Here is a 46,273-nt window from a genome sequence, read left to right on the forward strand (position 1 = left end):
ACACGAACACCACGCCGGGACTGCCTCGGTGACGTCCGGGCGGACGTCCTGGCGCACGGCGGCGCAGGCCACCCTGCACTGCCTGACCGGCTGCGCCATCGGTGAGGTGCTGGGCATGGTCATCGGCACCGCGCTCGGCTGGTCCGCCTGGCCGACCGTGGTCCTGGCCGTCGTGCTCGCGTTCGTGTTCGGCTACGCCCTCACGATGCGCGGCGTGCTGCGCGCCGGGCTCGACGTCCGTACCGCCCTGAAGGTCGCCCTGGCTGCGGACACCGTGTCCATCGCGGTGATGGAGATCCTGGACAACGCCGTGATGCTGGCGGTGCCCGGCGCCATGGAAGCCGGCCTGGCCAGCTGGGTGTTCTGGGCATCGCTGGCGTTCGCCCTGGCGGTGGCGTTCGTCCTGACCACCCCGGTCAACCGGTGGCTGATCTCGCGCGGCAAGGGCCACGCCGTGGTGCACCAGTACCACCACGCGCACTGACAGCGCCACGGTCCGGCGAAGCGCTACCCATCGTGGCGACCGGCGCTGCTGGCCCCGTACGGGTATCGAAGTGTCGGCCGTGGCGGCCGGCACCCCACCGCCGGCGCCGCTGCCGGCCGACACCCCCGGCCGCGGCCATCCGGATCGGGTACGCCTCCTCGCCCTCGCGCGGGGAGTGCCAGTCTCCAAAATCATCGCCAGCGCCAGCTCCCGTTCCGATGTCTCTCACCGGCCGAGACGCCTCGGAGTGCTGGTCCGTGGTGTTCGACGTCGGCGAGGGGAGGCGTCCGCTGAGGGTTCGGCCAACGACAAGATCATCGCTACCGCTAACCGCTGTACCGATCTTCCTCAGCCCCGGGGTCGTGGGGGTGTGCGAGAGTTCTGGCGTGCCGAAGCGGGTCGACCACGACGAACGACGACGACAGATCGCCGGGGCGGTGTGGCGGATCGCCGCCGGCCGGGGGCTGCCCGCCGCCACGCTGCGCGAGGTGGCGGCCGAGGCTGGCGTGTCGATGCGGCTCGTGCAGTACTACTTCCAGACCAAGGAGCAGCTGCTCATCCACGCGTTCGAACTCGGCGCGCAGGCGGCGGGCGAGCGGATGCGGCTGCGGTTCGCGGCGCTCGGGCATCCGCCCACGCCGGAGGAGGTGGTACGGATCTGCCTTCTCGAACTGCTGCCCACCGACGAGGACAGCCTGCTGCTGGCGCGGGTGCACGCCGCCTACTACGCGGCCGCGCTGACCGATCCGGCGCTGGCCGGCGCGGACGCCCGGAACCCGCAGCACCAACTCGAGTCGGTGATCGTCACGCAGTTGCGGGCGGGCCAGGAAGCGGGGACGGTCCCGGCGGGGATCGACCCGCGGGTGGAGGCGCGCGGGCTGGCCGCGCTGGCCGCCGGGCTGTCGTCGACGATGCTGGTCGGTGTCCGGTCGGCCGGGGACGCGGTGGAGGTGATGGAGTACCACCTGCGCCGCCTGTTCCCCCGGTGACGCGTCGCAGATCGCGTGCGGTGGCCGTCGCGCCGTGGGTACAGCCGCGCCGTGGGTACAGCCGCGCCGTGGGTACAGCCGCGCCGGGCGGGACTGCTTCACGGGTCGGACAGCGGGGGCGGCGATGTCGCGGTGCGTGGGACAGTCGGGTCAGCACGCGGGGGACCGGGTTGCTGGTCAGCGTCGTGATCGTGACCCGGAGTGCCTGGGTCAGGGGTAAAGCTTGCGCTGTGCGGAAAGTCGTGGACGTCCCGTGCCCCACAGAATGACGCAAAGCCGTCGATGCTCCGCCGTTGCGGTGACTCGGCGTGATGACCGAGTGCGCGGGAGGGTTCCAAGCTCGTGGTGGGGCGTTTCGTACGCCGGGCGGGCCGTGAGTCTCCCGCGAAGCCGCTGCCAACGCTCGCTCGTCGAGGACGGTCCGGCCGGGGGCGGCGGGACGGGGCTTTGGCCGTACCCAATGATGGGTTGATGGATCTTGATTTTGTGCTTGCTTTGTTTGATCGTCAGATGCGGCGGGAGGCCCGGCCGGAGACGCCGGCGGCGCGGATCGAGCGGTCCGGGCGGGTGATCAGACACGTCGGCGGGGAGGGTGACTGGAATGCGGTCATCTGGTCCGATCTGGACGAGTCCACGGCCGACGCGGCGATCGCCGGGCAGCTGGCGATGGGCGCGGGCTTCGAATGGAAGCTCTACGGCCATGATCGGCCGGCGGACCTCGCTGATCGGCTTCGGACAGCCGGGTTCGTGGCGGAGGAGCCGGAGACGTTGCTGGTCGCGGCGGTCGGTGAGCTGCGGCTGCAGAGCCGACTGCCCGATGGGGTACGGGTGGAGGAGGTCACCGATCCCGCCGGAGTGGAGCTGATGGTCGGCGTCAGCGAGCGGGCGTTCGGCGGCAGCATCCCGTGGCTGCGGCCGCGACTGCTGGCGCAGGTGGGTTCGCCGACCACGCTGATGCTGGTGGCGATGGCCGGGGACGAGCCGGTGTGTGCGGCGCGGATGGATCTGCATCCGGGCACCGCGTTCGCGAGTCTCTGGGGTGGCGGGACGCTGGCACAGTGGCGCGGGCGCGGGATCTATCGGGCGCTCGTGGCGTACCGGGCCCGGCGGGCGGCCGAGCTGGGCTACGAGTATCTGCAGGTGGACGCCACCGAGCAGAGCCGGCCGATCCTGGAGCGGCTGGGTTTCACGGCGCTGACCACGACGACGCCGTTCGTCCTGCCGGGTTAGCCGCCGCCGCGCCGCAGGTGGCGGTCTTCCGCGTCGAACGCCTCTGACTCCACAACGGTCCCGAGATCAGTCTGCGTCTCGGCATCTGATCGGATTCCGGGGTGACGACACTGCGGCTGCTGACCTTCAACACGCTCTTCCGGGGCGACGCCCGGCATCGTCTGCGGGCGCTCGGCGCACGGCTGGCGGAGGCCGACTACGACGTCGTCTGCCTCCAGGAGGTCATGTACCGGCGCGGCGCCGGCCTGCTGCGCCGGGCCGCGCCGGCCTACCGCCATGGCGTGTACGCCGGGACTGTCGCGCTGCGGGGCGGGCTGGTGCTGCTGTCCCGGTTGCCGATCACCCGCTCGGGGTTCGTCCGGTACCCGATGTCCGGCCCGCTGCGGCCCGAGCTGGTGATGCGCAAGGGCGCCCAGATCGTGTCGGTCGCCACCGGGCGGGGCGAACTGGTGGTGGTGAACACGCACCTGTCGGCGAACCGGGACGACGACTGGTCGCCCGGCAACCGGTACACCCGCGTCGAACGAGCCGAGCTCGACCACCTGGCGAGCCGGCTGGCGGCGCTGGATCCGGCCGTGCCGGTCGTGGTCGCCGGTGACCTGAACGTGCCGCGGGACTCCGCGGTGCTCGCCGATTTCCTCGCCGCGACGGGACTGCGTGACGTGCTGGCCGGTGACACCCGGCCGACCTACCGGCCGACGCCGCAGTGGCCCGCGCCGCCCGCTTTCGATCACGTGCTGATCCGGGGCGCGGCGGGCCGGGCGATGGCCGGGCGGGCGCGCCTGGTGTTCGCCGAACCGGTGCGGCTGGACGACGGCCGGGAGGTCTTCCTCTCCGACCACTACGGCGTGGAGACGACGCTGGAGTTCGAACATCTGTGACGCTACGGCGACGGAGAACGTACTCACATCGGCGGACAACCTAGCCCTGCGGAATCCGATTAGCTGCCGCCGAAGATTCGCCTTCGGCGGCAGCTGTCAGCGCTGAGAGCCCTATCCGCCGTGCCGGGTGGCATGGAGAAGCCGCACCGCGTGAGCGGCCAGGCTCTGCAAGGCCCGCAGATCCTCCTCGTTGAAGGCGCCACGGTGCTGATCCATCACGCACAAGGTGCCGACGGCTCGGTTGGCGAGCGGCAACGGCACGCCGACGTAGGAACGCATCCCGCTGGCCATCACCAGGGGATCGCCGGAATACCGGCGATCGTCATGGGTGTCGGTGATCAGCACCGGTGCGTCGTGGATGACGGCCGTGGTGCAGGGCGCCCCTCCCACGGGCACGCCCGCTCGATCAGTCACCCCGCGCGCGGCGCTCATCAGCACCACGCCGTCGAGCATGGCGGTCAACGCCGCCACGTTCGCCTCGTAGATACGGGCAACGTGCTCGACGAATTCCCGCAGTCCTCCTGCCGCCGCTCCGTCAGCAGGCAGCAATGCTGCCACCGCACTCAGACGATCAACGCGTAGCAACGCGTCCACCGGGTTGTCGTCGTACCGGTATGCAGCATCCAGCGTCATAAAGGCCCTTCCGTTAGGCGAAACACCGACGCTACGGGCCGGCACACCCGAGACCGGGCCCCAGACGGGTGCGACGGGGTTGTTCCGCCAGTGCGCGCCGATGGTGGCAGCGCAAAGACTCTGAACGGCCGACAGGACCCGCCGGCTCACAGCGCGCCCGCATTCGTCAGCCGTCACCGCGGCGGCCCGACCCGCCATCGCCGGCTGCGGCTTGTTCCTCAGCGGCTATCCGCCGAGCCTGCTCGGCGTGCTCGCGCGCCCGGTCAGCCACGTCACGATAGCCGGCATCACCGCGGGTATCCGCCAGCCAGTCGTGGACGTCGGCGACCTGATCCTCTACCTCGGCGACCTGCCGCTCGACCTCGGCGCGCTGCGTGGCCAGCTCCCGGCCTCGCTGGGCGAGCCGCTCGGTGTCGCGGCGCAGTTGGTCGGGATCGAATTGGCGGCCTTGGCCAGGTCTGCTCATAGCCAGTGGTTGCCCATCGCCTCAGCCGATACACCGGCGGCGGTGGCCCGATCAGCCGTGCCGCGTCATGTCACCGCGCCACGCGCCCGTGTCGAGGTCGGGAGCGCCTGTCGTGCCGTGGGCGGCGCTGACGATCACCGGAGTGCCGTCCGGGTCTCCGTACCAGCGGCTGCCAGGATCGCGGGGAGCAGGCCGGGGAACCGGCTCTCCATCTCCTCCAGGCGTAGTGCATTCATCTTCATCGTTCCCACGTAGTACTGGCGGATCACGCCGGCCTCGCGCAGCACGTTGAAGTGGTGTGTCAGCGTCGACACCGACACGGGCGCGTCGAACGTGCCGCAGCTCATCTCCTCGCCGGCCCGCGCGAGCTGGGTCACCACGCCGCGCCGCACGGGGTCGACCAGGGCTTCCAGGACCTGTTGCAGGGAGACCTGCGCGACGTCGGGGTGCTCGATGGTCCGGGTGGTGGCACGGGGGCGGGGCACGGCAACTCCTCGGCGATCGCGGCGCGGACCCCCATAGTACGACGCCGGTCGAATCAGTGACCCTCATCAAGTTTGACGGTGCTGAAGTTTGACCGCTATCGAGATTGAGTCGTACGGTGGCGACGTCGGCACGTGCCGAACGTCAACGCCACACCTCGCGAAACGGGACCGGACCAGCCATGCGCGCTTGGAAACTCGACAACTTCGGCTTCGAGAACCTTCACCTCTACGACGACGTGGCCGTGCCCGTTCCCGGGCCGGGCGAGATCCTGGTCAAGGTGGCGGCCGCCGCGCTGAACTACCGGGACAAGGCGCTGGTCGAGGGCATCTACGCCCCCGAGAAGATGCCCAAGGGGCTCATCCCGGTCGCGGACTTCGCCGGATCCGTGGCCGCTCTGGGCGAGGGCGTCACGACGTTCACCGTCGGGGACCGCGTGACCTCACACTTCTACCTCGACTGGATCGACGGCCCGTGGCGCGAGGCCTACACCGACCGCCAGACCGGTGGACCGCTCAACGGCGGCCTCGCCGAATACGCCGTACTCACCGCGGCCACCGCCATGCCCACGCCCGCGCACCTGACCGACGAGGAGGCCGCCACCCTGCCGATCGCCGCGCTCACCCCGTGGTTCGCCATGCGCGAGTACGGCAACATCGGTGCCGGCGACACCGTCCTCGTGCAGGGCACCGGCGGGGTCTCCGTCTTCGCCACCCAGATCGCCGCCGCGCTCGGCGCCCGGGTCATCGCCACCTCCAGCAGCGACGACAAGCTCGCGCGCATCCGCGAACTCGGCGCCACCGACACGATCAACTACCGCACCACCCCCGACTGGGCCACCACCGCACTCGACCTCACCGGCGGCGAAGGCGTCGACATAGTCATCGACGTCGTCGGCGGCGACGGCCTCGCCGACTCGATCCGGGCCGTCAAAGGCTCCGGCATGGTCGCAGTCGTCGGATTCCTCGACGGTCAGGCCTCCGCGCTTGACCTGATGAGCGTGATCTGGCGCCAGGCCCGCGTGCAAGGCATCGCCGTCGGGCACGTCCGGGCATTCGAGCGCCTGCTCGCCTTCGTCGACGAGCACAAGATCCGGCCGGTCATCGACTCCGTCTTCGACTTCGAAGACGCCCGCGACGCCTACGCGCGCCTCGACAAGGGCCCCTTCGGGAAGATCGTCATCAAGATCGCCTGACCCCGGCCGCGAAGAAGCGCCACGAGGTCCCCGCCTGCCCGGACCCGGCCGGGCGGGGACCTCGTGGCGACGGAGGCTCACCAGCACCGGCAACGGCCTATCCTCCTAGGATGGTCTAGGGGGCGTGTGCCGGGACGCCCGGAACGAGTCTGCTCTCAGCCGTGCCGGTGGTGTTTCTTCACGAAGGTGTAGCCCGGCTCCAGGGGCTCGTCGATCTGCGCGGTCTCCAGGGCCTGCTGGTGCAGCGACAGCTGCCGTTCCGACGCCTGCGCCCCCGGTGGCAGCTTCCGCAGGAAGCCGCTGACCCAGTGCTCCCGGCGCTCTCCGGTGCCGTCCCCGCCGAACGCCTCGGCCAGCGGCGCCGGTTCCACCAGTGGCGCGTAGAAGAGCATCTCGGCGGTCTCCTCGCCGTCCGCCGGGGGATAGGAGGGGAGACCGGAAGCGGACAGGCTGCCGGTCACCCGGGTCACGTAGCCTTCCCGGATCAGCTGGTCGACGGCGTTCTTCAGCAGGAACGCGCCCTTGGCGCCGCGGCCGAGCCCGCTGGCGGCGGCGAGTCCGGCCTCGGCGAACAGGGCGCTGCCGTCCTCGTAGACCCGGCCCTGCCGGCGGACCACGTTCAGCACCCGTCCGCGGTTGGAGCGGCCGGGGTCGAACTCGCGGGTGACGGCCATCGGGTCGTACTCATGGAAGTAATCGACGCCGTCGATGCGCAGCGGCTCGTCGAGCGGCACGGTGCGCAGGTGGATCTCGTCCTTGGCGGGCTGCCAGGAGATCCTGATCAGCGTGCCGGGGTGGATGTCCGGGGGCCAGGGGATGCCACTGAGCTGCGAGACGTCTTGATCGTCCAGCGCGCTGGTGACCGTCTGCCCGGCGGGCGGCGAGCCGTGCGGGCGGTGCTCCAGCACGACCGTGACGGCTTCCGGGTGCGGGATCCGCGGGGCGAGGTCGTCCGGCACCGGGCAGACGCCGTCGGTGAGCTGTGCCCGCGTGAGGGCGAGCCGGCGGTTGACCGTCCGCATGGCGACCTCCTTTTCGCAGATCAAGATACCCGCCCGGCCATTATCCTATCTTCCTAGGATGGCTTACGGGATGTGCGCGGCTGCACCGGGCACGCTTTTACAAGCAAAAAGGAATCAACGACATCCCCTAAAAAAACCAGGATCAGATTTCCGCGTACGCCTCCCGGCCGAGCCGGATCAGGTCGGACAGCTGGGCCGGCGGGTCGTCGCGCCACCACGCGAGCCACACCTCGATCCGGGGGACCGCCCGGAGCATCCGGTACGCGACGCCGGGTCGCGGGTTCTGGTTGGCGGTCGCCTCGGAGGTGATGCCGACGGCCTGACCGGCGGCGATCAGGGTCAGCCATTCGTCGACGCCGTGGGTGGAGCGGATCGCGGCCGGTCCCCGGCCGGGCGGCCAGAGGCCGGGGGTGGTGGTGCCGGTGCGGGCGTCGATCGCGACGGTGTACCGGGTGAGGTCCTCGACGCGCAGGGTGCGGCGCCGGGCGAGCGGGTTGTCGGTGGCGATGGCGGCGCAGCGGTTCTCGTGGCCGATGAGCGCGGTGTCGAAGCGGGGGTCGATCCGCAGATCCGGGTCGGCGGGCAGCCCGCGGCGCAGGACGGCCACGTCGGCGGCGCCTTCGCTGAGCCCGGCGGTGGCCGTGTTGGACTGGACGAAGACGAGCGGCGCCCCGGTCCAGGCGCGTTGCAGCCGGCGGGTGTGTTTGCCGAGGGCGGCCCAGGCGTATCCGACGCGGAGTTCGCTGCGCGACTGTTCGGCGATGCGGTGCAGGTGGGCGGTTTCGGCGAGGATGCGGCGGGCGCCGGCGAGGATCTGCTCGCCGGTCGGGGTGGGGGCGAGGTGCCGGGTGGTGCGGTGCAGGACGCGGACGCCGAGGGCGGTTTCCAGGGCGGCCACGGAGCGGGAGACGGCGGCCTGGGAGGTGCCGAGTTCGGTGGCGGCGTCGGTGAAGGTGCCGGTGTCGACGACGGCGACCAGGGCGCGCAGGTGCCGTAGCTCCACATCCATGCGCTGAGCGTATAAGCCGGGTGCGCCGCGTATTTCCGTGCTCGGGGTGTGGGTGCCCAGACTGGCGGCTGTGAGTGCTGATGTTCGGGAGCGGACGGTGGCCGGGCCGCGGGCGGGCCGGTCGCTGGCGGCGGGTCTGGCGACGATGGTGGGCAGTGCGGCGTCGAATCAGGTGGGTGCGGCGGTGGGCGCGCACGCGTTCGGCGTGATCGGGCCGGCCGGGGTGGTGGCGGTGCGGCAGTTCGTGGCGGCGGCGGTGCTGCTGCCGGTGGCGCGGCCGAATCTGCGGCGGTTCACGTGGGCGCAGTGGTGGCCGACGCTGCTGCTCGGCCTGGTGTTCGCGACGATGAATCTGAGCCTGTACACGGCGGTGGACCGGATCGGGCTGGGTCTGGCGGTGACGCTGGAGTTCCTGGGTCCGCTCGCGGTGGCGCTGGGCGGGTCGCGGACGCGGCGGGATCTGGTGTGTGCGGCGGGCGCGGGCGCCGGGGTGTACCTGCTGGTGCTGCCGGGTGGCAGCAGTGACTGGTTCGGGATCGGGTCGGGTGTGCTGGCGGCGGTGTGCTGGGCGGCCTACATCCTGTTGAACCGGTTGCTGGGGGCGCGGCTGCCGGGTCTGCAGGCGCCGGCGGCGGCGACGACGGTGTCGGCGCTGATGTATGTGCCGGTGGTCGTGGCGCTGGTGGCGCGGGGGTCGTGGTCGTGGCCGGCGGTGGCGTTCGCGGTCGGGGCGGGTGTGCTGAGCTCGGTGGTGCCGTACGCGTGTGATCTGGTGGCGCTGCGGACCGTGCCGCCGCGGTTCTTCGGGGTGGTGATGAGCATTCATCCGGTGTTCGCCGCGCTGGCCGGGCTGGTGTTGCTGGGGGAGGTCCTGGCGGGGCACGAGTGGGCGGGCATCGTGGTGGTGGTGGCGGTGAACCTGGTCGCGGTGCTCGCCCATCGGGCGCGGTCGTTGTAGGGTGTCGCTCGTGACTGCCGGGTCGGCCGTGGGCCATTACCGAGTGGGGCACCCGGCCGGCGTTTGATTCGCCGGCGGGGTCCGCCCGCATTCTCGCTTCTTCGTCGTGACCTTTTCCGGTTCGAGCTGAAAGCTGAGAATGGATTTCAACAGTTCTGTTGTGGAGGAGTTCCGCGCCAACAGCGGGGTGGTCGGTGGCATGTTCGCCGGGGCCCGCCTGTTGTTGCTGACGACGGTGGGCGCCCGGTCGGGGCGGCCGCACACGGTGCCGCTGGGGTATCTGCCGGACGGCGGTGAGCGGGTGCTGGTGATCGGGTCGGCGGGTGGGTCGCCGCGGGATCCGGCGTGGGTGCGCAATCTGGTGGCGCATCCGCGGGTGACCGTGGAGGACGGCGTGTTCACCTATGAGGCGTCGGCGGCGGTGCTGGCCGGCGCGGAGCGGGACGCGGTGTTCGCCCGGGCGGTGGAGCAGGATGCCGGGTGGGCGGAGTACGAGCGGGTGTCGGGCCGGGTGTTGCCGGTGGTGGCGCTGACGGCGATTCCGGGTCCGCCGCGGTTCGCCGCGTCGACGCCGGGTGGCATGTTGCGGTCCGTGCATGACGCGTTCCGCCGGGAGCTGGGGCTGATCCGGGCGGAGGTGGCCGGGTCGGGGCCGGTGCTGGGGGCGCAGTTGCGGGTGAACTGCCTGTCGTTGTGTGCCGGGGTGCACGGGCATCACGTGCGGGAGGACGAGGGCATGTTCCCGGGCGTGGAGGCGTCGCGGCCGGATCTCGCGGCGGCGATGGCGGCGTTGCGGGTGGAGCACGAGCGGATCGCGGCGGTGCTGGAGCGGCTGCAGGCGGTGCTCGGGTCCGGTGAGCGGGCCGGTCTGGCGGCGGAGGTGGACCGGCTGATCGCGGAGCTGGAGTCGCATCTGGAGCATGAGGAGCGGGTGCTGATCCCGGTCCTGGACGGCTGACGCCAAAACCCGGACATATCGGGGCGGGGCGTGCGAGTATGCGCTGGTCTTCTGAGGAGGTCCCGTGCAGAAACCACGCCGCGCCCCGCTGCGTACCCGGCTCGCTGTCGCCGCCGGGAGCCTGCTGTTGTTGCCGGCGCTGGCCGCGGCGCCGGCGGTGGCCGGGCACGCCGAGATCGACGGGCCGCTGAACGTGCTGCTCGCCGGCATCGATCCGCGTGGCTCGCATCAGGCGCCGCTGGCGGACACGATCGTCGTGCTGCACGTGCCGGCGAACCGGCAGGGCGCGTACCTGTTCTCGCTGCCTCGTGATCTGGTGGTGCGGATCCCGGCGTTCCCGGCGTCGGGCAGCACCGCGCAGCGCGGGAAGATCAATGCGGCGATGCGGCTGGGCGCGCAGGCCGGCGCCGGCCGGTACGATCCGGCGCAGGGTCTGCGGTTGCTCGCCACGACGGTCGGCCGGGTCACCGGGATCGCCGCGTTCGACGCGAGCGCGGTGATCGACTTCGGTGGGTTCAAGAACGTGGTGGCGGCGCTCGGCGGGGTCAGCATGGTGATCGACCAGCGGGTGGTGTCGGAGCATCGCAAGCCGGACGGCTCACCGCGCGACCGGTTGCGTCAGTGCCGGGGTCACCAGAATTGCGCCCGGCCGTACACCGGGCCGCAGAAGGTGTATCGCCCGAGCTCGACGCCGGTGCGGCTGCGCCCGTGGGAGGCGCTGGACTACGTGCGGCAGCGGTACGGCCTGCCGCGTTCCGACTACGACCGGCAGCGGCACCAGCGGCAGTTCCTGACGGCGGTCGCCGGGCAGCTGCACGGCGCGGGCGCGGCCCGGATGCGGTCGGTGCTGGGCGCCGCCGGTGGCGCGCTGCGGTTCAACGGTGGCCGGCACAGCCTGGCCGAGTGGGTGGCCGAGCTGCGCGAGATCGAGGTGGCGGCGGTGACGACGGTCGGCCTGCCGGGGCGGCCGGTCTTCGAGCGCGGGAAGTATCTGGGGGAGCGGCTCGACGCCGCCGGGTTCTTCGCCGCGGTGGTGAACGACCGGGTGGCCGCGTTCCTGCTGGACCACCCGGGTGCGGTCACTCTCGACCGGTGACTCAGTGGCAGGGCACGCCGAGCAGGTGGCGGCCGTCGTGCATGAGCTCGTGCAGGTACATCCCGGACTGGGAGAGGGCGCCCTGGTCGAACGCGACCAGGTAGGCGACCAGCAGCATGACACCGGTGACGGTGGCCGCGGCGGCGACCAGGCGCGGGGAGACGGCCGGAATGGCGGTGGTGGCGGTGGGCGCGGATGCCTTGGGCACGGCGAATCAACTCCTACGGGATGACGCGTCCCGATCGATGGGGCCTGCGACGCGTGAGCGTCCTGACTCACGGCACCCTGGACGGATGTCGTTCACAGTGGCGCGACCGCACCGGGTTCTCACCGGTTTCCCTCGCGACGCCGCAGTTTCGGTTCCCTCAACCTAGTGTCCGTGGTGTCCCGCGCACAACCGCCGCGGTGGGCGCGCCAGGCGTTTCCCGCGCGCTTTCCTGGCGGTACGGGTCATCGAGTGCCCAAGATCTCTTTCTGCTCGCCGTGAATCGCCGCGGGTGAAGTGCTGGCCCGTGCCCGGTGCCCTCTCTACGCTGTGCGGATGTCTACTGAGATCAGCGAACTGCTCGAGGCCGCCGCACCCGTCGTGAGCGGGGTGGCCCGCGGCATCCCTGACGATCGGCTCGGCGCGCCCACCCCGTGCGCCGAGTTCCGGGTGCGTGACCTGCTCAACCACCTGCTGCAGGTGACCACGAACTTCCAGGCCCTCGCGCATCGTAAGGACGTCGACTGGTCGGCCGGCCCGGATCGGCTGACCGGGGACTGGCGGGCCGCCCTGGACGACGATCTGGCCCGGCTGGGCGAGAACTGGTCGGATCCGGCCGCGCTGGACGGGGTGTCGCCCGGGATGGGCCTGCCGCAGCGCACGCTCGGTCAGATGCTGCTCGCGGACCTGGTCGTGCACGGCTGGGATCTGGCGGCGGCGACCGGTCAGCCGTACCAGGTGCCGGCGGCGCTGCTCGACGCGACGGCCGAGTTCCTCGACGTGATGGCGGAGACCGGCCGCACGATGGGCGCGTTCGGCCCGGAGGTCGCGGCCCCGGAGGGCGCCGACCGGCTGGAGCAGCTGCTGGCCCGGACCGGACGGGACCCGCGCTGGCGGCCCTGAGACCCGTTCTTCCCTCGCTTCTTCTGATCAACTAGGTTCTCCCCGCGATAGTTGATCTTGAGGGGCGGGGACCGATGACGACCGAGGACGACGGGTGGGTTCCGGCGAGCACGCCGAAGACCTGGGAGTGGGGCACGCGCGCGCTGATGCTGGCGGTCGCCGCGACCGGCGGTCTCACCGTGCTGTTCCTCGTCTGCGACCTGGCGGTCTGGTACCACCTGCGATCCGGTGACGACGACGCCTCGCCGACGCTGATCTGGGTCGTCGAGCACGTCGACCCGCTCAGCCTGCTCGGCACGGCGCTGATCCTCGCGTATCTGATCGGCTTCTTCGTCTGGCGTCACCGCACCAAGGAGGCGCTGCGCGGCTACGTCGCCGAGCCGGACCCGGTGCTCTCGCACTGGTCGGTGCCGGTGTGGAACGTGGCGATCTTCGCGTCCGTCCTGCTCGGGCTGAACGTCGACACGTCCGCCGAGGACATCGACGGCATGGTGCGGACCGTGCAGATCGAAGCCGTGCAGAACGGCATGCGGCTGGCCGGTCTGACGGTCCTGCTGATCGGCATCTGGGAGATCCGGGACCGGGTGCGGGCGGGCATCCGTGACTCCGGGGTGATGCGGCGCTCCCGGCGCACCGAGGGCACGATCCCCTTCCAGAGCTGACGTCTCGGCTCGGTCAGACGACGCGATCGGCGCGCCGCTGACGCGGGCCGGCTTTCGCGTCGGCGAGTTTGTACAATACTTACAACATGTACAGAGCATGGTTCGCGCCCTACGCACCCGTGCTGCGCGACGCCCGGGTCCGGCGCCTCCTGCCCGGCTTCGCCACCTCCTTCGTGGGCGACGGTATGAGCGCCATCGCGGTGGCCTGGCTCGCGATCGAGATCGCCCCGCCTGACCGGCACAGCATGTGGGTGTCGCTCGCCATCGCGGCCTACACCTTCCCCGGGGTGATCGGCACCTTCGCGCTGGCCCGGTTGCTGCGGCGACGCGGGGGCGCCCAGCTGGTCACCTGGGACGCCACCCTGCGCGGGCTCTCGCTCGGCGCCGTCGCGATCGCGGCCGCCTGCGGAGTACTGAACATCTGGCTGCTCGTCACGCTGCTCGCCCTGTCGTCGGTCCTGCACTCATGGGGCTCGGCGGGCGTGTTCACCCTGCTGGCGGAGCTGCTTCCGGAACGCGACCAGCTACCGGCCAACGCCCTGGTGAGCATGTTGATCCAGACCGGCACGTTGATCGGCCCGCTGGTCGCCGGCCTACTCATCGACTGGCAGGGAGCGGGCTGGGTCATCGGCCTCGACGCGGTGACCTTCCTGGTGCTCGCCGTCAGTTGCCGGTTCGGCGTACCCCGGCGCCCACCGGCGGCGGCGGGCCGAGGCCCCTCCCGGGCCACCGGTTTCCGCGTGGTGCTCACCGACCCGCGGCTGCTCTGGCTGCTCCTGCTGACCTTCGGCTTCTACGCCCTGTACGGGCCGATCGAAGTCGGTCTGCCGATCTACGTAGCGGACCACCAGCACGCCCCGGCGTCTCAACTGGCCTGGTACTTCACGGCATTCGGCGCGGGCGCGGTCGCCGGCGGGCTCGCGGCCGGATACCTGCGCGACTGGCCGTTGTGGCCGACGGTCTGCGGCATCGTCATCGGCGTGGGGATGGCCTTCCTGCCACTCGGCCTCGGCGCACCGACGATCGTGGCCGTCGCCGCACTCGCCGTGGCGGGATTCATCTACGCGCCCTACGGCTCGATCACCGTGGCACTGTTCCAACGCTCCACGACGCCCGACTCCCGGGCCCAGGTCCTCGCCGCCCGCAGCACCGTCATGATCATCGCCAGTCAGACCGGGGTCGGCCTCGGCGGCGTTCTGGTGACCACCGCCGGGGTCCTGGACGCCATGCTGGTCACCGCCGTCGGGACCATCGCCCTGGGCGTGCTGGCCGCCGCCGCGGTCAGCGTGACGCGCCAGCGCACCGTGACCGGCGAGGACGAACCCGAGCTGACCCCGAGCGCCCAGCCCTGACCGGGTCCTCGGTCACCGAACGATCCACCCACGACCCGGCGCGGACGACCTGCGCCACGCACGACCCATCCTCAAGCATGTCCACTCGGCGGCTGATGATGCGCGGCGAGACCGAAGCCCTGACCACCGAACGCCGGCGGCGCTCCGGCCTCCCCGACCGGCCCGCCACCGAGCCGGACGACCGGCGTACCCTGACCGGCCTCCTGTTCGCGATCGAGCCGTTCAAGGCGTTCTAGGTCCGCCGCCGAGATCAACGCGCCGATCGGCCGGCCGTGTCGGGTCACCACGATGCGTTCGCCACCATAGGCGGCACGATTCATCAGATCCGCGAACTCGGCGCGCGCCTGCGTCACGGTCACCGTGTCATCCATTTCCCCACCATAGCCATCCTGTACACCCTGTACGGAATACACTTCTCCCGACCCGATCGCAGGAGGCACGGATGGGACTGTCAGGCCGGGACTGCCCTGACTGCGGTCGCCGGGTTCGCGAGCCGTTCGAGAAGACGGTCACCGGACGCGAGGTGTGCCCGGACTGCGCGAACGCCCTCGCCCTGGGCTCCGCCGCCGGGGCGATCACCGGGAATGCCGGGGCCGGGTCCGGGGTGTGGGCGATGCTCATGCGCAGAATCCGACGCTCCGGCTGACCGCACCGCGGAGAACGCGGACGACAGCGCCCCAGGGTCCTAGATCTGATAGCCGGCGCTGTTCCGGCAGGCCCGGCACGCTCCTACCGTGATGGCGTGCACCCGTCGCGGGCCGTGAGCAGAGTCGCCGAGTCCATCGACGAGGTGGACCGCTTCGCCACGGAACTCGACGCGTGGTTCGCCTCCGCGCCGGGGCTCCTCGGCCGCCACGGCACCCAGCTGTCCACCCTGTCCGAGGTGCTGCGCCCGGCGCTGCTGCGCAACCGCGAGCACCTGGCCGGCCTCGACACCGGCCGGGACGCCGGCGAGGTCTACGACGCGTGCCGGCGCGCCGACCGGCGGACCGTGTTCGTGCGCCGGCTGTGGCAGTGGTTCGCCACCCGGTTCGACCAGCGGCGCGACCCGCGGACCCGGGACGTGCTGCAGGCCGCCGACGAGGTGGTGTGGAGCTGCTGGGCGCCGGCCTGGCAGCTCACCGGAGCCGGCCGGCCCGGGCCCGCGCCGCTGCCGTACCTCGACCCGCAGATCTCCGCGTCCACCACGCCGCGCCAGGACGTGCCGCACGACCTGGCGGCGGTGCGCGACAGTGAACTGGCCGCGCAGGTCCGCGCCATGCCGGTCCCGGTCATCGCCCTTCCCGAGCGGGTCGCCTGGCGGCCCTGGTGGCTGGTGCTGCTGGCCCACGAGACCGGCCACCACGTGCAGTTCGAGCTGACCCCGGACGCCGGGGCGGCCGCCGGCGACGTCGTCGCGGACGCCGCGGCCCGTGCCGGCGCGGGCGACGACGAGGTGCTGGGCTGGCAGCGCTGGTCGGCCGAGATGTTCGCCGACGCGTACGCCGCCGTCCTGACCGGACCGGCGATCACCTGGGCGGTCGGCGAGCTGGAGCTGCGCGCCGGCGACGGCGTCCTGCGGTCGCCGGCCCCGGGATACCCGCCGCCGCTGGTGCGCCTCGCCCTGCTCGCCGCGATCACCGGAGAGCCGGCCGTCGTCGGTGACCCGGCCAGTACCGGTGACCCGGGCGGCGCGGGTCGCGGCCCGGCCGGGTCCGGACCGCTGGCGGCCCGGGTCACCGGCCTGCTCGAGCGGGTCCCGGCGGTGGCGGCCGCGCTGCTGACCGTGCCGGTGGGCAGCGCGACCCTGGCCGTGGCCGCCCCGCAGGCCGTCGCCTGGCGGCAGGCCGCCGCGGTGTGGCGCCGGCAGCTGACCGCCACGGCCGAGCCCCGCCCGTCGGCCACCGTGGACGCCGCCCGGCTCTGCGTCGCCGGCGCCGTGGCCGCCTGGCGCGACACCAGCGCCGGGATCGCCGCGGACCGGCACGGCAGCGGCGCGACGGCCGGGACACGGGGGACTGGCGCCCGGACCAGCACCCGGACCGCGGCCGGCACCGGCGCGGGCGGCGCATCGGACGGCGACCGGCTGAGCCGCCGGCTGCTGACGGTCCTGCCCGCCTGCGGGCCGAGCGGGCTGCGCTCGACCACCGCCGCGCCGGCCGCGGCGGTGCGGCGGGCCGCCCGGTCGGTGAGCGACGCGCTGTTCAGCGCCGCGGTCGAGGAGGAGCCGTGAAAGTCGCGATCACCGTCGCCCGGACCGGCACGGACACCGCCCCGCGGTGGGAGGTGACCGTGCGGATGGCCGGCGGCGCGCAGGCCCGGCGGACCCTCGACGCCCACGTCGACGAGGAGGGCCGCTGGTGGCCCACCGATCCGGCCACCGGCGACGGCACGGCACTGGCCGCGCTCGCCGCCCTGATCACCGATCGCAGCGCGACCGCCGCGGACGTCCACGCGTACGGGCGGATCCTGTTCCGGTTCTTGATCGGCGACACCCTGTGGACGGCCGTGCGGGAGCACGCCGACCCGGCCGACGTGCTGGAGTTCCGGCTGTCCTGGCCGGCCGGGGACGGCGCGCTGCACCGGATGATCTGGGAGTTGATCCACGACGGCGAGGAGTACCTGGCGCTGCGCGATCAGCTGCCGGTGGTCCTGCTGCGCGAGGTGCCGGGCTCGCGGGCGTCGCTGCCCGGCGACGCCCCGATCAGCACGGTCCCGCAGGTGCTGTTCGCCGTCGGCAGCTACCTGTCGGACCCGCGGGTGCGCGCCGGCACGGAGTTCCTCGGCGTGCTGCGCGCCATGCAGCGCGGCGGCGGGATCCGGCAGCGGGTCCTCGCCCCGGCCGGTCTGGCCGGCATCAGCGCCGCCTGCGCGCGGTTCGCCCCGCAGATCGTGCATCTGATCGGCCACGGCCGGTGGGACGAGCAGACCGGGCAGGCCCTGCTGGAGATGCGCGCCGACGACGACCCCGCGGCGACGGTCGAGGTCACCGGCCCGCAGTTGCTGCAGGCGCTGGAGAGCAAGGCGCCGCTGCCGGTCGCGGCGGTGGTCAGCGCGTGCGCGAGCGGGGTGGCGTTCAGCGAGGGCGGCGCGCCGCTGGCCGCGACCCTGGTGGCCGGCGGGGTGCCGGTCGTGGTCGCGATGGCCGGGGACATCGCGGACACCGCCTGCCGGGTCTTCACCCGGGCGGTGGCGGCGGCGGTCTCCGACGGGCTGCCGCTGACCCGCGCGGTGCGGGAGGGCCGGCGGGCCGCGCACCGGCAGGGCCGCACCGACCTGAACTGCCTGGACTGGGCGCTGCCCGCGCTGTTCGTGCTGCCGGATTTCCCGGAACGGTTCCGGCTGGTCGACACCACCCGCACCCGGGCCGTCCAGGAGCGGGTCCGCCGGCTCAATCTGGACTGGCCGCCGGTGTTCGTCGGCCGTGACGAGTTCTTCGCCGACCTCGACCGGCTGCTCGACCCGCAGGACGGGCTCGCGGTCCTCGCCGCGCGCACCACCGGCGCCGCCATGTACGGCGGCACCCGGCTGCTGCGCGAGCTGGCCGCCGCGGCGCTGCGGGCCGGTCACGTGCCCTGCATGATCGGCCCGTTCAGCAGCGCCGGCCGGCAGCGTTCCCAGCCCCCGGCCGGCGCCCGTGACCTCGCCCTCACAATCACCAACCAGATCCTGTACGTCCGGGAGGTGCTCGGCATCGACCAGGGCTGGACCGGCGAGACCCTGCCGCTGCTGGCCGGCTACGCGCAGCTGCCCGCGGCCGGGCCGGCGGCCGCGCTGATCGACCGGATCAGCCGCGCCGCCACCGGCGCCGACGTGTCGCTGCCGGTGCTGGCCGGCCCGCTGCGCCGCGACCTGTTCGCGCTGGCCGCCGGCGCCGCCACCACCGGCGACCCGTTCACCGCCCGGTGCCGCCCGCTGCTGCTCCTGGACGACCTGCACCTGTACGACGCCGCCCTCGACGGCCTGCTGGACCAGGGGGTGCTGGGACCGACCGGGTTCGGCAACGGCGTCGACATCCTGCCCACCGTCGTGTTCGGCAAGACCGCCGTCGCCGACGGGGCGCGCCTCGACGACCTCGGTCTCCCCGGCGCCGGCCCGGCCTGGTGCGAGGTCCGCGACGTGCGGCACTTCCGCGACCTGGTCGACGAGCACGAGACCGACGTGGACCTGCTCGCCTACCAGTGCTGGCTGCTCAACCCGCCGCGGGTGGCCGGGCGGCCGGTCCGGGTCCTCGCCCCGCGCCAGCTCACCCGCACGTCGTGGGCGCGCATCGCCCGGTTCGGGATGAAGGACAGCACGGTGGTCTACGACCGGGAGCAGCTCGACGACATCATCGCGTTCGCCACCGGCGAGAACTGGCTCAGCGACAGCGACGACGACGAGATCCTGCGCGCCTACGGCCTGCTGCCATGACCGCCGACGAGAACATCACCGCCGACGACCTGACCGACGAGCAGTTCGCGGAACTGTCGGCGCGGTTCGCCCGCCGTACCCCGGGCTCGTCGGTCCTGCGGGAGCTCGGCGAGGAGCGGGCGCTGTGGCTGGCGCTGCCGCCGTCCTGGACCACCGAGACCGCCGAGCTGGCCCGGTTCCCGGCCCCGGTCCCGGCGTTCGTGCGCGACGCCGCGCAGGCCTCGCTCGTCGAGATCAACGAGGCCGGGGCCGGGGACGTCACGTTCTGGCTGCGCGACCGGGACACCCTGCTGACCCGCTGCCTCGAACATTTCGGCCCGGCCCACGTCCAGCAGGTGGCGGCGACCATCGCCGGCCGGGTCCTGGACGCCGAGCACGACGGCCACGACATCGGCGCCGCCGTCCACGACTGGGCCGCGCTGGTGCTCGCCGGGGACGGCCACATCCCCGGCGAGGCGCTGCTCACCCGGGTCCGGGACGCGGTCGCCGCCGACGACCTGGCCCGGGCGATGGCGGCCCTGGCCACCGCCGAAGCTCTCGGCCCGCTCGCCCCGCACCTGGCGTCCGCCGTGATCCGGGCCCGCCGGCTGGTCCACCTCGGATACCGGCGCCGGCACGACGTCCGGGCCCTGGACGCCTTCGTGACCCGCGACGAGCAGATCACCGCGATCCGGGACCTGATCCGCGGCGACCCGGCGACCTGGGCGCTGCACCTGATCGGGATGGGCGGCGTCGGCAAGACCATGCTGATCCGCTACCTGTCCTGCGGGCTGTTCGCCCGCGACCAGGAGATGGCCGCGTTCCCGGTGGCCCGGGTCGACTTCGACCACCTCAGCCCGGCGTACCCGATGCGCCGGCCGGTCCAGCTGCTGGTCGAGCTCGCCGACGAGCTCGCGCCATTCGCCGACGACCCGCGACGCGGGCGGCTGCTGGAGGCGTTCCTGGAGATGGCGGCGAGCGTGCACGCCGCCTCGTCGTCGCCCGACGCCGACACCGGACCCCTCGTGCAGCTGGCGATCACCCAGTTCGGGCAGTTCCTGTCCGCGCTGCCGCAACCGGTCCTGCTGATCCTCGACACCTGCGAGGAACTGGCCAAACTGCATCCCGGTGACGCCGAGGCGCCGGCCCTGGCCCGCACGTTCGACCTGCTGGAACGGGTGCACGCGGCGGCGCCCGGCGTGCGGGTGCTGTTCGCCGGGCGCCGCCACCTGGCCTCCCGCGGCGCCGGCTGGAGCCTGCCCGCGCCCGGCCCGCTGCCGCCCCGCGCCTACCTGAGCCGGCTCGAGCTGCGCGGCTTCACCCGCACCGAGGCCGTCGCCTACCTGAGCGCCGAGCGGATGCCGGCCGAGCTGGTGGGGGAGATCCTGGCCCGGTCCCCGGAGGCCGGCCGCACCGCCGGGCTGGTCACCGCCGGGGAGCACGGCGCGGCGGGCGGCGACCGGTACAACCCCTTCGACCTGGCGCTCTACCGGTCGTGGTGGCAGTCCGAACCGGAGCTCACCGGGCAGCGGCTGCGCACGGCGGGCGAGGACGCGTACGTCGAGGCCCGCATCGTCGCCCGGCTGCAGGACCCCGCCCTGGAACGCCTGCTGCCCGCCGTCGCGCTGCTCGGCACCGTCGACGAGACCCTGCTCGCCCCGGTCGTCGCCGGCGCCGGCATCAGCGGGCCCGCCGCCGTGGCCCGGCTCGCCGACCAGGAATGGATCGAGACCGCCACCGACCCGGACACCGCCGCGCCCCTCCTGCGGGTCGCCGAACTGCTGCGCCCGCGCCTGCTGCGCTGGGCCGCCCGCCCGCACCGCCGGGCCCGCTTCGGCGCCACCCGCGAGCTGCTCGCCGAGCACCTGTCCCGGCACGTCACCGAGCAGCCCCTGGACCGGGTCGGCGCGGACCACGTGATCACCGCGCTGCGGCTGCGGGAGCCGGACCGGGCCGCCCCGCTCTGGGCCGGGATCGAGGAGCGTGTCGCTGTCGAACGGCGCTGGGACTGGGCCGCCGCCGTGCTGCCCCGGGTGCTCGGCGACCTCACCGACGACACCGGCCGTCCGCTGCTGAACGCCGCCCTCACCGCGACCGCGATCGGCCTGCAGCGGCGGCAGCAGCCGTTCGCCGACCTGGAACCGCTCTGGGCGGCGGTCGCCGAGCAGGTGGCGGGCGCTCACCGGCCCGACGATCCGGCCGCCTCCGACTGGGACATCTGGACCGCCGCCTGGCTGCTGCGCCGGGCCCTGCTCGGCGCGGCAGCCACCCGCCGCCGGCCGTCCACCCGGGCCGAACGCGACCAGATCGTCACCCTGGTCCGGCAGGCCACCACCGTGCTCGACATGGACGCGGCGATCGCCGCGGCGCTGGAGACCCTGGCCGAACAGAACAGCCCCGCCGACCTGGCCGATCTGCGGGAGGCCGCCATCGGCTGGTTCAGCGGCCGGGACCTCGCCCCGGACGCCGCCGCGGCCGCCGGGGTGGCCCTCGCGGCGATGACCGCGCCGCACGCCCGCGAGGCGGACTCCTACCTGATCTCCGCCGAGGAGACGGCGCGGCACGGCGGCGGCACGGCCGCGGTGGACCTGCCCGGACGGCCGGACCCGCTCACCTGGATCCGGCTGCACCGGGCCCGGCTCGGCCTGCGCGACACCACGCTCGCCGCCGGCCGGCAGCGCTGGCTCCGCGACGGGTTGCGGCGGATCGGCACCGTCGACGGGGAACGGCTGGTCTCCCAATGCCTGCAGGCCGACCTGGCGTCCGGCGTCGTTCCCGCCGCGGCGCTGGACGCGATCGCCGCCGCCGACGAGTACGCCGCGCAGCGCCGCCCGGATCGGCTGATCCACGACGCGGTGCCGCCGCTGTTCGTCACCGTCGCCCGCGGCTACTTCGCCGCCGGCCGCCCCGACCGGGCCCGCGAGGTCCTGGAGAGGCATCGCCGTGCCGCCCGGGCCGGCCGCGCCGAGGACGCCACCGAACGGCACGCCAACCTGGCCCTGGCCTGGCTCAGCCGCCGGATGCGCAGCCCGCTGCCGCCGGGGCTGCTCGGCACCGGGATCGACGCCCGGCTCTGGGCCGCCCGGCTGCTGACCGAGGGGGTCGCGGCGCCCCACACGCCGGACGTGGCGGACGACCCGGAACACTGGCTGGCCTGGTGGTCCACCCAGCCGCGCGACCCGGTGACCGGCCGGATCCCGCTACCGGAGATCACCTGGACGCGGTCCGGCGCCACGGTTCCCGGCCTGCGGCCCGCCGCCGCGCAGGCGATCCGGATCGGGGACGGCCCGGGGCAGCGCCAGCTGCGCGCATGGCTGTCCGGGCACCCCGGGGAGATCGAGTTCCGGCTCGTCGATGCCGACCCCTTTGCCTGGGTACGGTCCGAGCCGCCCCGCTCCGACACGTTCCGCGCCGCCCGGCTGTCCGCCCCGCCGGTCGCCGTGGCCGAAGCCGCCCTGGAAACCGGGGAACTGCTCGCGCTGCGCGAACCGGACGCGGCCGTGGAACTGCTGGACGTCGCCCTGCAGGCCGCGCGGGGCCGCAGCCCGGTGATCGCCCTGCAGGCCGCGGTCTGCGCGACTCTCGCCGCGCCCGGAACCGACCACCACCTGCCGGACCGGTACGCGGAGTTCCGCGAGCACACCGGCGACCCGGACCTGCCGGCCTGGCCGGACCTGCCGGCGGCAACCGGATACCGGGGCCCGTGGCGGGCGTGGCTGGACCAGTGCCGGACCGCGGCAGCCGCCACAGCACGGTCCACGGCGGCGCCGATGCACCGGGCGCCGACGCGTCCGGCACCGGTGCAACCGGCTCAGATGCAACCGGCACCGAGCCGCCCGGCCCCCGCCGCGCCGCCGGCCCCGGCCGCGCCGTCGACGCCACGACATGGGCGGCTCCGGCGTGTCCTGACCTCGGTCGTGGCGATCCTGCTGCTGCTGGTCCTGCTCACGGTGCTGCTGGCGCAATGCTCACCGCCGGCTGACGTCGGCGACCCGGCACCCCAGCCGAGTCTGCCGACCTGGCTGCCCGCCCCTCTCCCCGAGGCGGCTCCCGGTCGATCAGTGGCCCAGCTCGTCAGGGTCTTGCTGGCCATTACCCTCACCACAATCCTGCTCCTGGCGCTCGCCGCCATCGGCGCTGTCCGCGTGATACCGGCGGCGCGCCGCCGGATCGTCTGGGCCCTCGGCGTCGGCAACGCCCGCGCGCACGTCACCGGCGACCAGGCCGGCGTCGAGATCCGGGCCCGCCGGGGACCGTCACCGTCGGCCGAGAAGGCCCGCCGCCTGCTGCTGCGCCGCCGGGACCGCTGGGACACCCTGATGGGCGGCTACGTCCGCGACGGCGTGCCGCAGCTGCGGATCGACCTCGGTCCGGGATTCACCACCGGCCCCCGCTACGGCCGGCTGCACGTCGACGCCGACCACGCCGCCCTCGACTGGGAGGCCGCCATCGCCGCGGCCACGGGTTCCGCCGACGCCTGGCAGCTGACCTGGGCCCGGAACACCGCCGGCAGCTCCATCGGCAACCACGTGCCGGCGATGTGGGCCGCCGGCGGCCTGGACATCATCGCCCCGCCCGGCTGCGCGGCTGCGGTCCGCGACGGCTACCGCCCGTACCTGGTCACCCCGGAGGTCGCCGAGCACGGCAGCGTCGAGACCGTCTCCACCGGGCCGTCCCCCCGGATCCGGCACCGGGTCGGCGCGCCGCTGCTCACCGCCAACGGTGTGCTGCTGCGCCTCGACGCCCGCAACCGTCAGGACAAGCGCGCCGACGAGGTGGTGATCGCGCCCGACGACCTCGATCCGGGAACGTGCCCGCTGATCGTGCTGCAGGACGTCCCCTACGACGGCCCGCTGTACTACAACGACATCGACACCGGTCTGCTCCGGCAGTTCGCCGTCCGCGCCGCCACCGGCGCGCACGCCCTCATCGTCCTCCCGGCACTGCCGTTCGACCTGGTCAGCCCGGTGGTCCGGCACATCGGGCGACTCGCCGGACGCCGGGAGCGCCCCTCCCACGCCGCGCTGGCGCGCACCACAGCGGAGATCAAGAACACGATCATCGGGTACGGCGGCAGCACCGGCCAGCTCACGACGGCCCGGCAGATCGCCCTGCACGTGCTGCACTTCCTGGTCTGACCCGCACACACGATGCGCCCCGCACGATGATCCGCCCCTGAGGAGGAGTGATGACCACTGCCGCCGAACAACTCTGGAGCCGGGTCCGGACCTGGTGGTCGTCCGCCGCGAAACCCCTGGTCGACACGTTCGTCGGGGAGGGCGAGCCGATCCGGGCGTACCGGGGGTATCTGCGTCTCTGGCTCTCCGAGATGTCCCTGGCGGAGGACCGGCGTGCCGCCACCGACCGGTTCCCGGCCGTGCAGGCCTCCACCCGGCTCTCCTTCGGCGGCAGCCCGGACACCGTCCTCTCCACGATCATCCGGCCGCCGCAGGGGCAGGAGGGACCCGGCATCCGCCGGGACATCCCGCTGACCGCGCTGCTGCCGTACGCCGGAGGCACCGTCGATCTGCAGGTGTCGCTGCTCGACGTCGCCGGCCAGGACGACCTGGCGATCGCGCTGGACATCCTCGGTGAGTTCTCGTCGCTGCTCACCCCGCCGCTCGCCACCGTCGCGGGCGTCGCCGGGAAGGTCGCCGCCGGCATCAGCCGCATCGACAACCGGATGGACGCCGGCGGGCTGCGCCCGGTGCTGACCCTGCAGCGCAGCCTCGCCGCGGGTCCGCAGGGGTTGCAGCCCGGGTACCTGATGGGCGCGGCGGCGACGGCTGACGATCTGCCCGCCGGCTCGTTCACCGTCGAGAAGGGCAGGCTCCTGCGTACCGGAGGGGGTGAGCCTGTCGCCTATCTGGTGGTGCGCCTGGAGATGATGGCGGAACGCGACGACTGGCGGTTCCCGGAGTGGGACACCCTGATCGGCCTGGCGAACGAGGCGCAGCTGCTCGGGCACACCGAACGTTTCGCCCAGCTGCGCGCCGACCTGCTGTCGCGGGTGGTGACCGCGGCCGACCTGACGCCGGACGACCGCAGGCGGGTCGCCCGGCTGGTCCGCGACGAACTGGACGGCTTCACGCTCGGCGCGTCCGGCGGCGAGCGGGCCGGCACGGTCGCCGATCTGGTCGCGACGCGCGGGCTGCCGCCGGCCGCGGCGGTCCGGGACCTGGACCTGGCGGCGCTGCTGTGACTACCCCGGACACCCGGCCCGGCGCGGGCCTCGCGGCCGCCGACCGCTGCGCGACCTGGACGCCATCGACCAGCACGGTCTGTGACCCATCCAGCGCCGGTTCCGCGATTCCCGGCCGGTTAGTCGGTCATGCCCCGGCCACGGACCAATGGCAGGAAGATCTCGTCAACGATCTCGACGAGGATCTCATCGGGGACAGCAGGGACGCCGCGCAGAGCGTATTCGCCACGCAGCAGCATCATCGGCAGTGCCGCCACCCGCGGTTGCACCGCTTCGGGGGGTGCCTCGCCACGGGCCACCGCCCGGCTGATAAGGGTGAACCATGCGGCGTTCATCGCGCCGCCACCGGCCTGCGCGCGCAGGAGTTCCAGCAACGCCGGCTCGTCGGCGGCCGCCGAGAGAAGGTCGCGCAGGATCGCCCCCCGCGGTGAGGACCAGGTCGCGTTGGCCCGCCGCAGCAGGTCCAACGCGTCGCCGCGGAGACTGCCGGTGTCCGGCGTTGGAATGCGGGCATCGGCCAGGTATTTGTAGGCGGCGACGCCGAGCGCGGCGCGTTGTGGCCAGCGTCGGTAGATCGCGTTCTTGTTCGTGCCGGCACGCTGAGCGACCTTGTCCATCGTCATGCCGGCGTATCCGGAGGCGGTCAGTTCCTCGGCGGCCGCGCGCAGGATCGCCTGCTCCAACTCCGCACCTCGCCGCCGCTGCCCTGCCGCCACGGTACGCATCGTACGCTAACTCATGTACGGTACGTGCCGTACCTTAAAGGGGAGTAGCAATGCGCGCTTGGGGCGTCACCTACGACACCGGCTTCACCAACCTGGGAACCACCACTCATGAACCGTTCGACCCCGACATCGTCGCCAAGGACATGCAGATCATCAGGACCGATCTCCATGCCGACGCCGTCCGGATCACCGGCGGGGTCGCCGACCGTCTGGAGATCGCCGCCCGGCACGCGGCAGCCGCCGGCCTGGAGGTCTGGTACTGCCCGTTCACCAACGACCTCACCACCGACCAGCTCTTAGCGTTCCTGCTGGACGCTGCCGAACGTGCCGAGCGCATCCGACGGGAAGGGGCGAACATCCGCTTCCTCACCGGCTCGGAAATCAGCATCATGACGATCGGACTCATGCCTGGCGACACCCTGGCCGAGCGGGCAGCCGTCATCGCCGACCCGGCACGGGTTCGCGAGATTCTGCCGGGCGTGCAGCAGCGGACCAACGCGCTGCTGGCCGAGGCCGCCGCAGGCGCCCGCGAGCGGTTCGGTGGCCTCATAGGGTACGCCTCGCTCCCTCTGGAGGCGGTGGACTGGACGCCATTCGACTTCATCGCCTCCGACGCCGGCTACCGCGACGCCAGTAACGCAGCCGACCTGCCCGCGAACCTCGCCACGATGACGTCGCTGGGCAAGCCGTTCGCCATCACCGAGTTCGGCTGCGCGTCGTTCACCGGCGCCGCGGAGCGGGGAAGCCGCTCCGACATCATCGGGTACGACGAGAGCACGGCCGAGGCCCTCCACCTCAAGGAGACCGTCGAGCGCAACGAACCCGAACAAGCCACCTATCTCCGCGAGCTCCTCGATCTCTACGACGTCGGCGGTGTCGACACCGCCTTCGCCCACACCTTCGCCTACCGGCACCTGCCCACCTCCGAAGACGCCGAGCGGGACCTCGACCGGGGCAGCTTCGGAATCGTGAAAATCCTCCCACCCGGCGGCACCGGGAAGGCTTATCCGGGAATGCCATGGGAACCCAAGGCCGCCTTCTACGCCCTGGCCGAGTACGGCCGCGCCCGGACGAACGCGTCACCGGTCTGATGCCTCCCGGCGTGTCCCGCGGGCCGATCACCGCGCTGCCGCTGACCCGCGCCAGCCCGGCCACCCAGTCGGTCCGGTCGTCCACGACGTTCCACAGCCCGGCGAGGACGCCGCCCGGCGCGAGGACCGGGGCGATCTCCGGCCCGGCGGTGTCCATGTCGAACCAGTGCACGGCGTTGCCGGCCAGCACCGCGTCGACCGAGGCGTCCGGCAGCGGGATCGCCTCCGCGCTCCGGCCAGCCTCGTCTCGTTGCCGGCGGTGAAGTTCCGGCGTCGTGTGCTACGCCCCCGGCTCCCAGGCGATCAGCTGGTCGAGGACGCGCCGGTCGCCGTCGACCCGCAGCGCGTCCATCGGAATGCGGCCGTAGAAGAACATGACCAGCTCGTTGGCCGTACCCCGGGCGGAGACGTACGCCGTTTCCGGGCCCTCATCGGCGACCGGCCCGGCGAGCCGGGCGGTCCGGGCGCCGTCGGCGGAGAACCAGAGCCGCCAGGAACGGCCCTCGGTGGCGTGGTAGTCGATGACCGCGGGCTGGTGCGGCCACGCGGCCGTGTTCGCGACGCAGGTGGTCAGGAACTCGTCGACACCGTCGAGGGCCACCTCGTCCGGCAGCGGCTGCGGGGCGCCCACGGCGACCTGGGCGTCGTAGGTGTGCACGGCGACCTGCTGGAGCTGGTGCCGGGCGACGGCGCCGGTCGTCTGCGGCGACTGCGACGGACCCCACCAGGTCCAGCACCCACGATCCGGGCCGGCCTCCCGCAGCGCGTCCAGCAGCTCTTGGGTCGACGCGGCGAACCAGTCCAGCAGGGCCTCGCGCTCCCGGGGCGGCGCCGGTGCGGAGAACGCCGGGGGAGCGTCGGCGGGCCCCGCGGCCACGATGGCGGCCCACCGGCGGCGTCCCTCACCCAGGTGCTGCACCAGGTCGAACAGCGTCCACTCGGGGCAGGTCGGCACCCGCACGTCGAGGCGGGGCGCCGCGGCGACGGCCGCCCGGAAAGCGGTCGATCGTTCGTCCATCAGCCGCAACAGGTCGGCGAACTCCAGAGTCTTCTCCACCGCGGCTTTGTACCACCCCCGCTCCACAACCGACAGCGAGTTTCCCCACCTCCGGGGGCCGGCCACGCGATGACTTACCTCTCAGGTTGACTTGTCAACCAAGGAGGTATGGTGGTTGACGAGTCAACCTGGCGACCCTGCCACTGTCCTTCGGAGCACCGCTATGTCCAACTACGGCCACCCCCTCCGGTTCGGTGTCGAGGTTCTCGGCACGCCCGAGGCGCCCCGCGCCGCGGTCCAGGTGGCGCAGGTGGCGGAGGAGCTCGGCTACGACCTCGTGGCCTTCGCCGACCGGGCGGACGACGGCGGCGCCGATGCGTTGAGCCTCGCGTCGTGGACGGCGGCGCGGACCACCAGGGTGCAGATCGCTGCCACGAGGCTGCGCACGACGATGCGGCCCGCGTCCGTGGTCGCGCGGGCCTCGGCCAGCCTTCAGCTGCTCTCCGGTGACCGGGGGTTGCTGGTGCTCGGGCCGGGCTCGACGCCGGATGAGGTGGTCGTGGACGAGGAGGCCGTCACGGTCATCCGTGCGCTGGGGGACACGGCCGGCGGCCGGGCCAGCACGTCCGGGCGGCATCATCGGCTGGTCGGGGCAGAGACCGGGCCGGTCGTCCAGCGTGCGGTCCCGCTCTGGGTGGCGGGCTCCAGTGCGGCGGTTGCCGCGCTGGCGGGTCGGGTCGCTGACGGGTGGATGGCCGACCTGGACGAGGTCGGCGTCGCAGGACTTGCCGCGCTCAACACCGTCCTCGACCGGGTCGCGGCCGACGACGGCCGCGACGTGCGGGAGGTGCGCCGGTCAGTGACCCTGACCAGCGGTGATGCCGGCGATGTCGACGCCTTGGTCGCGTTGGTCGTCGAGCACGGCGTGAGCACCTTCCTGCTGCGCGTCGCGGGCTCCGCCGACAGCGTGAGCCAGATGCGGGCCTTCATCGGCGACGTCGCCCCCGCGGTCCGCGACGGAGCTGAACGTGCGCTGCCGCCGGGAGCGCTCTCGGCACGCCCGGTGCGCCGGGCCGGCGTGCTGGCGCGCCGCCGCCCGGGGATCGCCTACGACGACGTTCCCGAGAACCTGGCCGAGGCAGCCGTCGAACCCGGCGATGCCGCGTTCACGACGGTGCGCTCGACGTACCTGCGTGGCGGTGACCCGGGCCTGGTGCTGCGCCCACGCAGCGTGCAGGAGGTCGTCGACGCCGTTGGCTTCGCCCGCAAGCACCCGCATCTGCCTCTCGGGATTCGCAGTGGCGGGCACGGCATCAGCGGCCGTTCGACCAATGACGGCGGCTTGGTCATCGACGTCGGCCGGCTCAACGACATCACCGTCCTCGACGCGGCCAGCCGCCTGGTCCGCATCGGTCCCGGCGCCCGGTGGCGTGACGTCGCCACAGCGTTGCAACCGTACGGCTGGGCGTTGACCTCGGGCGATTACGGCGGGGTGGGTGTCGGCGGGCTGGCGACCGCGGGCGGCATCGGGTTTCTCGCTCGCCGGCACGGGCTGACCATCGATCACCTCCGCGCCGTCGAGATGGTGCTCGCCGACGGCACCCTCGTGCGGGCCAGCGAGGTGGAGAACACGGAGCTGTTCTGGGCGGTCCGTGGCGCGGGCGCGAACTTCGGTGTCGCCGTCGCCTTCGAGTTCGCCGTCGACGAGGTCGCTGAGGTGGGCTGGGCCCAGCTGGCGTTTCAGGTGCCGGACCCGGCGGCCTACCTGGAGGCGTTCGGCCGGGTGGTGGCCGCGACGCCGCGCGAGACCACCCCGTTCCTGATTCTCGGCCAGGGCGTCGCGCAGCTGATGGCGATGGTGGACTCGGCGGACCCGGACGTGATCGTCAGCCAGCTTCAGCCGTTCGCCGACATCGCGCCGCTGGTGCAGCAGCAGGTCGTGATCGCACCGTACGCCACGGTGATGAACATGTTTCCCCCGTCCGAGCACCAGGGCCGCGGCGAGCCGGTCTCGCGATCGGCCTTCACCCGCGAGATCACCCCCGGTTTCGCCGCAGCGTCCGCTGACCTGATCCGCAGCGGGGCGTCGCACTGGTACCAGATCCGTACCGTCGGCGGTGCTGTCGCCGACGTGGCCGCGGACGCCACCGCCTACGCCCACCGCGACGCCACCTTCGCGCTCACCGTGATGGGAGCCGATGCCCAGCGGCTGGATCGGTGGTTCGAGCCCGTACGCCGGCAGTCCGATGGGCTCTATCTCAGCTTCGAGAGTGACAGCGATCCCCAGCGGATCACCGACGCGTTCCCGCCGAGCACCCTGGACCGGTTGCGCCGGCTCAAGGCGCAGCTCGACCCGCAGAACCTGTTCCGCGACAACTTCAACGTCACCCCCGCCCACGACGACTCCAGGAGCGCCGCATGAGCACCGACTACGGCCACAACCTGATCTTCGGCACCTTCGTGACCCCGGCCAACCACCCCGTGCACCAGGCCGTCGAGCAGGCCGTCGTCGCCGACCGTGCCGGGCTGGACCTGGTCACCTTCCAGGACCACCCCTACCTGCCCACCTTCCACGACACGTCGACCTTGCTGGCCTACGCCGCTGCCCGCACCGAACGGATCCGCCTGTCGGCGAACGTCGCCAATCTTCCGCTGCGCCCACCGGCCGTACTGGCGCGGGCCACCGCCACCCTCGACCTGCTCAGCGGTGGCCGCATCGAGCTGGGCCTCGGCGCCGGCGGCTTCTGGGACGGCATCGCCGCCATGGGCGGCCCCCGGCGCAGCCCCGGCGAGTCCATCGAAGCGCTGGCGGAGGCCATCGCGATCATCCGCGGCGTCTGGGACACCACGGCCCCCGGCGTCCTGTCGGTCCGCGGCAAGCACTACACCGTGCACGGCGCCAAGCGCGGCCCGGCGCCGGCGCATCCCGTCGGCATCTGGGTCGGCGCCTACAAGCCCCGCATCCTGCGCCTGGTCGGACGCGCCGCGGACGGCTGGATCCCCTCCCTCCAATACCTGCAGGGCGGCCTGCCCGATCTCATCGAGATGAACCGGCACATCGACGATGCCGCCCTCGCCGCCGGCCGCGAACCCCGCGACATCCGCCGCTTCCTCAACATCGGCGGACAGTTCACGACCTCCGGCCGCGGCTTCCTGCAAGGCCCGCCGCAGCAGTGGGCCGAAGAACTCACCGAGGTCGCCCTCACGTACGGGACCAGTGGCTTCATCCTCGCCTCCGACGACACCACACTGACCCGGACCTTCGCCGCCGAGGTCGCCCCCGCCGTCAGGGAACTGGTGGCCACCGCCCGCGGAACAGGCCGTCATGAGTGACTGGCTCAGCGACGACGAACAGCGGACCTGGCGCAGCGTCCTGCGGATGCACACCCACCTGACCACAGCGCTCGCCCAGGCTCTCAAGACCGACTCCGACATGTCGATCCCGGACTACGAGGTCCTCGCCATCCTCTCCGAGGCGCCGCAGCGGACCCTGCGGGCTCGCGAGCTGCGATGCGCACTGATGTGGGAGAAGAGCCGCCTGGCCCACCACATACGGCGCATGGAACAACGCGGCTACGTACACCGCGCCACCTGCGACGATGACGCGCGGGCCCCTCTCATCAGCCTCACCGAGACCGGCCTGGCAGCCATCCGGGCTGCGGCGCCCGCGCACGTCGCCCGGGTCCGTGAGCTCTTCTTCGCCGCCCTGACGCCCGCGCAGGCACAAGCCATGCGAGAAGCCGCAGAAGCGGTCCTGGAGAACCTGGCACGGCACGAACCGGAGGAGCCGGACACGGCGGCCGATGCCGCGTAGCTGCTTCTGCCTCGTGCCGGCCGTCGCCGCTGAGGCAAGCGGGTGGGTCATCCGGCGGGGATGAAGGTGAGCCGAGCTCGTATCGGCTGGAAGCCCGCACGTTCCAGGCCGGCGACCACCCCCGTGCGGTACGCGTCCACGTCCGCCACCACCTCCCGGGCGCCGCCGGCGAGCAGCACCGTGACGGCGTCGGCCAGCAACGCGTCCAGCGCTGCCGGATCGATCAGCCCCAGGTAAGCGATCATCGGGTAACAGACGTCGCCCGCCGCTGCGGCGAGGCCGACCGGTTCACCGCCGCGCGTGGCGATCCGCCAGGTCTGCGGCGGGCCCGGAAGCCACGCCAGCGGGTCGGTGGCCAGGTCGATGCCGGCGACCGCCCGGGCCGCCTCGGCCCCGGTCAGGATCTGCGGCGCCGCGATCCGGGCGACCAGACCAGCGATCTCCGTACGGTCGGCGGCCGGCCGGACGGCGTACCGCCCTGCCGGCGCCGCTGCGTGCGTACCGCTGCCGGCGAAGCGCAACCGCTCACCGTGCTGGACCAGGCCGGCGAGCCGGGCGGCCGCCAGGGGTGGCGCGGCCGCCGGCTTCTGCCGCCAGTCCGGCGGCAGCGCGGCATGGTAGAGCGTCGGGCCACCGAGCGCCGCGTGCGCAGCCTGCAGCAGGTCGGCGCCCACCTCCGGCTCGGCATCCAGGTCGAACCACTCCAGCCATGGGCGGCCGACCGCACCCGGCGGCAGGACCCAGGCGGCGCGGCTGACCACGCGGCCGTTCCGTAGCGCGATCCACGTTCGGTCCGGCTGGTAGCCGCCGCCGGCGACTCCGGCGGTGTAGTCGGTTTTCGGCACCTCGGGCAGCGGGTCGGGCATCGAGGTGAACAGGCTTTCCTCGCCCGCGACGAGCGAGCGGATGACCAGGTCGGTCATGGTGGTGATCCTCCGGCAGCGAGCGCCCCGGTCAGACCCGCGAAGACGCCGGGACGCGGGAAGGGCGCAGAACATCGGACATGGTGTTCTGACCTCCCTCCGGCTCGTCGGCGTGCGAGAAATCTACTACGAGGGCCGGGAATCCCGAAGCCGCGGTGTGCGGGTTGGCGCCCAGTCCGGCGGGGGTCCCCGGTCGCTCAGGTGCGCAGGAATTTCAGGACGGCGAGGACGCGGCGGTGGTCGGTGTCGGTGTGTGGCAGGTCAAGTTTGGCGAGGATGCTGCTGACGTACTTCTCGACCGCGCTGTGGCTGACTTTCAGGGCGTTGACGATGCCACTGTTGGAGCGGCCCTCGGCCATCAGCCGCAGCACTTCCGCCTCGCGGGGGGTGAGGCGGTCGAGGGGGTCGTTGCGGCGGCGCACGAGGAGCTGGGCGATGACCTCGGGGTCGAGCACGGTGCCGCCGGCGGCGACCCGCCGCAGGGCGTCGAGGAAGTCGGACACGTGGGCGACGCGGTCTTTGAGCAGGTATCCGACGCCGCTGGTCTGGACGGACAGCAGGTCGGTGGCGTAACGCTCCTCGACGTACTGGGACAGCACCAGGACGGCGACCGTCGGGTACTGGTGGCGGATGACGAGGGCGGCGCGGATGCCTTCGTCGGTGTGGGTGGGTGGCATCCGCACGTCGATGAGGGCCAGGTCGGGGCGGTGCTCGGCGACCGCGTGCAGGAGTTGCTCGGCGTCGGGTACGGCGGCGACGATGTCGAAGCCGCCGTCGGCGAGCAGTTTGGTCAGGCCCGCCCGGAGCAGGACCGAGTCTTCGGCGATCACGATACGCACGGCAGCTCCACGGTGATTGTCGTCGGCCCGCCGGCGGGGCTGTGCAGGGTGAAGGTTCCATCGACGGAAGCGGCGCGCTGGGCGAGCCCGCGCAGCCCGGTGCCGTCCGCCGGGCGGCCACGGGCGGTGTCGAGGGTGGCGCCGCCCCGGCCGTCGTCGGTGACGACGACGCGGAGCCGGCCGGCGATGCGTTCGACGGTGACCTCGGCGCGGGTGGCGTGGGCGTGTTTGGCGGTGTTGGTGAGGGCCTCGGAGACGACGAAGTAGGCGATCGCCTCGATGACCGGTGAGCAGCGCGACGGCACGGCGACGGTCAGCCGTACCGGTAGCGGCGCGCGGGCCGTGATCCCGGACAGGGCCGCGTCGAGGCCCCGGTCGTTGAGCACGGCCGGGTGCAGGCCGCGGACGAACTCGCGGAGCTCGGCGAGGGCCTGGGTGGCTTCGTCGTGGGCGGCCTCGATGGCCTGCCGGGCGGGTTCCGGCGTGTCGGTGAGGTTGGCGCGGGCCATGCCCAGGTTCATCGCGAGCGAGACCAGCCGCTGTTGGGCGCCGTCGTGCAGGTCACGTTCGATGCGGCGGCGTTCGGCGTCGGTGGCGGCGAGGATGTCGGCCCGGCTGCGCGACAGCGTCGCCACCCGCACGGACAGCTTCTCGCTGCGGCTCGGGCCGAGCAGCGCCCGGGCCACCGCCGTGTCGACGCGGGCCGCGCCCCGCGCCACCCACGGGGCGGCGAGCAGCGCGGCCGGCGCGAGAACTGTCAGCGCCACGGTGCGGTCCCATACGCCGGCGAGCTCCAGGGGAAGGACCAGCCAGAAGGCCGCCACCGAGGCGGCCCCGAGCGCACCGGTGAACAGCGCCGACACGTGGTAGGCGACCTGCCGCCACGTGCCGGCCGTGCCCAGCTCGCGGAGCAACCGAGGTAGCCGCGGGTCGCCGTGGCGCGGCGGCGGCGGAATCTCGACGCCGAGCAACACCCGAAAGCGCAGGCGTTGCAGCGCGGTCAGGGCCCGCACGGTCATCAGCAGCGGCACCGGCACGACCACGGCGAGCATCACGAGCGCGGTGGTCACCATCCAGTCATCGCCGGGCGCGTAGAGCAGGCTCCATCCCGCGCTATAGGCGAGACCGACCGGCAGGGCGCAGGTGAGCGCGAAGGTCGCCACGCCGAGCGGCAGCCCCACGAGGACGTGGCTGGTGGCGCGCCAACTACGCGCCGACCATAGGGCACTCAGCACTGCGCCGGCTCTTGTCGAGATCACGTCGATCAAGGTAGCCACCCCACCACCCCGCGGACATGAGGGCCGCCTCCTCCCCGGGGTGAGGAAAACCGCACCCTCCACCGGCTGCAGGCCCCACCGACAACGCGTCCCGGTCCCGGCAGGGTGATCACCAACCACCCCGGTCGGCTCGACCGACCCGAAAGGAAGCCGCCATGCCGAAGAACTCCGCACGCCCCCTGCGACGTCGCAGCCTGCTGCTCACGGCAGCCGCGCTGAGCTCCGGTCTCGGGTTCGCCGCTGCGGCGACGCCCGTCGCCGCAGCGACGAGCCGTCCTCATCGCCCGCCGGTCGGGGGATTCGTCCTTCCGGCACCCACCGGTGCCGAACAGCTCGGTACCGTCTCGCTGCACCTGGTCGACACCGCCCGCACCGATCCGTGGGTGTCCACTCACCCGACCCGCGAGATCATGGCGCAGATCTGGTATCCGGCGAAGAACACCCGCGGCTACCCGGCGGCGCCGTGGCTGTCGCCCGGTGCGGTGCCGTACCTCGCCGAAGCGCAAAACCTACCCGCCGCCGCCGTGCGGGCAACCACCACACATGGCCGGCAGGGCGCGCCGGTTGACCGGAAAAAGGGAGGCCGGCCGGTCGTGCTCTACTCACCCGGCCTCAGTGGCGACCGTGGCACCAGCACAGCCCTCGTCGAGGACCTGACCAGCCACGGGTACATCGTGGTCACCATCGACCACACCCACGAGGCGAGCGAGGTCGAGTTCCCGGGCGGCCGGGTCGAGGTCGCCACCCTCCCGGATGAAATCGACGATCAATTCATCGCCAAGGCCACCGCGGTCCGCGAAGCCGACACCCGGTTCGTCCTCGACCAGCTGGCCGCCATCAACGCCGGCCGCAACCCCGACGCCGCGAACCGGCCGCTCCCACAGGGACTGCACGGCGCCTTCGACCTGAACCGCGTCGGCATGTTCGGCCACTCGCTCGGCGGCAGCACCACCGCCGCCACGATGCACGACGACCCACGCATCAAGGCCGGCGTCAACCTGGACGGAACCCTCGTCAGCGGCAGCGCCACCGCGGGCACCGACCGGCCCTTCCTGCTGCTGAGCAGCGACCACGGCCCGGGCGCCGAAGACCCCACCTGGAACACGTTCTGGGCGAACCAGAAGGGCTGGAAGCACCAACTGAAACTGGACGGCTCGGGCCACGGATCGTTCAACGACGGTCAAGTCTTCTTCCCGCAGGCCACCCCGCCGTACGGCATGCCCCCCGAGGATATGGCCGGGCTGCTCGGCACCATCGAACCGCGACGTTCGGTCACCGTCCAGCGCGCGTACCTGCGGGCCTTCTTCGACCAGCACCTGCAGAACCGGGACAGCCGGCTGCTGTGTGCCCCGCATCCGCGATACCCGGAGATCCAGTTCGTCCGGTGACGCCGAGCCGGCCCGGTCGCTACCTGGTGGGCCACCGGGCCGACCATGCCGGACGGGATGCGCCTCACGGCGTTCCTTGCGTCTCGCTGGTTTGGGCCATCAGTGAGCATCGGTGCGGATCGGCAGAATGGCGCTAGCGACGATGTTGAAGAGGTGATTCGCGCGGGATGCGAGCGCGGGTTGATCACCGGTCCACGCGAGCATGGTTATCAGCGCGAACAGGTCGTCGCCATCGATATCATTCCGGGCCCCGCCTGTGGCTTGAGCCCGGGCGAGGAGCCGGGCGCCGGCTGCGCGCATGGTGACGCACGAGGTGTGTAGTGCGGATTCGGGGTCCTCGGTAGCGGCCGCCATCAGTGCCGTCACCCCTCGGTACTCGGTTGCCCAGGCAACGCAGTCGCGAACCCATGAGACGAGAGCGTCTTCGACCGCATGCGAGGTCTCAAGCTCGCTCGCTTTGGCTGTCAGGTCGCCGAAGCTCTGGTGGAGCAGAGCCTCTAGCAGTGTTTCCCGCGTCGGGAAGTGCCGCAGTAGCGTCGCGAGCCCGACGTTGGCTCTGCGCGCGATGTCGCGCATCGACACGTCGATGCCCTGCTCGGCGATGGTGGTGCGCGCGACGGCGAGCAGGTGGTCGCGGTTTCTCTTGGCGTCGGCTCGCATCGGTCTCCTCACTTGACGAAACGGTTCACTGGTCCATATATTCGGACCAGTGAACCGTTTATGTGGTTCACTGAACCGGATTAGCGTATCCCGCGCCGCGAGCAGGAGGAAGACAGTGCCGACCCATACGATGAAGGCGATCCGGCTGCACGAGTTCGGCGGCCCCGAGGTGCTGCGTTACGAGGAGGCTGCAGTTCCCGAACCGGCGCCGGGTGAGGTGCTCGTCCGCGTGCACGCGGTCAGTCTCAACCCGCCCGACTGGTACGTACGCGAGGGCATGCTTGGCATTCCTCCCGAGCTCAGGCCCCCGTTCGACCTGCCCCTGATTCCGGGGACCGACATCTCGGGTGTCGTGGAAGCCGTCGCCGACGATGTCCATGACTTCGCGGCCGGGGACGAGGTGATGGGCCTGCTGCGCTTTCCCGTCCCGACGCAGGCCGGCGCGTACGCCGAGTACGTCACCACGCCGGCATCCGACCTCGCCCCCAAGCCGACCGCCGTTGACCACACGTACGCTGCCGGGCTGCCTATGTCGGGGCTGACGGCGTGGCAATACCTGATCGAGGTCGGGCACGACCATCCCTCTCCGTTCCAGGAGGCCAGGCACCGCCCCCTGGCACTGGGCAGCGACACCACCGTGCTCATCAACGGAGCCGGCGGTGGCGTGGGTCACCTTGCCCTGCAGTTGGCCAAGTGGAAAGGGGCCCGTGTCATCGCCGTGGCCTCCGGCGCCCACGAGACATTCCTTCGCGACCTCGGCGCCGACGAGTACATCGACTACACCAAGCAGCGCCCCGAGGACGTCGTCCGAGACGTCGACCTCGTCCTGGACGCCGTCGGAGGTCCCACCAGCCGGCGCTTCCTGCCCACCCTCAAGCGCGGCGGTGCCCTGTACCCGGTGTACTCCGGGGAGTTCGATGACGAGGAGAACGCGAAACTGGGCGTCACCGTCACCGGAACACAAGTTCGTGCGAACGGTGCACAACTCGCCGAACTGGCGCGCCTGCTCGACGCGGGCACGATCCGCGTCGCGATCGACAGCACGTTCGCGCTCGCGGACGCCGCAGCAGCACACAAGCGCGCCGCCCAGGGGCACATCCAAGGCAAGATCGTTCTCACGGTCCCTTAGGGCCCGGCCGTATTTTCCAAACCAAAACAACGCTAAGGAAGTGATCTAGGCCCGGACCTGGAGCAACCGCCAAGGACCGCTGGCTGCCGGAAGGTCACTTCACGATTTCCCGCACTCTCGGTATGTGGGACGCGGGAGCAGTGACAGCTGCCCGGCTATTTGAGCCGGTCGAGATGGCGCCCTGAATCCGGGCGGCCAGCTCGGGGTCGATCGGATCGAGGACGCAGGCGGGTCAGGGGCGCACGATCGCCGGGCTGCCGTCGCTGGCCCGTTGCGCGTGTTCGGTCTGAGCTTCTTCGACCGCCTCGGGGTAGGCCTGGGCCTTCTCGTGGGCGGCGAGCGCGCGGTAGATGCTGGCGACGCTCGGGTTGCGGCCTTTGCGTTTGCCGGTCGGGATGACCAGGTCCGGTTGGATCTGCTCGACGGTCTCGCCGGCGGCCCGTCGACGCAGCACGGTGTGCAGCATGTCCTCGGTGATCACCGGGGGCCGGCCGCCGTGCTTGCTGTCAGTTTCCGAGGTCGTCTGCACGGTTGACCGAGGTCGACTGCACTACGCACTCCCGGGCGGCAGTTGTTGATCATGTCCGGAAATCACTCGATTCTCAGACAGAGTCCTCGGTGGCGGCAGGCCGCTCGGCCTGGCTGGGCATGCACCAGTGGGGGCCGACGGTCCAGCCGAGGAACCGGCGTGCGTTGTGGCCGTCGACGGTGCCGTGGCTGGTGAACCGCCCGCCGCCGACGACGTGCGCCAGCCCGTCCACGGCGGGGGCAAAGCGGTGCCGAATACCGGCGCGGGTGACGTGTTCCTGCAGGCGAGTGACGGCGGCGCGCTGCGTCTGCTCATCGCACAGGCTCAGGAAGAACACCGCCTGACGCCACGCGTACGCAGTATTTTTGATCATCTGTAGAGCGGCGTGGTGGTCAGGGCAGGGCTGGGCCTGACGGCGTACCACCCAGTCGAGGGTGCGTTCGGCGAGGTCGGGCGCGATTTGGCGGGCCTGTTCGCCGAGGTCGAGTGCCTCGATCAGGGTTGCCAGGTTGTGCGTGGTGATTATCTGGCTCTGCTCGAGTACGGTGCCGTTGCCGGCGGCCCAGTTTCCGCCGTCGTTGGCGGTCTGGGCTTCCTTGGCGCGTTCGGTGCACAGAGCGGCGAAGTCCGCGGCGGTCTGCTTGCCCCAGCGGCGGACCAGGTTGGCACCGGGGCGCTGCTGGGACCAGAACGCGGCCTCGGGGAGGTCGTAGTAGCGGGCGTACAGGGTTCCGGCGAGGGCGCGGCTGGCGATCTCGGCGGCGTCGCGCCACTTGGTGGTGAAGGTGCCCATGAAGATGTCGGCGGCGACTTCTTCGACCAGCGGGATGCGTAGACCCGCCTGGGTGGCCAGTGCGCCGATCTCCCGTACCAGCGGGTTCGGCAGGATCGCGTGGGGAAACGCGGTGAAGGCCAGCAGGGTGCCCTGCCGCAGCGTCTGCTGGGCAGCGCGTGTCACCTGGTCCCGGTCGGTGCGCAGGGGCGCGAGGACTGCCATCCAGGGCAGTTCGTCGAACTGGACCTGGTGCTGCAGGTTCAGCAGCAGCAGGCTGCGGCGGCGGCGGAAAGCCGCGTATGTGTGGGCGTAGACGGTGGCCAGGGCGGGGTCGGCAAGGTTCGCGGCGAGCAGCTGGGAGGTGATCTGCGGCAGCACCCGGGCGAGGACCTCACCGGAGGTGATCACGCCTCGGGTGATCAAGTCCGAGATCGGTGCTTCCAGCGCTCGCATCGTCTTGGCGATCAGGTGGTGCGGGATCGGCGAGCCGGCGGGCACATCCGGCGCCTCGCCGTCGGCGACGTCTCCGGCGATCGGGTCGATGGCCGGTAGTCCGCCGTCGGGCGCGTAGCGGTCCAGGCGCCCGGCCAATACCTGGGCGAGGGTGGCGTAGGTCGGGTGCGTGACGCTCGCAGCCTGGATCGAGCGCAGCGCGGCGCGGGTCTCCGATCCCGGTGCGCCGTGGCGGGTGATGGTGTTGGCTAGCGCTCGGCGGACCCAGCCGACCTCACGCCCGGACAGCGCTCGGCTGTCCACGGGACAACGTTCCAGGGCCCGGTGCAGGCGGGCGAAGTTGCCCTTGGCGTGCCGGTGCGCGGTGGTGTCCCGGTGCTCACGGGCCGCCGCATCAGCGTCGGCAAGCCAGGCGCGGCGGCGCTCGGCCCAGTCAGCCGGCCACATCTGGCACGGCCAGCCGCCGACCACCCGAGCGTCGGCCTTGCCTGCGTCGTCGGCCAACGACGGCAGGTCACCGTCGACGGTGACGCACCACAGAGCCACGAGCCGGTCGTACAGCGGGTGCCACACCTGCATCGTCTCCCGCATGGCAGCAAGCTGTGCGGGAACCCTGGTGCGGCGGATGGCGGCGGCGACGGTGCCGACCGACTCCAGCCGCACCGTCGAGCCGGATGGTGCTGTGTTCGCCGTCAGGCGCGGTGTGAACCGTAGCCGGTGCATCAGCGGCCGCAGTTCGGCTACCAGGTCGAGGGCCTGCACGACCTGCCCCTGATCGAGCAGCCAGGTGACCACCAATAGGGCCGACTCCTCGGGCACCTCGACCCGATACTGCTCGGTGCGCAGGGCGTGCAGCAGCACCGTCTGGCCCTCATCGCCGAGGTACCACAGGTTCAGCCGTTCCCGGTTGGTGCTGCCCGGCGTGCCGGCCGGCAGTGACCGTAGCCGTTCCATCTCGTCTTCGCGCAGCGGCGACTCGGCCAGATAGCGGCCTGTCGCGAAGCCGCCGTGCGCCACCTCCAGGGTCACCCACGTCGGGGTGTCCGCCACCGGCGTACGCGAACCGACCGTAAGATGTCCAGAAGCGATTCCCGCGATCACCTGCTCCCACCGGGCGGCCTTGTCCCGGGCGCGGGCTCGCACCTGCGGGTCGGTCGCGTGGACCGCCGTGTCGAGGGCACGCTGTAGCTGCCCGAAGGAGTAGCCCGGGGAAGCCGTGAACCGATCCTCGGACGACACGCGACCTCCCTGACTACAGACGGACTTGGAGGCGGGACTCGAACCCGCGCCCTCCCGGTTAAGAGCCGGGTGATCTACCGCTGATCTACTCCAAGGTGACTTCTACCCTTCGACATGGAGGCGGGACTCGAACCCGCGCCCTCCCGGTCCGAAGCCGGGTGATCTACCGCTGATCTACTCCATGAGACGCCGACACCCTAGTCGCCATGGTCAACAGCCGCGACACGTATACCTCGATCACACCACGTCGCTGAACGAGCACGGATCCAACCGGGGCTGCAAAATCGTACGTGGGCATCAACCCGCGTCTCGGTTCAGGCTTGTCCCGCCTAGGCTTTCGTGCCGAACCGATCGATTCTCGGACACCGCGCTACAAAGTCATTCCTGGTGTGGGAGGACCATGACATTCATGCCGGGCCAGTGCGGGAGATGTTCCGCCCGAAGGCCGCTGTTGATCAGGCCCCGGCGCGTGCGTTCGTACCCCTCGGGGTGCGGTCCATCGAGCTGAGCTGGATGAGCAACTCGCGAGATGCGACCTCCCGGTGCACCGCCGACACAGAGCGCCGCTGCTTGGTCAGGTACCGGGTGCGCAGCACCTCCCGGATAATCGCCTCCACCACCTCGGGAAGGTGCTCCCGGCCCCGGCCGCCGCTGGACTGATCGGGGAGCATGTCCGAGACGACCCCCTCACCCTGCCGCCAACGGCGCAGCAGCACGTACACCTGGCGCCGGGACGAGCCGAGCTCGGCGGCGGCCGCATCCGCGCAACGGTGACCGACCTCATTCAGTCCGGCGAGACGGCCGATCACCTCAGCGCGGCGAACCGCGTGATCCCACGCCGCCGAAGACGCCGTCAACACGCCCCGCTCGGGCACCAGGTGCGCCTCGTCCACCGTCGATCCTCCCGTGCCGTGCACACAGGAGCACGAATAAAGATCGACGTTAGTGCATGCGAGTCCGATCAGACCAGAGGTCCGTACCCGACTGCACCGGCCCAGCAAGGACGACTCCCGACCGTGCAGTCGACCTCGGAAACCGACATCCGAAGCTGGATCGCCGAGTCGTTCTCACAATGGACCGTTTCTGCGAGAGTCATCGCAGCCGGCAGGCCCAAAGATCATCGCTAGCGTTACTTTTCGTTCCGATGTTCAAGGGCCGAGCGGGTCGGCGCCCACCTCCGGCTCGGCATCCAGGTCGAACCACTCCAGCCATGGGCGGCCGACCGCACCCGGCGGCAGGACCCAGGCGGCGCGGCTGACCACGCGGCCGTTCCGTAGCGCGATCCAGGTTCGGTCCGGCTGGTAGCCGCCGCCGGCGACTCCGGCGGTGTAGTCGGTTTTCCGGCACCTCGGGCAGCGGGTCGGGCATCGAGGTGAACAGGCTTTCCTCGCCCGCGACGAGCGAGCGGATGACCAGGCCGGTCATGGTGGTGATCCTCCGGCAGCGAGCGCCCCGGTCAGACCCGCGAAGACGCCGGGACGCGGGAAGGGCGCAGAACATCGGACATGGTGTTCTGACCTCCCTCCGGCTCGTCGGCGTGCGAGAAATCTACTACAAAGCCCGGGGCTCCCGAAGCTACGGCGAGCCGCAAGGCGCGCCAACCGCCGAGCGGATCACTCTCCGATTTCGGGTTGGGCGGCGGTGACGAGGCCGGTCTCGTAGGCCACGACGACGAGTTGGGCCCGGTCACGGGCGTTGAGTTTGGTAAGCAGACGGCCGACGTGGGATTTGACGGTAGCGAGGCTGAGGGTCAGGTGGGTGGCGACATCACTGTTGGACAATCCGCGGGCAATCAGCATCAGGATCTCGCGTTCGCGTTCGGTTACCCCGTCGAGCCGTCGGTGGAAGGTGCGGGACGGGCGGGGCTGAGCGCCGAACGCGGCGATGAGTCGCCGGGTGACGCTGGGCGCGAGAAGCGCCTCGCCGGCCGCGACCACCCGGATGGCGGTGACGAGATCGGCGGCGGTGGTGTCCTTGAGCAGGAATCCGCTGGCGCCGGCACGCAGCGCACCGTAGACGTATTCGTCCAGATCGAACGTGGTGAGGATCAGCACTCGCGTGTCGCCGTTTTGCTGGCAGATCTTCTCGGTGGCGTCGATGCCGGTCATGTCGGGCATGCTGATGTCCATCAGGACCACGTCGGGACGCTGCGCCAGCGCGAGCTCGACGGCTTCGCGGCCGGTACCGGCTTCACCGACCACGGCGAAGCCCGGGGTGGTGTCGAGCAAGATCCGGAAGCTGTCACGCAGGAGCGCCTGGTCCTCGGCGACCAGTACCCGGATCGGATCGGTCACGGCTGACCACCCTGGCCGGCGGTGCGGAACGGGATGCATGCGGTGACCGCGAATCCGCCGTCCGTGTGCGGCCCGGCGTGCAGGCTGCCGCCGTGGGCGGCGACCCGTTCGCGCATGCCGCGCAGTCCGTGCCCGGCTCCTGCTGATGCCACCGTGGCGGTGCCGTTGTCCACCACGCGCACGGTGACGGATTCCGTACCGGCCTCGACGTTGACCGTGCACCTGGTGGCCTGCGCGTGCCGGACGACGTTGGTCAGGGCTTCCTGGACTATGCGGTACACGACGAGGCGGACCGCAGGCGGCAGTGTGGTCTCGCTGGCGAGTGTCGTCTCGACCTGGACGCCGGCCTGTTCGGTGCGGCGGGCGAGCGTCTGCAGATCCTGGTCGCCATCCCTCGGTGTGGCGGGGTCTTGGTCCGCGCGGAGCAGTCCGACGGCGCGGCGCATTTCGATCAGCGCCTCCCGGCTGGCCGTTTCGATGACTTCCAGGGCCGTCAGGCTCTCCTCGGGCCGTACGGCGGCGACGTGGCGTGCGACGCTCGCCTTCATCGCGATCATGCTGAGGCTGTGGGCCACGATGTCGTGCATGTCGCGGGCAAGGCGCAGCCGCTCATCAGTCACCGCGCGGGCGGTCCGCGCTTCGAACACCTGCTCGGCGAGGTCTCTGCGGTGACGAACAAGCCAACCGATCATCCACGGAACCGCAACTGCCGGCAGGGCCACCAGCAGCGCGGCCGGCCGCCACAATCCCAGCCCGGCGGCGCCGCTGAGCCCTGCGGCCAGCGCCGGAACCGAGTGCGACGGCGGAAGAGTCGCCGCTGCCGCGTACTGGGTCAGCGCCACGGCGGCGCACAGCCACGGTGAGGCCTCAACGGGGATGACACCGCAGATCAGAATGCCACCGGATGCGGCTAACGCCACCACAGCGGCGGGCAGCGCCCACCGGCGACGGAGGGCGACCGGAGCGGCGACCGCGCACACCATCACCCACTGCCACCAGGTCGGATTCCTGGACTCCTGTGCGGCATAGCCACCCACCACCAGAACGGCCACGGCCGCCGCCGCATCGACAACCTGCCCCCGCGTCGTGATCACGCGGTTACGCTACCCAGCTCTCGCGCCGTTGCCATCGGACTCAGGGTGGTCATCCTCTGGTAGCAGAGGCACACCGCGGTTCAGCCCAGCGACGCAGCCGCGGATTGGTGCCGTGGCCGGATGCGATGGCGCTCGGCGCGGCGGCAGAGTCACAACATGCTCATCGCAGCAGTCGATCGGCTGCACACCACGGACCGAACATTCGTCTTCCCCGGAGCGTGGCTGGGCGGCGTGTCCCTCATCGCCGGGCCACTGCTTCTGCTGACCGGCACGCTGCTCCGACTCGGCGTCCCCTTCTTCTTCCCACACCAACTCGCCGCCTACCAGCGGCAACCTATGGTGATCACCACCGCCTACGGGCTGTTTCTGGCTGGCACCATCGCCCTATGGCCAGGTATCGTCGCGGTCGCCGTTCGGATCGGCGCCACCCGGCCCGTGTGGGCCCTCTGGGGCGGCACCCTGGTGATGTTCGGACTGTTCGCCCGCACCTTCCACTACGGCATCAACACCTTCGCCTTCTCCCTGGTCGACAGCACCGGGCTGAGCACCGCAACCGGAGCCGTCAGCGCCTACTACACCTATCCGGAATGGGTGGCGTCCAGCCTCACGATCGCCGTGATGCTCGGCTGGATCATCCTCGCAGCCGGCTGTTTCCTGTCCCGCACCCTGCGCCTGGCACCCGCGATCGCCTTGGCTCTGATGTCCGGCCTGATGGTCGGGGTCCTCAAGGGAAGCAGCTGGGCGTCGGCCGTGCAGGTCGCCGGGCTCACCGTGGCGTTCGTGCCCCTTGGCGTCGCGTACCTGCGCGGTGCCGACCGTCCGTCCCGGCGCACGGTCTTGCGCACGATGCCGCTGATCGTGCTGTTTCTCGCGGCTTCGCTCATCCTTGGGCAGCTCGGTTGACTGTTCCGGCGGTATCCGCGCATCCGGCGGCATAGCGCATGGACGCGGCAACGTCCCGACCGATCACCCCTGCTTATGGAAGCGCGCACAGAAGAACGGCCGGCTGTCTCGCTGTCCGCCGAGCCCAGCCGTTCGCAGCAGACCGCCATCGGCGCATCCGCGAAATCTCAGGAGAATCGCTCTGACAGAACCGTCAGTCATCGGCCGTAGTCCCGCCGAAGCGGCTGGCGAACAGGTGGGTGCCGTGGTTGTCGAGCTGCGCCACGATTCCACGCCGCTCCGGTCGAGGCAGGCAACTCCCCGAAATAATGGATTGTAATTATCAGTAATCCAGTAATTAGTGTGGCGCGCTAGAAACGGACAAATCGGAAGCGCACCATAATGTCAGTTCTGTTGTACGTCTAGTGGCCCGTCGGCCGGCTGGGAGAGCACGCTGCTGTCCTGGCTCCGCCTATCTGGCCCAGGCCGTGAATCTGGGCGCGTGGCTCCGGCTATCTGGCAAGCCAGCGGCTGCGGGGTGACGCAGAGGGCTGATGTAAGAGCACGCACGTGGCCGTCACCGAGTACGTCAGCGCCTTGGCCGACGCCGGCCGCCATCGCCGCCCGGCGCAGCGACTGGCCGCCCTCGATATCGCCGATCTGACCTTTACCGCCGAAGGCGTGCAGGTGGAAGTCCGCACCTCCAAGACCGACCGGGACTCCGACGGCCGCACCGTGTGCTTGCCTGAGTGGTCTTGTGAATTCTTGATCACTTCCTGTGCTGTCACGTTGCCGCTGCTCACATGCGGGGAAAGGATGGTCAGCGCGACGAGGGTCGTGCACACAATCTTGGGGGCATCGTGGCCGTAGGACTGCATGAAAGATCAACGGGTGAGTTGCCGGAACTGCCCCGCCGGGAGCCGTACCGGACCTGGCCCGGCGGGCTGATCGTGCTCGGAACCTGTCAAGTCAACTGAGACAGTTTGTTGATTTTGTTTAGCTTTCTGCTGCTGGCTGCATGGTCACCGGCGGGTCGGTGGACTGGTCCGCGTCGTGGTTGTCGGG

General features: G+C 71.8%; 41 protein-coding genes, 2 tRNA genes, 3 pseudogenes and 1 riboswitch (1 of these 47 cut by a window edge). Of the genes and pseudogenes, 25 read left to right on the top strand and 21 right to left on the bottom strand.

Annotated features, from left to right (window positions below; genetic code table 11):
- The 4 genes from AB0F72_RS32405 to AB0F72_RS32420 all read left to right on the top strand — a co-directional run.
- Nucleotides 1-484, top strand: the 3' portion of a protein-coding gene (locus AB0F72_RS32405) for a DUF4396 domain-containing protein (protein ID WP_360439335.1). It extends 59 nt beyond the left edge of the window; 484 of the gene's 543 nt are visible here — the last part of the coding sequence; its start codon lies off the left edge, out of view; the stop codon is at nucleotides 482-484.
- 386 nt (nucleotides 485-870) lie between these two features.
- The gene (locus AB0F72_RS32410; protein ID WP_360439338.1) at nucleotides 871-1,473 is read left to right on the top strand and encodes a TetR/AcrR family transcriptional regulator; all 603 of its coding nucleotides are present in this window, start codon (nucleotides 871-873) and stop codon (nucleotides 1,471-1,473) included.
- A gap of 510 nt (nucleotides 1,474-1,983) precedes the next feature.
- Nucleotides 1,984-2,703 carry a GNAT family N-acetyltransferase gene (locus tag AB0F72_RS32415; RefSeq protein WP_360439341.1) on the top strand — a complete coding sequence of 240 codons (720 nt, stop codon included), beginning with the start codon at nucleotides 1,984-1,986 and terminating at the stop codon, nucleotides 2,701-2,703.
- A 101-nt stretch (nucleotides 2,704-2,804) separates the two neighbouring features.
- Nucleotides 2,805-3,584, top strand: coding sequence for an endonuclease/exonuclease/phosphatase family protein (locus tag AB0F72_RS32420; protein WP_360439344.1), 780 nt, complete (start codon nucleotides 2,805-2,807; stop codon nucleotides 3,582-3,584).
- A gap of 111 nt (nucleotides 3,585-3,695) precedes the next feature.
- Here the strand turns inward: AB0F72_RS32420 and AB0F72_RS32425 are convergent, their stop codons facing one another.
- The 3 genes from AB0F72_RS32425 to AB0F72_RS32435 form a co-directional block, all read right to left on the bottom strand.
- Nucleotides 3,696-4,217, bottom strand: coding sequence for a GAF domain-containing protein (locus AB0F72_RS32425; RefSeq protein ID WP_360439347.1), 522 nt, complete (start codon nucleotides 4,215-4,217; stop codon nucleotides 3,696-3,698).
- Nucleotides 4,218-4,383: 166 nt separating this feature from the next.
- Nucleotides 4,384-4,683 (bottom strand): hypothetical protein, encoded by a 300-nt coding sequence (locus tag AB0F72_RS32430; RefSeq protein WP_360439350.1) that lies wholly within the window; start codon nucleotides 4,681-4,683, stop codon nucleotides 4,384-4,386.
- Nucleotides 4,684-4,817: 134 nt separating this feature from the next.
- Entirely contained in the window at nucleotides 4,818-5,168 is a 351-nt protein-coding gene (locus AB0F72_RS32435; RefSeq protein ID WP_360439353.1) for a helix-turn-helix domain-containing protein, read from the bottom strand.
- A 179-nt stretch (nucleotides 5,169-5,347) separates the two neighbouring features.
- Here AB0F72_RS32435 and AB0F72_RS32440 point away from each other — a divergent pair, with 179 nt between their 5' ends.
- Nucleotides 5,348-6,361 (top strand): NAD(P)-dependent alcohol dehydrogenase, encoded by a 1,014-nt coding sequence (locus AB0F72_RS32440; RefSeq protein ID WP_360439356.1) that lies wholly within the window; start codon nucleotides 5,348-5,350, stop codon nucleotides 6,359-6,361.
- Nucleotides 6,362-6,516: 155 nt separating this feature from the next.
- On the opposite strand, the gene AB0F72_RS32445 is transcribed toward AB0F72_RS32440, so the two are convergent.
- Together AB0F72_RS32445 and AB0F72_RS32450 are read right to left on the bottom strand one after the other, a co-directional pair.
- On the bottom strand, nucleotides 6,517-7,383 hold the full coding sequence (locus AB0F72_RS32445) for a hypothetical protein (RefSeq protein WP_360439359.1): 867 nt from the start codon (nucleotides 7,381-7,383) through the stop codon (nucleotides 6,517-6,519).
- A gap of 142 nt (nucleotides 7,384-7,525) precedes the next feature.
- Nucleotides 7,526-8,392: a LysR family transcriptional regulator gene (locus tag AB0F72_RS32450; RefSeq protein WP_360439362.1), complete on the bottom strand. Its 867-nt coding sequence runs from the start codon at nucleotides 8,390-8,392 to the stop codon at nucleotides 7,526-7,528.
- 70 nt (nucleotides 8,393-8,462) lie between these two features.
- On the opposite strand from AB0F72_RS32450, the gene AB0F72_RS32455 reads away from it, so the two are divergent.
- The 3 genes from AB0F72_RS32455 to AB0F72_RS32465 all read left to right on the top strand — a co-directional run bounded on the left by AB0F72_RS32455 (nucleotide 8,463) and on the right by AB0F72_RS32465 (nucleotide 11,404).
- Nucleotides 8,463-9,350 (top strand): EamA family transporter, encoded by an 888-nt coding sequence (locus AB0F72_RS32455; protein WP_360439365.1) that lies wholly within the window; start codon nucleotides 8,463-8,465, stop codon nucleotides 9,348-9,350.
- Between the two features lie 160 nt (nucleotides 9,351-9,510).
- Nucleotides 9,511-10,308: a nitroreductase/quinone reductase family protein gene (locus AB0F72_RS32460; protein WP_360439368.1), complete on the top strand. Its 798-nt coding sequence runs from the start codon at nucleotides 9,511-9,513 to the stop codon at nucleotides 10,306-10,308.
- A 64-nt stretch (nucleotides 10,309-10,372) separates the two neighbouring features.
- Nucleotides 10,373-11,404 (top strand): LCP family protein, encoded by a 1,032-nt coding sequence (locus AB0F72_RS32465; protein ID WP_360439371.1) that lies wholly within the window; start codon nucleotides 10,373-10,375, stop codon nucleotides 11,402-11,404.
- 1 nt (nucleotide 11,405) lies between these two features.
- Here the strand turns inward: AB0F72_RS32465 and AB0F72_RS32470 are convergent, their stop codons facing one another.
- Nucleotides 11,406-11,612, bottom strand: coding sequence for a CbtB domain-containing protein (locus AB0F72_RS32470; RefSeq protein WP_360439374.1), 207 nt, complete (start codon nucleotides 11,610-11,612; stop codon nucleotides 11,406-11,408).
- Between the two features lie 57 nt (nucleotides 11,613-11,669).
- Nucleotides 11,670-11,743: riboswitch (cobalamin riboswitch) on the bottom strand.
- A gap of 202 nt (nucleotides 11,744-11,945) precedes the next feature.
- On the opposite strand from AB0F72_RS32470, the gene AB0F72_RS32475 reads away from it, so the two are divergent.
- From AB0F72_RS32475 to AB0F72_RS32490, 4 genes are all read left to right on the top strand, one after another.
- The gene (locus AB0F72_RS32475) at nucleotides 11,946-12,512 is read left to right on the top strand and encodes a TIGR03086 family metal-binding protein (protein ID WP_360439377.1); all 567 of its coding nucleotides are present in this window, start codon (nucleotides 11,946-11,948) and stop codon (nucleotides 12,510-12,512) included.
- Nucleotides 12,513-12,586: 74 nt separating this feature from the next.
- On the top strand, nucleotides 12,587-13,174 hold the full coding sequence (locus AB0F72_RS32480; RefSeq protein ID WP_360439380.1) for a hypothetical protein: 588 nt from the start codon (nucleotides 12,587-12,589) through the stop codon (nucleotides 13,172-13,174).
- An 86-nt stretch (nucleotides 13,175-13,260) separates the two neighbouring features.
- Entirely contained in the window at nucleotides 13,261-14,526 is a 1,266-nt protein-coding gene (locus AB0F72_RS32485; RefSeq protein ID WP_360439383.1) for an MFS transporter, read from the top strand.
- A gap of 77 nt (nucleotides 14,527-14,603) precedes the next feature.
- A complete protein-coding gene (locus AB0F72_RS32490) occupies nucleotides 14,604-14,762 on the top strand; it encodes a hypothetical protein (RefSeq protein ID WP_360439458.1) in 159 nt (52 codons plus the stop codon).
- A 33-nt stretch (nucleotides 14,763-14,795) separates the two neighbouring features.
- Here the strand turns inward: AB0F72_RS32490 and AB0F72_RS32495 are convergent.
- A pseudogene (locus AB0F72_RS32495) lies at nucleotides 14,796-14,897 on the bottom strand (type II toxin-antitoxin system Phd/YefM family antitoxin); the annotation flags it as partial.
- 71 nt (nucleotides 14,898-14,968) lie between these two features.
- Between AB0F72_RS32495 and AB0F72_RS32500 the strand changes: the two are divergent.
- From AB0F72_RS32500 to AB0F72_RS32520, 5 genes are all read left to right on the top strand, one after another.
- Complete coding sequence (locus AB0F72_RS32500) at nucleotides 14,969-15,172, top strand: hypothetical protein (RefSeq protein WP_360439386.1); 204 nt, start codon at nucleotides 14,969-14,971, stop codon at nucleotides 15,170-15,172.
- A gap of 96 nt (nucleotides 15,173-15,268) precedes the next feature.
- The gene (locus AB0F72_RS32505) at nucleotides 15,269-16,738 is read left to right on the top strand and encodes a hypothetical protein (protein ID WP_360439389.1); all 1,470 of its coding nucleotides are present in this window, start codon (nucleotides 15,269-15,271) and stop codon (nucleotides 16,736-16,738) included.
- Nucleotides 16,735-18,918 carry a CHAT domain-containing protein gene (locus AB0F72_RS32510; RefSeq protein WP_360439392.1) on the top strand — a complete coding sequence of 728 codons (2,184 nt, stop codon included), beginning with the start codon at nucleotides 16,735-16,737 and terminating at the stop codon, nucleotides 18,916-18,918. The genes AB0F72_RS32505 and AB0F72_RS32510 overlap by 4 nt, the downstream gene beginning before the upstream one ends.
- Nucleotides 18,915-24,035, top strand: coding sequence for an ATP-binding protein (locus AB0F72_RS32515; RefSeq protein ID WP_360439395.1), 5,121 nt, complete (start codon nucleotides 18,915-18,917; stop codon nucleotides 24,033-24,035). Before AB0F72_RS32510 ends, AB0F72_RS32515 begins: the two co-directional genes overlap by 4 nt.
- Before the next feature lie 50 nt (nucleotides 24,036-24,085).
- Entirely contained in the window at nucleotides 24,086-25,099 is a 1,014-nt protein-coding gene (locus AB0F72_RS32520) for a hypothetical protein (RefSeq protein ID WP_360439398.1), read from the top strand.
- A 119-nt stretch (nucleotides 25,100-25,218) separates the two neighbouring features.
- On the opposite strand, the gene AB0F72_RS32525 is transcribed toward AB0F72_RS32520, so the two are convergent.
- Nucleotides 25,219-25,782, bottom strand: coding sequence for a TetR/AcrR family transcriptional regulator (locus AB0F72_RS32525; protein WP_360439401.1), 564 nt, complete (start codon nucleotides 25,780-25,782; stop codon nucleotides 25,219-25,221).
- A 92-nt stretch (nucleotides 25,783-25,874) separates the two neighbouring features.
- Between AB0F72_RS32525 and AB0F72_RS32530 the strand changes: the two genes are divergently transcribed.
- Nucleotides 25,875-26,915, top strand: coding sequence for a hypothetical protein (locus AB0F72_RS32530; protein WP_360439404.1), 1,041 nt, complete (start codon nucleotides 25,875-25,877; stop codon nucleotides 26,913-26,915).
- Nucleotides 26,916-26,922: 7 nt separating this feature from the next.
- Here the strand turns inward: AB0F72_RS32530 and AB0F72_RS32535 are convergent.
- Nucleotides 26,923-27,147, bottom strand: a pseudogene (locus AB0F72_RS32535) (methyltransferase domain-containing protein); the annotation flags it as partial.
- 48 nt (nucleotides 27,148-27,195) lie between these two features.
- Nucleotides 27,196-27,972, bottom strand: coding sequence for a maleylpyruvate isomerase family mycothiol-dependent enzyme (locus AB0F72_RS32540; protein ID WP_360439407.1), 777 nt, complete (start codon nucleotides 27,970-27,972; stop codon nucleotides 27,196-27,198).
- Between the two features lie 163 nt (nucleotides 27,973-28,135).
- Here AB0F72_RS32540 and AB0F72_RS32545 point away from each other — a divergent pair, with 163 nt between their 5' ends.
- Genes AB0F72_RS32545 through AB0F72_RS32555 form a run of 3 tightly spaced genes read left to right on the top strand, consistent with a single transcriptional unit; the run spans nucleotide 28,136 to nucleotide 31,726 of the window.
- Nucleotides 28,136-30,334, top strand: coding sequence for an LLM class flavin-dependent oxidoreductase (locus AB0F72_RS32545; protein WP_360439410.1), 2,199 nt, complete (start codon nucleotides 28,136-28,138; stop codon nucleotides 30,332-30,334).
- A complete protein-coding gene (locus tag AB0F72_RS32550) occupies nucleotides 30,331-31,245 on the top strand; it encodes an LLM class flavin-dependent oxidoreductase (protein WP_360439413.1) in 915 nt (304 codons plus the stop codon). Before AB0F72_RS32545 ends, AB0F72_RS32550 begins: the two co-directional genes overlap by 4 nt.
- Nucleotides 31,238-31,726 (top strand): MarR family transcriptional regulator, encoded by a 489-nt coding sequence (locus AB0F72_RS32555; RefSeq protein WP_360439416.1) that lies wholly within the window; start codon nucleotides 31,238-31,240, stop codon nucleotides 31,724-31,726. Before AB0F72_RS32550 ends, AB0F72_RS32555 begins: the two co-directional genes overlap by 8 nt.
- Before the next feature lie 47 nt (nucleotides 31,727-31,773).
- On the opposite strand, the gene AB0F72_RS32560 is transcribed toward AB0F72_RS32555, so the two are convergent.
- The 3 genes from AB0F72_RS32560 to AB0F72_RS32570 all read right to left on the bottom strand — a co-directional run bounded on the left by AB0F72_RS32560 (nucleotide 31,774) and on the right by AB0F72_RS32570 (nucleotide 34,765).
- Nucleotides 31,774-32,649, bottom strand: coding sequence for an acetyltransferase (locus AB0F72_RS32560; protein ID WP_360439419.1), 876 nt, complete (start codon nucleotides 32,647-32,649; stop codon nucleotides 31,774-31,776).
- A gap of 197 nt (nucleotides 32,650-32,846) precedes the next feature.
- Nucleotides 32,847-33,488 (bottom strand): response regulator transcription factor, encoded by a 642-nt coding sequence (locus tag AB0F72_RS32565; protein WP_360439422.1) that lies wholly within the window; start codon nucleotides 33,486-33,488, stop codon nucleotides 32,847-32,849.
- Nucleotides 33,476-34,765 (bottom strand): histidine kinase, encoded by a 1,290-nt coding sequence (locus AB0F72_RS32570; protein WP_360439425.1) that lies wholly within the window; start codon nucleotides 34,763-34,765, stop codon nucleotides 33,476-33,478. Before AB0F72_RS32570 ends, AB0F72_RS32565 begins: the two co-directional genes overlap by 13 nt.
- A 155-nt stretch (nucleotides 34,766-34,920) precedes the next feature.
- Between AB0F72_RS32570 and AB0F72_RS32575 the strand changes: the two genes are divergently transcribed.
- Nucleotides 34,921-36,153, top strand: a complete 1,233-nt coding sequence (locus tag AB0F72_RS32575; RefSeq protein WP_360439428.1) for a hydrolase — start codon at nucleotides 34,921-34,923, stop codon at nucleotides 36,151-36,153.
- A 99-nt stretch (nucleotides 36,154-36,252) separates the two neighbouring features.
- On the opposite strand, the gene AB0F72_RS32580 is transcribed toward AB0F72_RS32575, so the two are convergent.
- Nucleotides 36,253-36,813 (bottom strand): helix-turn-helix domain-containing protein, encoded by a 561-nt coding sequence (locus tag AB0F72_RS32580; RefSeq protein WP_360439431.1) that lies wholly within the window; start codon nucleotides 36,811-36,813, stop codon nucleotides 36,253-36,255.
- 115 nt (nucleotides 36,814-36,928) lie between these two features.
- Between AB0F72_RS32580 and AB0F72_RS32585 the strand changes: the two genes are divergently transcribed.
- Complete coding sequence (locus AB0F72_RS32585) at nucleotides 36,929-37,942, top strand: NADP-dependent oxidoreductase (RefSeq protein ID WP_360439434.1); 1,014 nt, start codon at nucleotides 36,929-36,931, stop codon at nucleotides 37,940-37,942.
- 232 nt (nucleotides 37,943-38,174) lie between these two features.
- On the opposite strand, the gene AB0F72_RS32590 is transcribed toward AB0F72_RS32585, so the two are convergent.
- From AB0F72_RS32590 to AB0F72_RS32620, 7 genes and pseudogenes are all read right to left on the bottom strand, one after another.
- Nucleotides 38,175-38,423, bottom strand: coding sequence for a hypothetical protein (locus tag AB0F72_RS32590; protein WP_360439437.1), 249 nt, complete (start codon nucleotides 38,421-38,423; stop codon nucleotides 38,175-38,177).
- A 121-nt stretch (nucleotides 38,424-38,544) separates the two neighbouring features.
- Nucleotides 38,545-40,938 carry a hypothetical protein gene (locus tag AB0F72_RS32595; RefSeq protein ID WP_360439440.1) on the bottom strand — a complete coding sequence of 798 codons (2,394 nt, stop codon included), beginning with the start codon at nucleotides 40,936-40,938 and terminating at the stop codon, nucleotides 38,545-38,547.
- A 23-nt stretch (nucleotides 40,939-40,961) separates the two neighbouring features.
- Nucleotides 40,962-41,033 (bottom strand) — tRNA-Lys (locus AB0F72_RS32600).
- Nucleotides 41,034-41,050: 17 nt separating this feature from the next.
- Nucleotides 41,051-41,122 (bottom strand) — tRNA-Arg (locus tag AB0F72_RS32605).
- A 346-nt stretch (nucleotides 41,123-41,468) separates the two neighbouring features.
- Nucleotides 41,469-41,816: pseudogene (locus tag AB0F72_RS32610) on the bottom strand (transposase); the annotation flags it as partial.
- A gap of 735 nt (nucleotides 41,817-42,551) precedes the next feature.
- Nucleotides 42,552-43,232 (bottom strand): response regulator transcription factor, encoded by a 681-nt coding sequence (locus AB0F72_RS32615; RefSeq protein WP_360439443.1) that lies wholly within the window; start codon nucleotides 43,230-43,232, stop codon nucleotides 42,552-42,554.
- Nucleotides 43,229-44,326: a sensor histidine kinase gene (locus AB0F72_RS32620; RefSeq protein ID WP_360439446.1), complete on the bottom strand. Its 1,098-nt coding sequence runs from the start codon at nucleotides 44,324-44,326 to the stop codon at nucleotides 43,229-43,231. The genes AB0F72_RS32615 and AB0F72_RS32620 overlap by 4 nt, the downstream gene beginning before the upstream one ends.
- A gap of 231 nt (nucleotides 44,327-44,557) precedes the next feature.
- Here AB0F72_RS32620 and AB0F72_RS32625 point away from each other — a divergent pair, with 231 nt between their 5' ends.
- On the top strand, nucleotides 44,558-45,229 hold the full coding sequence (locus tag AB0F72_RS32625) for a hypothetical protein (RefSeq protein ID WP_360439449.1): 672 nt from the start codon (nucleotides 44,558-44,560) through the stop codon (nucleotides 45,227-45,229).
- 549 nt (nucleotides 45,230-45,778) lie between these two features.
- Nucleotides 45,779-46,078, top strand: a complete 300-nt coding sequence (locus AB0F72_RS32630) for a hypothetical protein (RefSeq protein WP_360439452.1) — start codon at nucleotides 45,779-45,781, stop codon at nucleotides 46,076-46,078.
- Nucleotides 46,079-46,273: the final 195 nt, after the last annotated feature.

This window comes from Actinoplanes sp. NPDC023936 (genome assembly GCF_040639325.1).
Lineage (GTDB): Bacteria > Actinomycetota > Actinomycetes > Mycobacteriales > Micromonosporaceae > Actinoplanes.

What these genes read in the sequence shown, in the direction of transcription:
- AB0F72_RS32500 (WP_360439386.1), top strand. Translation starts at nt 14,969, where the DNA reads ATGGGACTGTCAGGCCGGGACTGCCCTGACTGCGGTCGCCGGGTTCGC.
- AB0F72_RS32425 (WP_360439347.1), bottom strand. Translation starts at nt 4,217, where the DNA reads ATGACGCTGGATGCTGCATACCGGTACGACGACAACCCGGTGGACGCG.
- AB0F72_RS32440 (WP_360439356.1), top strand. Translation starts at nt 5,348, where the DNA reads ATGCGCGCTTGGAAACTCGACAACTTCGGCTTCGAGAACCTTCACCTC.
- AB0F72_RS32430 (WP_360439350.1), bottom strand. Translation starts at nt 4,683, where the DNA reads ATGAGCAGACCTGGCCAAGGCCGCCAATTCGATCCCGACCAACTGCGC.
- AB0F72_RS32550 (WP_360439413.1), top strand. Translation starts at nt 30,331, where the DNA reads ATGAGCACCGACTACGGCCACAACCTGATCTTCGGCACCTTCGTGACC.
- AB0F72_RS32555 (WP_360439416.1), top strand. Translation starts at nt 31,238, where the DNA reads ATGAGTGACTGGCTCAGCGACGACGAACAGCGGACCTGGCGCAGCGTC.
- AB0F72_RS32450 (WP_360439362.1), bottom strand. Translation starts at nt 8,392, where the DNA reads ATGGATGTGGAGCTACGGCACCTGCGCGCCCTGGTCGCCGTCGTCGAC.
- AB0F72_RS32560 (WP_360439419.1), bottom strand. Translation starts at nt 32,649, where the DNA reads ATGACCGACCTGGTCATCCGCTCGCTCGTCGCGGGCGAGGAAAGCCTG.
- AB0F72_RS32485 (WP_360439383.1), top strand. Translation starts at nt 13,261, where the DNA reads ATGTACAGAGCATGGTTCGCGCCCTACGCACCCGTGCTGCGCGACGCC.
- AB0F72_RS32545 (WP_360439410.1), top strand. Translation starts at nt 28,136, where the DNA reads ATGTCCAACTACGGCCACCCCCTCCGGTTCGGTGTCGAGGTTCTCGGC.
- AB0F72_RS32575 (WP_360439428.1), top strand. Translation starts at nt 34,921, where the DNA reads ATGCCGAAGAACTCCGCACGCCCCCTGCGACGTCGCAGCCTGCTGCTC.
- AB0F72_RS32415 (WP_360439341.1), top strand. Translation starts at nt 1,984, where the DNA reads ATGCGGCGGGAGGCCCGGCCGGAGACGCCGGCGGCGCGGATCGAGCGG.
- AB0F72_RS32580 (WP_360439431.1), bottom strand. Translation starts at nt 36,813, where the DNA reads ATGCGAGCCGACGCCAAGAGAAACCGCGACCACCTGCTCGCCGTCGCG.
- AB0F72_RS32480 (WP_360439380.1), top strand. Translation starts at nt 12,587, where the DNA reads ATGACGACCGAGGACGACGGGTGGGTTCCGGCGAGCACGCCGAAGACC.
- AB0F72_RS32520 (WP_360439398.1), top strand. Translation starts at nt 24,086, where the DNA reads ATGACCACTGCCGCCGAACAACTCTGGAGCCGGGTCCGGACCTGGTGG.
- AB0F72_RS32515 (WP_360439395.1), top strand. Translation starts at nt 18,915, where the DNA reads ATGACCGCCGACGAGAACATCACCGCCGACGACCTGACCGACGAGCAG.
- AB0F72_RS32490 (WP_360439458.1), top strand. Translation starts at nt 14,604, where the DNA reads ATGTCCACTCGGCGGCTGATGATGCGCGGCGAGACCGAAGCCCTGACC.
- AB0F72_RS32530 (WP_360439404.1), top strand. Translation starts at nt 25,875, where the DNA reads ATGCGCGCTTGGGGCGTCACCTACGACACCGGCTTCACCAACCTGGGA.
- AB0F72_RS32475 (WP_360439377.1), top strand. Translation starts at nt 11,946, where the DNA reads ATGTCTACTGAGATCAGCGAACTGCTCGAGGCCGCCGCACCCGTCGTG.
- AB0F72_RS32445 (WP_360439359.1), bottom strand. Translation starts at nt 7,383, where the DNA reads ATGCGGACGGTCAACCGCCGGCTCGCCCTCACGCGGGCACAGCTCACC.